55 protein-coding genes (2 of these 55 cut by a window edge) are annotated in these 57,671 nt (G+C 37.7%); 26 read left to right on the plus strand and 29 right to left on the minus strand.

The features are described from left to right. On the minus strand, window positions 1-463 hold the 5' portion of the coding sequence (locus AC1DDK_RS17325; RefSeq protein WP_337716140.1) for a hypothetical protein. The gene continues 2 nt to the left of window position 1, outside the view; the window shows 463 of its 465 coding nt (coding positions 1-463); the start codon lies at window positions 461-463; its stop codon straddles the left edge of the window (only 1 of its three bases is visible, at window position 1). A 167-nt stretch (window positions 464-630) separates the two neighbouring features. On the opposite strand from AC1DDK_RS17325, the gene AC1DDK_RS17330 reads away from it, so the two are divergent. The 6 genes from AC1DDK_RS17330 (at window position 631) to AC1DDK_RS17355 (ending at window position 4,167) form a co-directional block, all read left to right on the plus strand. Next, on the plus strand, window positions 631-984 hold the full coding sequence (locus AC1DDK_RS17330; protein WP_337716137.1) for a hypothetical protein: 354 nt from the start codon (window positions 631-633) through the stop codon (window positions 982-984). 201 nt (window positions 985-1,185) lie between these two features. Further along, complete coding sequence (locus AC1DDK_RS17335; RefSeq protein ID WP_337716135.1) at window positions 1,186-1,476, plus strand: hypothetical protein; 291 nt, start codon at window positions 1,186-1,188, stop codon at window positions 1,474-1,476. Window positions 1,477-1,707: 231 nt separating this feature from the next. Continuing rightward, window positions 1,708-2,382 carry a hypothetical protein gene (locus AC1DDK_RS17340; RefSeq protein WP_172662803.1) on the plus strand — a complete coding sequence of 225 codons (675 nt, stop codon included), beginning with the start codon at window positions 1,708-1,710 and terminating at the stop codon, window positions 2,380-2,382. A gap of 87 nt (window positions 2,383-2,469) precedes the next feature. Beyond that, window positions 2,470-2,763, plus strand: coding sequence for a hypothetical protein (locus AC1DDK_RS17345; protein ID WP_337716134.1), 294 nt, complete (start codon window positions 2,470-2,472; stop codon window positions 2,761-2,763). A gap of 346 nt (window positions 2,764-3,109) precedes the next feature. Next, entirely contained in the window at window positions 3,110-3,397 is a 288-nt protein-coding gene (locus AC1DDK_RS17350; protein ID WP_172662801.1) for a hypothetical protein, read from the plus strand. A 65-nt stretch (window positions 3,398-3,462) separates the two neighbouring features. Beyond that, on the plus strand, window positions 3,463-4,167 hold the full coding sequence (locus tag AC1DDK_RS17355) for a sensor histidine kinase (protein WP_337716132.1): 705 nt from the start codon (window positions 3,463-3,465) through the stop codon (window positions 4,165-4,167). Between the two features lie 236 nt (window positions 4,168-4,403). Here the strand turns inward: AC1DDK_RS17355 and mnmE are convergent, their stop codons facing one another. After that, window positions 4,404-5,774, minus strand: a complete 1,371-nt coding sequence (gene mnmE, locus AC1DDK_RS17360; protein WP_337716130.1) for a tRNA uridine-5-carboxymethylaminomethyl(34) synthesis GTPase MnmE — start codon at window positions 5,772-5,774, stop codon at window positions 4,404-4,406. An 88-nt stretch (window positions 5,775-5,862) separates the two neighbouring features. Here mnmE and AC1DDK_RS17365 point away from each other — a divergent pair, with 88 nt between their 5' ends. Both AC1DDK_RS17365 and AC1DDK_RS17370 read left to right on the plus strand, forming a co-directional pair. Beyond that, complete coding sequence (locus AC1DDK_RS17365; protein WP_477633997.1) at window positions 5,863-6,981, plus strand: AI-2E family transporter; 1,119 nt, start codon at window positions 5,863-5,865, stop codon at window positions 6,979-6,981. Window positions 6,982-7,022: 41 nt separating this feature from the next. Beyond that, window positions 7,023-8,792 (plus strand): CotH kinase family protein, encoded by a 1,770-nt coding sequence (locus AC1DDK_RS17370; protein ID WP_337716128.1) that lies wholly within the window; start codon window positions 7,023-7,025, stop codon window positions 8,790-8,792. A gap of 54 nt (window positions 8,793-8,846) precedes the next feature. On the opposite strand, the gene argS is transcribed toward AC1DDK_RS17370, so the two are convergent. Together argS and rocF are read right to left on the minus strand one after the other, a co-directional pair. Then, window positions 8,847-10,625 carry an arginine--tRNA ligase gene (gene argS, locus AC1DDK_RS17375; RefSeq protein WP_172662796.1) on the minus strand — a complete coding sequence of 593 codons (1,779 nt, stop codon included), beginning with the start codon at window positions 10,623-10,625 and terminating at the stop codon, window positions 8,847-8,849. A 25-nt stretch (window positions 10,626-10,650) separates the two neighbouring features. Beyond that, on the minus strand, window positions 10,651-11,601 hold the full coding sequence (rocF, locus tag AC1DDK_RS17380) for an arginase (protein ID WP_172662795.1): 951 nt from the start codon (window positions 11,599-11,601) through the stop codon (window positions 10,651-10,653). A gap of 103 nt (window positions 11,602-11,704) precedes the next feature. Here rocF and AC1DDK_RS17385 point away from each other — a divergent pair, with 103 nt between their 5' ends. Beyond that, entirely contained in the window at window positions 11,705-13,096 is a 1,392-nt protein-coding gene (locus AC1DDK_RS17385; RefSeq protein WP_477633998.1) for an arginine decarboxylase, read from the plus strand. A 64-nt stretch (window positions 13,097-13,160) separates the two neighbouring features. On the opposite strand, the gene AC1DDK_RS17390 is transcribed toward AC1DDK_RS17385, so the two are convergent. From AC1DDK_RS17390 to AC1DDK_RS17405, 4 genes are all read right to left on the minus strand, one after another. Then, complete coding sequence (locus tag AC1DDK_RS17390; protein ID WP_172662794.1) at window positions 13,161-13,727, minus strand: alpha/beta hydrolase; 567 nt, start codon at window positions 13,725-13,727, stop codon at window positions 13,161-13,163. Window positions 13,728-13,841: 114 nt separating this feature from the next. Next, a complete protein-coding gene (locus AC1DDK_RS17395) occupies window positions 13,842-14,459 on the minus strand; it encodes a 3-keto-disaccharide hydrolase (protein ID WP_337716126.1) in 618 nt (205 codons plus the stop codon). A 275-nt stretch (window positions 14,460-14,734) separates the two neighbouring features. Further along, window positions 14,735-15,559 (minus strand): ion transporter, encoded by an 825-nt coding sequence (locus tag AC1DDK_RS17400; protein WP_337716124.1) that lies wholly within the window; start codon window positions 15,557-15,559, stop codon window positions 14,735-14,737. Between the two features lie 5 nt (window positions 15,560-15,564). Next, complete coding sequence (locus AC1DDK_RS17405) at window positions 15,565-16,260, minus strand: DUF421 domain-containing protein (RefSeq protein ID WP_337716122.1); 696 nt, start codon at window positions 16,258-16,260, stop codon at window positions 15,565-15,567. Window positions 16,261-16,393: 133 nt separating this feature from the next. Here AC1DDK_RS17405 and AC1DDK_RS17410 point away from each other — a divergent pair, with 133 nt between their 5' ends. Further along, a complete protein-coding gene (locus AC1DDK_RS17410; protein ID WP_337716121.1) occupies window positions 16,394-17,395 on the plus strand; it encodes a glycoside hydrolase family 5 protein in 1,002 nt (333 codons plus the stop codon). Between the two features lie 13 nt (window positions 17,396-17,408). On the opposite strand, the gene AC1DDK_RS17415 is transcribed toward AC1DDK_RS17410, so the two are convergent. Beyond that, window positions 17,409-17,840: a hypothetical protein gene (locus AC1DDK_RS17415; protein WP_477633999.1), complete on the minus strand. Its 432-nt coding sequence runs from the start codon at window positions 17,838-17,840 to the stop codon at window positions 17,409-17,411. Window positions 17,841-18,034: 194 nt separating this feature from the next. Here AC1DDK_RS17415 and AC1DDK_RS17420 point away from each other — a divergent pair, with 194 nt between their 5' ends. Beyond that, a complete protein-coding gene (locus tag AC1DDK_RS17420; RefSeq protein ID WP_337716117.1) occupies window positions 18,035-18,439 on the plus strand; it encodes a RidA family protein in 405 nt (134 codons plus the stop codon). Between the two features lie 36 nt (window positions 18,440-18,475). Here AC1DDK_RS17420 and AC1DDK_RS17425 read toward each other — a convergent pair whose 3' ends face one another. After that, window positions 18,476-19,039 (minus strand): Crp/Fnr family transcriptional regulator, encoded by a 564-nt coding sequence (locus tag AC1DDK_RS17425; RefSeq protein ID WP_337716115.1) that lies wholly within the window; start codon window positions 19,037-19,039, stop codon window positions 18,476-18,478. A gap of 191 nt (window positions 19,040-19,230) precedes the next feature. On the opposite strand from AC1DDK_RS17425, the gene AC1DDK_RS17430 reads away from it, so the two are divergent. The 3 genes from AC1DDK_RS17430 to AC1DDK_RS17440 all read left to right on the plus strand — a co-directional run bounded on the left by AC1DDK_RS17430 (window position 19,231) and on the right by AC1DDK_RS17440 (window position 21,742). Further along, complete coding sequence (locus AC1DDK_RS17430) at window positions 19,231-19,542, plus strand: hypothetical protein (protein WP_172662788.1); 312 nt, start codon at window positions 19,231-19,233, stop codon at window positions 19,540-19,542. A gap of 132 nt (window positions 19,543-19,674) precedes the next feature. Continuing rightward, window positions 19,675-20,409, plus strand: coding sequence for a hypothetical protein (locus tag AC1DDK_RS17435; RefSeq protein WP_288881783.1), 735 nt, complete (start codon window positions 19,675-19,677; stop codon window positions 20,407-20,409). A 211-nt stretch (window positions 20,410-20,620) separates the two neighbouring features. Continuing rightward, window positions 20,621-21,742, plus strand: a complete 1,122-nt coding sequence (locus AC1DDK_RS17440; protein ID WP_477634000.1) for an acyltransferase family protein — start codon at window positions 20,621-20,623, stop codon at window positions 21,740-21,742. A 21-nt stretch (window positions 21,743-21,763) separates the two neighbouring features. Here AC1DDK_RS17440 and AC1DDK_RS17445 read toward each other — a convergent pair whose 3' ends face one another. Next, window positions 21,764-22,195: an Hsp20/alpha crystallin family protein gene (locus AC1DDK_RS17445; RefSeq protein ID WP_172662785.1), complete on the minus strand. Its 432-nt coding sequence runs from the start codon at window positions 22,193-22,195 to the stop codon at window positions 21,764-21,766. 76 nt (window positions 22,196-22,271) lie between these two features. Here AC1DDK_RS17445 and AC1DDK_RS17450 point away from each other — a divergent pair, with 76 nt between their 5' ends. Continuing rightward, a complete protein-coding gene (locus AC1DDK_RS17450; RefSeq protein ID WP_337716113.1) occupies window positions 22,272-22,763 on the plus strand; it encodes an acyl-CoA thioesterase in 492 nt (163 codons plus the stop codon). A 17-nt stretch (window positions 22,764-22,780) separates the two neighbouring features. Here AC1DDK_RS17450 and AC1DDK_RS17455 read toward each other — a convergent pair whose 3' ends face one another. Next, window positions 22,781-24,178: an FAD-binding oxidoreductase gene (locus AC1DDK_RS17455; protein WP_477634001.1), complete on the minus strand. Its 1,398-nt coding sequence runs from the start codon at window positions 24,176-24,178 to the stop codon at window positions 22,781-22,783. Window positions 24,179-24,226: 48 nt separating this feature from the next. After that, window positions 24,227-24,607: a dihydroneopterin aldolase gene (locus tag AC1DDK_RS17460; protein WP_172662782.1), complete on the minus strand. Its 381-nt coding sequence runs from the start codon at window positions 24,605-24,607 to the stop codon at window positions 24,227-24,229. Window positions 24,608-24,707: 100 nt separating this feature from the next. Between AC1DDK_RS17460 and AC1DDK_RS17465 the strand changes: the two genes are divergently transcribed. Beyond that, window positions 24,708-25,898, plus strand: a complete 1,191-nt coding sequence (locus tag AC1DDK_RS17465) for an acyl-CoA dehydrogenase family protein (RefSeq protein ID WP_477634002.1) — start codon at window positions 24,708-24,710, stop codon at window positions 25,896-25,898. Between the two features lie 31 nt (window positions 25,899-25,929). Further along, complete coding sequence (locus AC1DDK_RS17470; RefSeq protein WP_172662780.1) at window positions 25,930-26,310, plus strand: SRPBCC domain-containing protein; 381 nt, start codon at window positions 25,930-25,932, stop codon at window positions 26,308-26,310. A gap of 51 nt (window positions 26,311-26,361) precedes the next feature. Here AC1DDK_RS17470 and lysA read toward each other — a convergent pair whose 3' ends face one another. Together lysA and AC1DDK_RS17480 are read right to left on the minus strand one after the other, a co-directional pair. Then, entirely contained in the window at window positions 26,362-27,522 is a 1,161-nt protein-coding gene (gene lysA, locus AC1DDK_RS17475; protein ID WP_337716109.1) for a diaminopimelate decarboxylase, read from the minus strand. Window positions 27,523-27,700: 178 nt separating this feature from the next. Then, the gene (locus AC1DDK_RS17480; RefSeq protein ID WP_477634003.1) at window positions 27,701-29,014 is read right to left on the minus strand and encodes an aspartate kinase; all 1,314 of its coding nucleotides are present in this window, start codon (window positions 29,012-29,014) and stop codon (window positions 27,701-27,703) included. Window positions 29,015-29,283: 269 nt separating this feature from the next. On the opposite strand from AC1DDK_RS17480, the gene AC1DDK_RS17485 reads away from it, so the two are divergent. After that, the gene (locus AC1DDK_RS17485; protein WP_337716106.1) at window positions 29,284-31,017 is read left to right on the plus strand and encodes a phospho-sugar mutase; all 1,734 of its coding nucleotides are present in this window, start codon (window positions 29,284-29,286) and stop codon (window positions 31,015-31,017) included. 11 nt (window positions 31,018-31,028) lie between these two features. Here AC1DDK_RS17485 and AC1DDK_RS17490 read toward each other — a convergent pair whose 3' ends face one another. The 6 genes from AC1DDK_RS17490 to AC1DDK_RS17515 form a co-directional block, all read right to left on the minus strand. After that, entirely contained in the window at window positions 31,029-32,045 is a 1,017-nt protein-coding gene (locus AC1DDK_RS17490; RefSeq protein ID WP_477634004.1) for a LacI family DNA-binding transcriptional regulator, read from the minus strand. After that, window positions 32,042-33,289 carry a glutamate-5-semialdehyde dehydrogenase gene (locus AC1DDK_RS17495; RefSeq protein ID WP_172662775.1) on the minus strand — a complete coding sequence of 416 codons (1,248 nt, stop codon included), beginning with the start codon at window positions 33,287-33,289 and terminating at the stop codon, window positions 32,042-32,044. The genes AC1DDK_RS17490 and AC1DDK_RS17495 overlap by 4 nt, the downstream gene beginning before the upstream one ends. A gap of 7 nt (window positions 33,290-33,296) precedes the next feature. Beyond that, the gene (proB, locus tag AC1DDK_RS17500) at window positions 33,297-34,331 is read right to left on the minus strand and encodes a glutamate 5-kinase (protein ID WP_172662774.1); all 1,035 of its coding nucleotides are present in this window, start codon (window positions 34,329-34,331) and stop codon (window positions 33,297-33,299) included. A gap of 139 nt (window positions 34,332-34,470) precedes the next feature. Continuing rightward, window positions 34,471-34,881 (minus strand): OsmC family protein, encoded by a 411-nt coding sequence (locus tag AC1DDK_RS17505; protein ID WP_172662773.1) that lies wholly within the window; start codon window positions 34,879-34,881, stop codon window positions 34,471-34,473. A 33-nt stretch (window positions 34,882-34,914) separates the two neighbouring features. After that, complete coding sequence (locus AC1DDK_RS17510) at window positions 34,915-37,344, minus strand: AsmA family protein (protein WP_477634005.1); 2,430 nt, start codon at window positions 37,342-37,344, stop codon at window positions 34,915-34,917. A gap of 306 nt (window positions 37,345-37,650) precedes the next feature. Next, window positions 37,651-39,150, minus strand: coding sequence for a malate:quinone oxidoreductase (locus tag AC1DDK_RS17515; RefSeq protein ID WP_477634006.1), 1,500 nt, complete (start codon window positions 39,148-39,150; stop codon window positions 37,651-37,653). Window positions 39,151-39,403: 253 nt separating this feature from the next. Here AC1DDK_RS17515 and AC1DDK_RS17520 point away from each other — a divergent pair, with 253 nt between their 5' ends. The 4 genes from AC1DDK_RS17520 to AC1DDK_RS17535 all read left to right on the plus strand — a co-directional run bounded on the left by AC1DDK_RS17520 (window position 39,404) and on the right by AC1DDK_RS17535 (window position 42,475). Continuing rightward, window positions 39,404-40,777, plus strand: a complete 1,374-nt coding sequence (locus tag AC1DDK_RS17520) for an NAD-dependent succinate-semialdehyde dehydrogenase (protein WP_337716103.1) — start codon at window positions 39,404-39,406, stop codon at window positions 40,775-40,777. Between the two features lie 97 nt (window positions 40,778-40,874). Then, window positions 40,875-41,369, plus strand: a complete 495-nt coding sequence (locus AC1DDK_RS17525; RefSeq protein WP_172662770.1) for an SRPBCC family protein — start codon at window positions 40,875-40,877, stop codon at window positions 41,367-41,369. 94 nt (window positions 41,370-41,463) lie between these two features. Then, window positions 41,464-41,961 carry a GNAT family N-acetyltransferase gene (locus tag AC1DDK_RS17530; RefSeq protein WP_288881751.1) on the plus strand — a complete coding sequence of 166 codons (498 nt, stop codon included), beginning with the start codon at window positions 41,464-41,466 and terminating at the stop codon, window positions 41,959-41,961. Window positions 41,962-41,992: 31 nt separating this feature from the next. Beyond that, window positions 41,993-42,475, plus strand: a complete 483-nt coding sequence (locus AC1DDK_RS17535) for a MarR family winged helix-turn-helix transcriptional regulator (RefSeq protein ID WP_337716102.1) — start codon at window positions 41,993-41,995, stop codon at window positions 42,473-42,475. 3 nt (window positions 42,476-42,478) lie between these two features. On the opposite strand, the gene lspA is transcribed toward AC1DDK_RS17535, so the two are convergent. Next, window positions 42,479-42,988 (minus strand): signal peptidase II, encoded by a 510-nt coding sequence (lspA, locus tag AC1DDK_RS17540; protein ID WP_337716100.1) that lies wholly within the window; start codon window positions 42,986-42,988, stop codon window positions 42,479-42,481. A 180-nt stretch (window positions 42,989-43,168) separates the two neighbouring features. Between lspA and AC1DDK_RS17545 the strand changes: the two genes are divergently transcribed. Beyond that, window positions 43,169-46,309, plus strand: coding sequence for a glycoside hydrolase family 31 protein (locus AC1DDK_RS17545; protein WP_477634007.1), 3,141 nt, complete (start codon window positions 43,169-43,171; stop codon window positions 46,307-46,309). Window positions 46,310-46,374: 65 nt separating this feature from the next. Here AC1DDK_RS17545 and AC1DDK_RS17550 read toward each other — a convergent pair whose 3' ends face one another. Continuing rightward, entirely contained in the window at window positions 46,375-46,731 is a 357-nt protein-coding gene (locus AC1DDK_RS17550) for a LiaF transmembrane domain-containing protein (RefSeq protein ID WP_172662766.1), read from the minus strand. Window positions 46,732-46,838: 107 nt separating this feature from the next. Beyond that, a complete protein-coding gene (locus tag AC1DDK_RS17555; RefSeq protein ID WP_337716096.1) occupies window positions 46,839-48,428 on the minus strand; it encodes a M1 family metallopeptidase in 1,590 nt (529 codons plus the stop codon). Window positions 48,429-48,611: 183 nt separating this feature from the next. Between AC1DDK_RS17555 and AC1DDK_RS17560 the strand changes: the two genes are divergently transcribed. The 3 genes from AC1DDK_RS17560 (at window position 48,612) to AC1DDK_RS17570 (ending at window position 50,180) form a co-directional block, all read left to right on the plus strand. After that, entirely contained in the window at window positions 48,612-49,139 is a 528-nt protein-coding gene (locus tag AC1DDK_RS17560; protein WP_172662764.1) for a superoxide dismutase family protein, read from the plus strand. A gap of 152 nt (window positions 49,140-49,291) precedes the next feature. Continuing rightward, window positions 49,292-49,927 (plus strand): hypothetical protein, encoded by a 636-nt coding sequence (locus AC1DDK_RS17565; protein WP_172662763.1) that lies wholly within the window; start codon window positions 49,292-49,294, stop codon window positions 49,925-49,927. Window positions 49,928-49,940: 13 nt separating this feature from the next. Continuing rightward, entirely contained in the window at window positions 49,941-50,180 is a 240-nt protein-coding gene (locus tag AC1DDK_RS17570) for a hypothetical protein (protein ID WP_152542262.1), read from the plus strand. Window positions 50,181-50,185: 5 nt separating this feature from the next. Here the strand turns inward: AC1DDK_RS17570 and AC1DDK_RS17575 are convergent, their stop codons facing one another. From AC1DDK_RS17575 to AC1DDK_RS17595, 5 genes are all read right to left on the minus strand, one after another. Then, window positions 50,186-50,710, minus strand: coding sequence for an RNA polymerase sigma factor (locus AC1DDK_RS17575; RefSeq protein ID WP_172662762.1), 525 nt, complete (start codon window positions 50,708-50,710; stop codon window positions 50,186-50,188). 127 nt (window positions 50,711-50,837) lie between these two features. Then, window positions 50,838-51,026: a hypothetical protein gene (locus AC1DDK_RS17580; RefSeq protein ID WP_048905677.1), complete on the minus strand. Its 189-nt coding sequence runs from the start codon at window positions 51,024-51,026 to the stop codon at window positions 50,838-50,840. 68 nt (window positions 51,027-51,094) lie between these two features. After that, window positions 51,095-52,153 carry a UDP-glucose--hexose-1-phosphate uridylyltransferase gene (locus AC1DDK_RS17585; RefSeq protein ID WP_337716094.1) on the minus strand — a complete coding sequence of 353 codons (1,059 nt, stop codon included), beginning with the start codon at window positions 52,151-52,153 and terminating at the stop codon, window positions 51,095-51,097. A gap of 22 nt (window positions 52,154-52,175) precedes the next feature. Next, window positions 52,176-54,386: an alpha-galactosidase gene (locus tag AC1DDK_RS17590; protein WP_477634008.1), complete on the minus strand. Its 2,211-nt coding sequence runs from the start codon at window positions 54,384-54,386 to the stop codon at window positions 52,176-52,178. 20 nt (window positions 54,387-54,406) lie between these two features. Continuing rightward, on the minus strand, window positions 54,407-57,671 hold the 3' portion of the coding sequence (locus tag AC1DDK_RS17595; RefSeq protein WP_477634009.1) for a DUF5107 domain-containing protein. It continues 77 nt past the right edge of the window; the window shows 3,265 of its 3,342 coding nt (coding positions 78-3,342); the start codon falls outside the window, past its right edge — the gene reads right to left on this strand; the stop codon is at window positions 54,407-54,409.

The following is a 57,671-nucleotide window of genomic DNA, read 5'->3' on the forward strand; positions in this document are numbered from 1 at the left end:
AATCGATATAATCGTTTCCATGAAGCCTTTTTCTTGCCTCTAATGAGTAATAACAAAATATAAGGCCTCCGATATCCACACCATTCTTTTTGCTCTTGTCTTCAATCCAGTAACCAATATCATCAAGACTTGAATCTTCTTTAAAGTCTTTCAATAGTTCTTCCGGTCTCAATTCTACATTTGACGAAAGGACAATAATGCCACTCTCCTCAAGGTGTTTTATTTTTTCAACGATTTCATCACCTACAAAACAAGTAAAATAAGTTTTGTCGTAGCTTCTGGCCACAAGTGCGGATCTGCCTCCATTTGTTTGCAATTCAAGCCAAGCATCCGTCCCCATAATATACCACAATGCATCGCCTGCATCCATGGCATAATCTTGCAATTCTGCAAGTTCATCATTCAAAATTGCGATGATAAGATTTTCTCCTATGGCAATGCAAAAAGGTTGTTTTCTTTCCATGATTATAAAATATTGCTGAGTAATTATTACCGAATTTGGTTAATTATAAAGTATTTTCGCAATCCGGCGTGTATACAGACAATTTCTACAAAAATGGAGAATTAATTAGCGAGGAAGAGTTTTTGAAATACAAAACTATAGATTAATTCATATAGTTGTACAATAGCATGAAAACAACGCGCACCTTATTTTTTTCTCTGGCATTCCTCCTGTTTTCCTGTGGAGCAAAGCATGATGAGAAGCAGCTTAGTGCAACGGAAACCCTTCATTCAGTTAAACAAAACAAGATAGATTCGATTCCCGCTAAAATAACTGAGCTTGAAGAATTGGCCGCTGGTATGTCCGCTTCCAGAGAAAGCTATTTAAATGATGGAAGTACAGGGGCTGAAGAAAGATTCATTAAAGCCCTTGGAGAGGCATTAAAGCAGCCAGGTAGCTTTCAGAACGATTTTGCCAGCCTTAAGCAGTACGAAATTAACGTAATAACTGCCGATGACCATAAACTTAGGCTGTTTTACTGACTTTCTCCTTATTCCGGAACGATGTGGCATGTGCAGAATATTGTTCAGTACCAGGGTAAAAATAACATCGTAACTACGGTTTTATTTAATGATCTCTAAGAGGATAAAGGTGATGAAGGAAGCCCCACACCGTTTTTTGAACATGTATATAGCTTAAATATCTCACCTCAAAAGACTTATTTGCTTACAGGGCATGGGCAAATGAGCGGTACAGAGTCTTATAGCGTAAGCCACGCTTTAGTGATCAATCACTCCAAATTTAGCATCGACAAACCGCTGTTTAAATTGGCGAGAGCACTCAAAACCCAATTGTTTGCCTCCGCCATAGTTAAAGAGGATCAGGATAAAGAGAAACTTAGGGTGCAAATGGCTATGATTTACAATCCTCAGGATAAAACCATCAGTTATCCGGAGGTTAACGAAACTAAAAACGAATCTGTTTTCAGTGGAAAAAGAAATATGCTAACCTTTCGGGATGGAATGTTCAGGTAACAAGCAGTCTTCTGCCCATTTAAAACTTATCAAAGGGTGGTAAATATTCGGGCCACTCAGCGGTGACATGAATTTGCAATGGTCTTGTGACTATATTATAGAATAGATAAATAATGGCTAAATTGTCGACGATGTCTTCTGTTTCATGATGAACCAAACGGGCATTAACAATTAATGTATTTAAAATCTTTACAGGAACGAAATAAAAATAACAGACATAACCCTATTGAAATGATAAAACAATACCGATTGTTACTTTTAGCGCTTTTGCTGATAGGTTGTAAAAAGGAACCCGCTATAGAACTGGAAGACTTTAACCTGAACAGCAAGGTATCAACGTTTGTATCGGACAAAAACAAGTACAAAACTTATACTAATTATTATCAAATAAAATCTGAAATAATTGGCGCGGACACTGTTTCAGATGGCGAATTAATAGGAAGCGAGCAACCCATAAGAATTGACTATAAACAGCAAATGTTTTCTTACGAAGATGTCATTGCAAGATTCGGTGATTTTGAATTTAATGCCATCAATTTTGCCACAACGGTAACCGGGAAACTGATGGTTTTCAACGCKGTTGCTGGGAAGATCTCTTTGAAAGAAACTCAAAGCTTTGTGCAGCTATTTAATGACAAATATGGGAAGGCAGCTAAAACTAAGGGTGAGTTCATTAAACCATTTGATATTTATACCTGGCAATTAAAAGACAGGATCATTAAATATTGTGTGGTAAGTGAAGATGATAGCAATGCTTTGAAAGTTGGTACTGATAAGAACCAGCACACCGTAAAACAGGGAAAGAAGGAAACTTATCTTAAAGCATTTATATATATTATCAAGAAGGAATATGCAGACCAGGTAATTGGCCAAATGAGTAGTGGCGACCTACTGTATTGCGATTAAAAACTGTTGCCTGGTGTCAACTGAAGAGCTCTACACCCTAATGGGTGAGTTCAGGCAAACAGCAATAATCTACTAAAGAACAATCAGATGGCAACCTATATCAATTCCTTTATCCTTTTCATGGTCCTGTTAGCGTTAAATGGAACCTGCCCGGCACAGTCGTCTAAACCCAAACAGACGGAAAGGCATTATGAAGGCTTATGGGTGGATAAAAAAACGACCAGGCATTTGGAGATATCGTTTAAAGGCGGTTATGCAACAATTATAGACTGGACAAGCAAGTTCCAAAAGCGGGAAAGCGGTGATAGCTATAAGGCATTCCTCAAAAATGGGAAAACTCATCATGCCCGAAGACAGAGAACATCAAGCAGCCTAGAGTGAAATCATAGCAAAAGATCAAAGACTGATCTACCTGACCAAATCGATTAGAGCAGGAAAAGCATCCACTTGAGGTAGACAGAGCTTTACCAGAGCGCGCAGATAAAACAAGCTGTGTTCCCAGCGGTCTGATCAAACCCGCAATGAAGCTTCAGCGCAAGCCAAAAAACCCTGCCTAAAATGTAGGATCCGTCAAGCTGGCAATTTATCTCCATATCATGATACTCTTGTTTTGCTTCACATACCATGATTACCACATCGTCAGGATAGAAGTACTATACCCGGCTCTTCTTTAAAACCAAAAACCCCAAGGTCGCTCAAAAAGCGGAGTTCTGTTTAAAAAAAAGCATTGACTGCCAGCAAGCAGGTTGGGGATCGGGATAATTTAGGCTATTTTTCTGCAGAGCTAGCACTACTGCAGGAAAATAATGGTCAATATCAGGACGCACTTCAGAACTACAAAAGATCCAGACAGATTACCGATTCGCTGTACTCACAGGAAAGCAAAAACAAAATTGCATCACTGGAGGCACAATATGCTTTTCGGAAAAAAGAAGAAACCTACAAACAACAGCAGCAACTCTCAAAACTGCAAATGAGACAGCTTACCTCTCTGGCGCATTGGCCATCCTACTGATCAGTTCAGTTTTACTCTATTTGCTGAACCGTTCCCGGATCAGGCACCTGCGCTTAAAAAATGAAATGCAGCGAAAAAAGGCAGAACAGCAGAACAAAGAACTGATCAATCAGAATAAACTATCAGAAAGTGAATTAAAAGCAATCAGGGCGCAGATGAACCCACATTTCATATTTAATGTACTGAATTCAATTGAATCCTATATCGTTGAAAACGATTCAAAAACTGCCGGCAGCCTGGTACAAAAGTTTGCCGCACTGAGCAGGCTGATCTTAGAGAACTCTACCCAGAGCATGGTTTCGGCCGACAGGGAATGGAAAGCACTCCGGTTGTATGCCGAACTGGAAGTGATGCGTTTCAACAAGCAATTTAGCTGTTCATTTTATACAGAGTCTTCTATTGATCTTTCCAGGTTACTCCTACCTCCCATGCTGGTACAGCCACTAATTGAAAATGCCATACATCATGGTATGCGGAATTCAACAGCCGAAAATAATGCCATCACAGTAAGCCTGGAACAAACCGAAAATACCCTGCTTTTTACTGTTTCAGACAATGGGATCGGCATGGTTGAAGCCAAAAAAATCAAAACTTTCTCAGCTATCAAAGGCCAATCCATCGGTATCGCCTCCATAAAAGAACGGATTGAAATCTTTAATGTCATGAACCATGAACACCCAGCCCAGTTCGAACTTCGCAATAAACAAAGTAATGAAGGGATGGGAACTATTGCAAAACTGACACTTCCTAAAGTTTTCAGAGAGATCTGAAAGCTCGATAATAGGCCGTGATTTCAGATTCAAATAACCCCATTTTCAATAACTTCAATATTTAATCTGACTTGTGTTCAACTGTTACTCCCAATCGCTTTTGAAATGCTTTGGACTTTGACAATCCTCTTTAATTATGCCGGTAATGTTTTTTGCAATGTTTAGTCACATAACTTATAAACAATAAGCCATATACTTGTCATTACTTAGCGTAATTATGCAGTAATTATCATCGATTATTTTCCAATGCAAAACTTACTGAATATGTTCTCAAGCAAATCATCGGTAGTAACCTGACCGGTTATCTCTCCTAAATAATGTAATGCTTGTTTAATATCCATTGCTAAAAAGTCAGAAGTAACTGGATTATCCAAACCATTAGCTACACTATTTAACGCTGCCTGAGTTTTTTGTAATGCCTCTACGTGCCTGATATTGGTGACCATGGTATGGTTATCTGAGAGCTTATCTCCTACTGCAGTGTCGTAAAGCAATTGTTTCAGTTCCTCAATCTGTTGATTCTCTTTAGCCGAGATGGCAATAAACTGGATATCTGAAGGAAGATTAAGCTCCTTTAACCGGTCGCTATAAGAAAGATCCATTTTATTAGCGACAGCTAAAAAAGGTATGCCAGGTTTATGTAAGCGGGCAATATCATCATGAATTTCGGTGGCCGAGGTATTAACCACATCAAACAAATACACTAACAATGCCGACTGACTAATCTTTTGCATGGTTTTTTCAACCCCAATAGCCTCAATAGTATCAGTGGCTTCACGGATACCAGCAGTATCGATCAATCTAAAGTTGATGCCGTTGATATTTAAAAGCTCCTCAATAGTGTCACGAGTTGTTCCGGCTATCTCACTAACAATTGCTCTGTCTTCATTTAAAAGTGCATTTAGTAGGGTCGATTTACCTGCATTTGGCCTGCCCGCTATTACTGTGTTAATTCCCTGCTTTATAACATTCCCAAGCTCAAAAGAGCGGATTAGTTTATTTAATACAATAGTAATTTTGGCAATCAGTTCCTGCAATTGATCTCTATTAGCAAACTCAACGTCTTCCTCAGCAAAATCAAGCTCAAGTTCAATCATAGAAGCAAAGTGAATCAATTGTTCGCGCAATACATTAAGTTCAGTACTAAAACCACCTCTTAGTTGATTCATAGCTACCTGATGAGCAGCAGCTGAATCTGAAGAAATTAAATCAGCGACAGCTTCAGCCTGAGATAAATCCAGTCCTCCATTTAAAAATGCCCTTAAAGTAAATTCACCAGGTTTTGCCGCACTGGCACCTTTCTTTATCAAAAGCGTGATAATCTGCTGAATGATATAATTAGAACCATGACAAGATATTTCGACAACGTTTTCCTTTGTATATGATTTTGGAGCAACAAATAAACTCACTAGAACCTCATCTATAACTGCATTTCCATCTTTAATTAAACCAAAGTGTATGGTGTGAGATTCCTGATCCAGCAAATTTTTACCACTAAAAACCGAGTTTGTAATAGCTATTGAATCTTTGCCTGAAAGACGTATAACACCTATTGCGCCCACTCCTGGCGGTGTAGATAAAGCAACTATGGTTTCGTTTGTGATCATTTGTTCTGTGTATGTATAGATTTGCAAAACTAGCCAAACATTTCATACCTTTCAGTGTTACTCATTGAAAAATCTAAATACTTTACCTATGACAGACATGCCTCTTACCGTAAAACGATCAATCGAATTATTGGGTCTGGTTTTATTAGTAGCGATCTTAGTAGTCGGCAACAACATTATTATGCCGGTAATTATGGCTTTTTTCATCAGCATTGTCGTGCTGCCAATTTATCGTTTTCTTATTAGAAGAAAACTTCCTGAAGCGGTTGCCATTATTCTCCCTATTTTATTGCTGGTGATCCTGATCGGTCTTATTGTATGGTTTTTCTCTTCCCAGATAGGTATTCTAGTAGATGATTTTCCGCAGATCAAGAACAATGTAAACATACACCTGAAGTCTTTAAGTAATTGGATAAGTAACATTAGTCATATCTCTACAACAGAGCAGCTTAAGTTTATTACCGAAAAAAGTGACGATCTTTTGGGGATGGCCGGTAAGGCGGCAAGCGGGGCTGCAGTTACTTTAAGCTCTGTATTCGTTTTTGTTGGCCTGTTACCTATTTATATTTACTTGATGCTGTTCTACAAAGWTATTTTACTTCGTTTTATATTTATGTGGTTTAAGCCAGAACACCATCCAAAGGTAAAAGAGGCTATTTTTGAGACAGAAGTAATCATCAAAAGTTACCTGGTGGGCCTGTTAATCCAGGTCAGCTATATGACGATCTTATTGGGTGGCATTCTGTTTTTTGTGGGAATTAAGCATGCATTGCTTATCGGGGTGATCTTTGCCATCCTGAATTTAATCCCTTATGTTGGCGCGTTGGTAGGTAATATTATTGGTGTTCTGTTAACGCTTACATCGTCTACCGAACTGTGGCCGGTGCTTACTGTACTGATTGTGATTGCAATAGTTCAGTTTTTGGACAACAATATACTGATGCCTAGAATTGTAGGGTCAAAAGTGAAGATAAATGCTTTGTTTGCTATCTTAGGTGTAATCATTGGTGGAAGCATTGCAGGTGTATCGGGGATGTTTCTTTCTCTTCCGGTTATTGCAGTATTGAAGGTCATTTTCGACCGGACTGTGATGTTTAAACAATGGGGTGTATTATTGGGAGATGAACGTCCGGCCAAGAGTCCGATGAGTTTCGCCAGCTTCAGGAAAAAGAAAACGATAACGGTTAAGGCAGGAACAGAAAAATAAAAGTATTATTGTGTAATATTTTTATTGATAGGGATAAACAAATGAACCACTTAACCAAAAAAGTAGTGTTGCTTTTTCTTGTGCTGGGTATTGCAGCAGGTTGTAAAAAAAAGGATATTCCGCTTAGCGCCGCTAAGGAAATAACGACATTTAAAATTGAAGTAATCTATAACCCTGGTGCCATTAAAATAGATATTGGCAGTGAAATAAGCGAGAACAGCATTGTACTTAGTGTTACAAAGGGCTTGAATATAAGCAGCCTTAAGGCAACATTTACGACCACGGGAAAAAGTGTAAGCGTAAACGGGAAGGCACAGCAGTCAAATATTTCTGTACAGGACTTCTCAAAACCTGTAAAATACTTGGTTACCGCAGAAGATGGCTCTGAGAAGACCTATTCGGTGACTATTAAGGAAGTCGATGATATCGGTCTTATACTCAAGACTTTTTCGTTTTTAAAGGCAAACAATCCAGATCTTTCCAGTGACGTTAACTTTAATATAGTCAGTAGTAAGGTTAGTGCCAGTTTAATGTATCAAAAAAGGAAACTAATCGCCACATTTTCGACTGAGGCTATTCTAGTAAGTATAGATGGCGTAAAGCAGGAAAGTGGTAAAACAATTGTCGACTTCAGTCAGCCGGTAAAATATACCTTGACCTCTAAGTACGGTACAAACGCGGAATACCTGATCACAGTAGACTGGGAAGCCTCCGTTCCCCATATTTACATTGAAACTTTTGGTAATGCTCCGATTGTATCCAAAGAGGACTATTTGCAAGCAACAATAAAAATTGAAGGTCTTGGTGGATTTGAGGACTATTCAGGAACCACCAAAATAAAAGGTCGGGGGAATTCTACATGGGGATTTCCGAAAAAACCATATCGTTTAAAGCTGGATAAGAAAGCCGCATTGCTAGGTTTGGCTGAAGAAAAAGATTGGGTACTTCTGGCAAACTACTTGGATCCGACCTTGATGTTCAATGCAGTGGCAATGAAAACGGGACAGCTACTAGAGATGCCTTACACCAATAATATTATTCCCGTAGAGCTGACCATAAACAATACGTATATGGGAAGTTATGCATTTACAGAGCAGGTAGCCGTTGGAAAAAACCGGGTAAATATTGAAGATGGTGGCACCCTATTAGAGCTAGATACCTATTATGATGAGCCATGGAAATTCAAATCAACCAATTATAACCTGCCGGTAATGGTCAAATATCCTGAGCTCAGTTCAGAGAGCGGAGTTTCAGTGCTAAAAAATGAATTTCAAGTCATGGAGAATGCAATCGCTTCTTCAACATTTCCAGGTAATAATTATACCGACTACTTAGATATCAATTCACTTGTCAATTTGTTTATCGTCTGTAACTTGACAGATAATGAAGAGCTCAACCATCCAAAAAGCCTTTATATATACAAACCGAAAGGTGGAAAGTACAGCTTCGGACCTTTATGGGACTTTGACTGGGCCTTTGGATTTGAAGGCACAGGTACACACTTTGAGAAATACGATAATGCACTTTTATGGAACTCTTCTTCGGTTGGCACCGTGTTTTTTAAGCGACTGCTAAGCGATCCGAAGGTAAAAATACTGTTTAAGCAAAAATGGATTGCCTTTAAGTCAGTAAAAATGCCAGAACTGATGACCTATCTAAATAAATATGCAACTACCATTGAGGCTTCTAAGAAGCGAGATTTTGCCAAATGGGGAACTGGCAGTGGAGACTTTACCACAGACTACCAGAAGATGAGAGCCTGGATGATCAAACGTGCGGGCTATATAGACAGCTTTGTAGCCAATTTTTAACATAACACGCTCAATACTGATTTAGTAATGAGCGTGTTATGTTAAAACAAATCTTTACATTCTTTCTGGTACGGTTATGCCAAGTATATTCATTCCTGTTTTAAGAATGCTGGCAGTAACAGAACTTAAATTCAGGCGGTGTTGTTTAACAGCGCTATCTTCCTCTTTTACAATTGGCGGAACTTCATGGTAGAACTTATTGAACATCTTGGCAACTTCATAAAGATAGTTCGCTAAAGTAGCCGGACTATAAGCCTTTGCGGCTGCTGAGATTTCCGATGGGTATTTAGATAATAACATAATCATCTCCAATTCTGTAGCAGTAATCGCAACTTCAGGAGCATTAACTTCTGTAGAATAACCTCCCTTGTTCAGTAACGATTTTATACGTGCATGAGTGTATTGAATAAACGGCCCCGTGTTCCCTTGAAAATCAATAGATTCAGATGGATCAAACAACAAGCGTTTTTTAGGCTCCACCTTTAAAAGAAAATACTTCAATGCGCCTAATCCTATTTGGTTATATAAAGCTTCTTTTTCTTCCTCAGAAAAATTATTCACTTTACCCAATACTTCAGTCTTTTGCTTGGCTGTAGCCACCATTTCAGCAATCAGATCGTCAGCGTCGACCACAGTTCCTTCTCTGGATTTCATTTTACCACTAGGTAAATCGACCATCCCATACGATAAGTGATGTAAGCCTTTAGCCCATGATTTTCCTAATTTTTCAAGTATTAAAAACAACACCTTGAAATGATAGTCCTGTTCATTACCAACTACATAAATTGACTGATCCATTTTAAAATCATCATACTTCATTTGAGCTGTGCCCAAATCCTGGGTTATATAAACGGAAGTTCCATCAGCACGTAAAACCAACTTCTGGTCTAAACCATCAGCAGTTAAATCAATCCATACAGAACCATCAGGTTTTTTAAAGAAAACACCATTTTCAAGTCCCTCATCAACAGTGTCCTTGCCTAATAAATAAGTATTACTTTCGTAATAGTATTTATCAAAATCTACTCCCAGATTCTTGTAGGTTACGTCAAAGCCTTCATAAACCCAGCCATTCATCTTTTTCCAAAGATCAATAACCTCTGAATCGCCAGCTTCCCAGTCCTGAAGCATTTTTTGAGCCTCAATAATTAGTGGGGAATTCTTTTTTGCTTCCTCTTCAGTTTGTCCTTCAGTCTTTAACCTATCAATTTCTTTCTTATACTCCTTGTCAAAAATCACATAATATTTACCCACAAGGTGATCTCCTTTTAGGAAAGAGCTTTCAGGAGTTTCGCCGTTCCCCCATCTTTGCCAGGCGAGCATAGATTTACAGATGTGGATACCTCTATCGTTCACCAGGTTTACTTTAATTACCTCATAACCATCAGCTTTAAGTAGCTCAGCTACAGAGTAACCTAACAGGTTATTTCTTACGTGACCTAGGTGTAATGGTTTATTGGTATTTGGTGAAGAATATTCTACCATTACCTTTTGACCATTAGGTTTTATAGATCCGAACTGAGGACTTAGCAGTTCCTTATTGAATAAGTTTAACCAGTAGGAATCGGCAATGGTTAAATTCAAGAAACCTTTAATTACATTAAAAGCCGTAACATCCTGTACGTTAGCTACTAGATATTCACCTAGTTCATTCGCCGTTGCCTCAGGTGATTTTTTAGAAAACCTAACTACAGGGAACACCACTATTGTTATTTGTCCTTCAAACTCGCTTCTAGTGTCTTGCAGGTTAATCTGGTTTTCAGGAATGTCCTGATCGTATAATTGCTTTACTGCTGCTATAGTGGCAGTTACTATATGTTGTTCAATATTCATGTTCTTATTTTATTTTGGAGCGTTTTTATTCGTTTCTAAAAGCATTGGTGGCTTTAATTAAAATCTCAAAAGCATGTTCTGCCATTTGATTTTCCTTATCCAATGTCGGATTTACCTCTACAATCTCGAAGCAACAAACCTTTTGATTAGTAATTAGCCTCGACATTAAATTACCAGCTTCACGCTCTGTTAAACCCTGGGCAACAGGAGTTCCTGTTCCTCTTGATGCCGTAGGATCAAGTGAATCTACATCAAAGGAAACATAGATCATGTTGCAATGATCCAGATACTTAAGTGTTTCAATAACAGTTCGCTCTACTCCTCTTTTTCTTAACTCGGCTGTAGTAAATATTTTGACTTTATTTTTTTTAAGCAAGTATTCCTCAGGTTTCTCCATATCCCTTGCAGAAATCAATACCAAGTCACGATAATTAATTTTTGGAGCAATATTGCCTACATTCTTAAGCTGATACCAGTAATTAATAGTTTCCTGATCGAGCTTGTTAACTTTCGACTCCGTATTGTCTTCATCAAGGGCCATGGCAAGTGGCATTCCGTGCATGTTTCCAGACGGCGTAGTGTATGGCGAATGGATATCAGCATGTGCATCAATCCAAATTACCCCTAACTTAGACTTTGGAAAAGCAGCTTTAATACCCGCAATAGTACCTGCTGCTGTGCTATGATCACCGGCAAGTACTATTGGAAACTCATTTTTATTTAGTGTGGCATTTACCTCATCGCTTACCCGCTCTACCATAGTCAAAATACCAGAGATACGCTTGGCAAACGGACTGCCGGTGGTTTCAAGCAGTAAATGGTTCTCATTTGGAACCTCCACAGTTTTATGTTTTTTAAAGAAACGACTGCCAAAGTCCAGCGCGGCAATCTTGATTGCATCTACTCCCAAACTCGCTCCACGTGTACCGGCGCCGATCTCTGATTTTACTTCAATAATTTTTAAAGTCTTAGTCATAAAAAAAATACGGGTGTATTTTATAAAGTGTTTATCTTTGGCAACAAAATTAACTCATTTTAATTTGCCAAACCCTATAAATAATAGTTCAAAAATATAAAAAATGCAGAGTTACTCCGAATTTCTTGATCTAAGTGTTGGTTTTCCTCAGGAAGGTTTCAGCGTTATAGACGACGAATTATATTTTCAAGATCTAAATCTAATGGAAATGATTGAAACCTATGGTACGCCATTACGTTTTACTTACCTCCCTTTGATTAGTAAAAAGATCCAGCAAGCCAAGTTGTTGTTCCAGACGGCTATCATCAAGAACAACTATCGCGGAGATTATAAGTATTGTTATTGCACCAAAAGTTCTCACTTCCGTCACATTGTAGAAGAGGCACTTAAAAATGGCATTCACTTAGAAACTTCATCTGCTTTTGATATGCCAATGATTGAGGCATTAGAGAAAAAAGGCGCTTTAACAAAAGACATAACCGTAATATGTAACGGTTTTAAAACGTATCAATACAAGCAATATATTATCGATATGTTGCATGATGGATATAAAAACATCATCCCGGTTTTAGATAATAAAGAAGAATTTAATCTTTTTGATGATGAGGTTGAATTGGATACGCCATGTAATCTTGGTATCCGGATTGCAGCTGAGGAACAACCCGATTCGCAATTCTATACTTCAAGATTAGGCGTTCGGCTAGAAGATGTAATCGAGTTTTACAACAACAAAATCTCTGCTAATCCAAATTTCAGGGTAAAACTGTTACACTTCTTTATCAATTCGGGTATTACCGATTCTCCTTATTATTGGAATGAATTAGAAAAATACGTTACCCTTTACTGTAAGTTCAAAAAGATTAATCCGGAACTGGATACTTTAGATATTGGTGGTGGTATGCCATTTAAAGATTCATTGGTATTCGATTTCGATTACGAATACATGGTAAATGAGATCGTAAAAAGGATTAAAGAGATTTGTGCTGAGCATGATGTTGTTGAACCAGATATTATTACCGAATTTGGAAAGTACACTGTTGCAGAGGCTTCGGGTATTTTGTACAAAGTATTAGGTCGTAAACAACAAAACGATAGAGAAAAGTGGCTAATGCTTGATGGTTCATTTATTACAAATCTTCCTGATGTTTGGGCATTGAACCAGAAATATATTTTACTTMCGGTAAACAACTGGGATGCAGAATATGAAAGGGTAAATTTAGGCGGGATTACCTGCGACGGACAGGATTACTACAACCAGGAAGCGCACATGAATAGCGTATTTATGCCTAAAACACGTAAAGTACAATATCTGGGTTTCTTTAATACCGGAGCTTACCAGGAAGTGCTAAGTGGTTATGGTGGTATCCATCACTGTTTATTGCCTAGTCCTAAACATGTTATTATACGTAGAAACAGAGATGAAACATTCAACTTCGAAGTTTTCGGAGAAGAGCAAAATAGTAAACAGGTACTTAAAATACTGGGCTATACCTAGGTCATTAATTAATTGTTTTAATACTGGTATTCGGCCTGCGCATTCATTTGTGCAGGCTTCTTAATCATTTCTCTTTGGTATCGTCGGCCAAATCCTGTATATCGTTAATCATATCTGGGATTGCACCATGATAGGAATGATCCACACCAGACAATACTCTCCAATGCCCTCTGGGAATTAACTTTCGGTAGGATTTAAATTGGTGATTAGGGATCACTTCATCGTCTACTGAGTGATAAAAATAAATATTATCCAGTGTGCTGAGCTTACTTAGCAGATCATCTTCTATTGCATATTCAGAGACATCCCAATTCTGATCCTTCCAATAAGGAACGCCAAATAGGATCATTCCTATTACTTTGTCTGGCACAGGCTGTCTGGTAAAATATTTCAATATAATGGAGCCTCCTAAGGAATGACCAAGGAGAATAACCTTACCTGACAAACTATTGAGACTGGTTTCTAAAACTGCTTCCCAATCCAGGAAGGCAGGATGTTCAGTATCCGGCATTGGTGGATATGTAATTGTAAATTTATCGCCAAGATTATTCCTCAGCGCATCTATAATTACTTGCTCCTGCGATGTTGATACATTCCCGGCACCCTGAATAAATAATATTTCATAGCTCATAGATTCTCTTTTAGGTAAATGATTAGGTTAAATATACGTTCCCTGATCTTGTCTGGATTTTTCATATTAATAAGATAAGCATAAAGTCCCTTCTTCCAATACATCAAGACTACTTTAGCGTAACTTTTCAATCAGGATATCTTTATAACAGACAATCGCTTTACCACCACCATGGATCTGCAGCCCTATATAACCGGATTGTGGAATATTAGGGTCTGTTTCTTTGTAATCTATCGTCTGATGGCCATTCAAAAAAATACGGATCCGGTTGCCTTCGGCAAGAATCTCAAAATCATTCCAGTCGTCTGGTTTAAGGGTTTTTGCAATCAGTGTAGAATCTGGCATAGCTAAGGTTATATTTCTACGGGATTCATCATACAGGCTTGCCCAATAACCAGCACCGATATCACCCTGATAACCTTTCATTTCATTAGGTGGATTAGTTAATCTTTGACTCCTGAATTGCACGCCTGCATTTACAAATCCCTGGTTACCCGTTAACTTAAATTTCAGACGTAATTTAAAATCGCTATAAATGTTTGAAGTTACCAGGAAATCGTTTTCGGGAACTTCCTGAGATAAAGATCCGCCAGTTATTACACCGTCCTTAATCTGCCAGGTTTTAATGGTGTCGCCTTCCCAGCCATTAAAAGTTCTGCCATCAAAAAGAGTCATAAAATGTTTTCCTGAAATGTTTTTGTTGGATAATCGACATCCGTATAACAAATTCATTAAGAGCGTTAAACAAATTATTGAAGAAGAGATCGCAGAACGCATAGATTGGAAATGATAAATAAAATGAAAATTTATAAACTGTCTTGCCCTAATATAGTATAAAGGTTTATTAAGAAGGCCTGCAGCCATTGAAATTACATCAAAATACCATAAAACTGCTATTTGATTATCAGTGCTGCTGCGTTCTCTTTAGGTTTGAAACTAGTTTAACCTAAAACCACAATCATTATACCTTTCTGGTTCTCACCGCATATTCGCAGGTATAAGCAAAGCTATTTATATAAAGAGGAGCCGCAATACTTACAGAATAGTGCATCACTATCATGCCCCTCTTTACCGCAGTTTGGGCATGATTCATATTTATGCTTTTTCTTTCGTGCTGCCAGAGCCAGATCATGGGTGATGATACCTGTAGGCACTGCAATTATCGCGTAACCAGTAAGCATGACTATAGAAGCAACGAATTTCCCCATTGGGGTAACAGGTGAAATATCGCCATATCCTACTGTAGTAATTGTAACTATCGCCCAATAGATGCTTTCAGGAATATTTGAAAACCCGTTTTCTCGTTTTTCAACAAGATACATGATTGATCCCAGGATTATAGTGAGGGTAAGTACAGTCAATAAAAAGATGCTGATTTTCCGAATGCTATCCTTGAGCGCCTGAGTAAGAAAATTGATTTCTGTTAAAAAATGCCCGAGCTTAAATATTCTGAATACTCTCAGGAGTCGTAAGGCCCTGAACACCAATAAGGATTGGGCGCCAATAAAGAAAATACTTAAATACGAGGGTAAAAGCGCGATCAAATCTATGATACCCAACAGGCTGAATACGTATTTAACAGGTCGTCTGATACTGACAAGACGTAAAATGTATTCAATGGTAAACAAGGCACAAAATACCCATTCTATGCGATTAAATAGTGTTCCATACTGTCGGTGAATGTGTTCAACGCTATCGAGCATAACCACTATGATACTGGTGAAAATTGCTATTAACAATCCGACGTCAAAAGCTTTACCTGCCCGCGTATTGGATTCATAAATGATCTCATGGAGGCTGAAACGCCAGTCTTTTTTATCTTTCGGTTCCATATCTCCTATTTTATCCTTCGGCTGTTAATGGCTTTCACCCATTGTTTGCGTTGGCATTTTTTACATTTATGCATTGAAGTCACGGGAAGTTCTTCTACGTTACCGCAGTATGAGCAGGCATACTTTCCTGCCTTTTGGATCTTAACCATACTTAGTTCAAATAACACAGGTAGTATTGGTAGACCATACTTTACCTCTTCGTCCGGATAATAATAGATGCTAATATTGCCCGAGGTTTCCAATATCGCTGTCTCAACTTGGCCCAAGTGAGAAATGCTTTGCTGCCTTAATTCTGAAAAAAACTCGTCGTAAGCAAGTCCTTCCTTACCGAATTCTTCAATTGAGAACTCCCCATTTTTAATTAAGTGAACACACTTTCCTTCTATAAGGTCATCGAGTTTTTTACTTTTTGCCATTAAATAGGTGGTCAGTCTGTAGGCACCAACAATTACAGCAAAAATGATTACCGGAACTAATAAGCCAATCTCCTTGTAAAACATCGGATCACCGGCAGCAGAGCCCAAACTTATAATTACTACCAGTTCAAAAACTGAAAGCTGTCGTACACCACGTTTCCCCAATAATCTCAAACCAAAAAGGATGATAAAATACATCACAAGTGTTCGGATGGATATTTCAATCATGAACTCCCAGTTCTCTTTGCCAATGAGGAATCCGGACCAATCTATGGATAATAGCATAATGAAAATTTAGATTTAATTACATAGTGCAATAACTCTACCAAATAGTTTACTGCTGTTAACATTCCATAACCATTTTTTTATCAAAAGGATCCCGGTAAATGGCTAACTTGTGACTTCATAAAATACCTATATGGCAGCAAATAAACATTGTACGATCAAAATTTCAGGAATAGTGATGCTTTTATTTTGGTCAGTAACATTTTGCAAGGCACAGTCCGCTAATGCAGTGAATTTACATGGCGCTTTAAAAGTTCGAGATGGTAAAATTTTGAATAGCCACAACAAACCACCTCAATTGAGAGGAATAAGTTTATCGTGGAGCGCATGGGGAGGAAGAAAATATTATAACCCGGAAGTTGTAACCTGGCTAAAGAAAGATTTCAAGATCAGCTTATTGCGTGTTGCTATGGCTGTTGAACCAGATAGTGGGTATTTGAAAGATCCTGATGGACAAGAAAGACTCATTACAGCAGTTGTTGATGCGGCGATCAAAGAAGGTATATATGTTTTAATAGATTGGCACGATCATCATGCCAATGTGAACATAAACGAAGCAAAATCCTTTTTTAAAAAGATGTCGGCAAAATATTCAGGGGTTCCTAATATTATATACGAAATATGGAATGAGCCTGAGCGTGTAGAGTGGAAAGTGGTGAAGGACTATGCATTAGAAGTTATAGCTGAAATACGTAAAAATGACAAAGAAAACATTATTGTGATAGGTAGCCCTAACTGGGATCAGGACATTCATATCGCAGCCAAAGATCCCATAAAAGGCTTCAAGAATATTGCTTATTCATTTCATTTCTATGCATCCGATCCTGATCATCAGGATAAACTTATGAACAAAGCAAATTTAGCACTTGGTCTTGAGCTACCAATTATGGTAACGGAATGGGGTGTTGGAGAAGCGAATGGAAATGGAGTGTTTGATGTACAAAAAAGTGACAAGTGGGTGAATTGGATGGAACAGCATAAACTAAGTTCCGCAAATTGGAACCTGACCGATAAAAAAGAGACCACTGCGCTGCTTTTACCCGGTGCCCCGATATCGGGACGTTGGTCACAGGAAATGCTTACTCCGGCGGGGATTTATATCAGATCGCTGCTCATCAAGCTAAATAAAAATTAAACAGGTATAATAGCTATTGTAATCGCGGAGCTGATTTACGTTTCTTATTTAAAAGAATAATATAGAATAAATAGGCCCCAAAAAACACTCCTGCTATGGTTGCATAAATATCATTGACATCAAATGTAAGGCCGGTTCCCTTTTGTGTTATTTCGTGTACAAGAAATCCTGTTAAGCCGGTGATGGCAAATGCAAATAACAATAATAGTTTGGATTTCTTTGAAACGAGTTTATCAGATGAGCCTTCCACTAGAATAATTATTACTATTGCAATTGACATAAAAGCTAACGGTGCAAGAAAATTAGGTAACCATCCTAATGTTTCGCTAACTAATCCATATTCTTTTCGTCCATAGATTGGCCTTAAAAAAGTCCGGACCAATTCATTTAGGATTAAAATTATAGCCGGAAGAAAAAGAATCAGTCTGCTTTTTTGTMGTGTCATACCCAATAAAGTTAAGCATATCACACCTTCTCAACCAAAGAAAGTTAACAGGTCTTTTAAACAAAGCGACCTGACACTACATGTTAAAATAGTTTAATGCCATTTATTAAAATAGTTTAATGGAGGACAGTTTAAGCAAAACTACCTTTATTGGTAATTAACATAATGGAATGATGAGTAACAAACAGAAGAAAATGGAAATTTCACAAATTAAAATTACACCTGACACCTATGCTCCTTTCCGCTTGGCTCAGGGACATCTTGTGGGAGATTTGCTATTTATTTCGGGCCAGACCGCTATTGATGATGACGGCAAGCTGATCGGTCTGGGCGACTTTGATGCGCAGGCAAAAAAAACCTTTGAGAACCTTGAAAAGGTACTCACAGCAGGTGGCTCAAGTTTTAAGAACCTTGTCAAGGTAACCATATTGCTGCGTGATATGGCCAATTTTGAAAAGATAGTAGAGCTCCGCGGCAGATACTTCTGCGAGCCATACCCTGCTGATACAATTATGGAAGTCTCTTCTCTATTTTCCAAAGATGCCCTTATTGAAATAGAAGCAATTGCAGTTGCCGATAATGCTGCGACCTGGAAGTAAGCATGTAAGTCAACGGAGACGTTGTCTCCGTTTCTTTTATTTTTTAGCAATCTCTTTCCGTATCTGGCTCAAAAATACAGGTGTGATGCCCAGAAATGAAGCAATATGCTTTTGAGGTAGCCTTTGTTCGATATGTGGATAAAGATCCAACAACGCAAGATACCTTTCTTTGCCCGACATGCTGATGGAATTCAGCAAACGCTGATCTTGGGCCATACTGGAACTTTCATTTAATATCCGCCAGAAACGTTCCGTTTTCGGTACGTTCTCCATCAATCTCTCCCGGCCCTCCAGGTCTATCTGCAGCAGCACAGACCCCTCAAGGCTAATGATATTCCGGCTTGCTGGCTGTTGCTTTAAAAAGCTGGTCAAATCCGATATCCACCAGTCTTCCAGAGCGAAATGCAAGGTGTGCTCATCACCCCTGCTATCTACATAAAAGGACCGGAGAAAGCCTTCAGATACATAGCTCTCATAACGGCATAGCTCTCCTTGTGCAAGCAAGTATTGTTTGGGAAGTAACTTACGTATCTTAAAGAACGAGCAAATATAATCCTTCTCCTGGCTGTCGAGACCGATCCGGCGTTCGATGTGCCGCACAAGTCTATTGTAATGTTCTTTGGTGTGCTCTTGCATACTGCTTGCAATTTACGAATTTAAACTAAGCAGGGATCACCTGCGAAATACCTAGGCCTATAGTAAACATTTAATCATCTGATCAAAAGCTTTTATTGAAAGAAGCCAAACATGTGAGTGCTGCAATTGTTAATCTTATACTAAAAAAAAGAAAAATGGAAAATTTTAGCAGCAGTACAGACAAAGATCATGATAATATACATCCCAAACCAACTGAAGACGCAGGGGCACAAATTGAAACAGTAACTCCGGACACAGAAAAGGAAGGGACTCCTAATGACCGAAAAGTCATTCCTCCGAGTACTGAGGACGCCTCTCAAGCTGATCAAAAAGACAGTCCGGAAGATATTCAGGAGAAAGATAAATCTGATGCCAGCGGCACTGAAGATGCTGATTCCGAAAATACTGAACCCGGTCAGGATAAAAATGAAGGGGATGTTCCGCCAATAGAAACAGTTGCCCCTTAATTCCGAAAGGGACCCTGGCAATTGTTTAATATTTGTGAGAAATTCTGTGAGTCGCTTTGTAATTTTTGTAATTATCGAGTGACGAATTGCCGGAATAGTTGGTAATTAGTTTTGTAAAAGTTAAATTTAATTATGAGAACAAATGCCATGCACTCGGAGCTTTCGAGCACACAATCCAAGACCATATTCGGGCCAGGCCCGCTTGCAGTTGAACTTTTTGAGCGGCTGCCTGTTGCAGTATATACCTGCGACTCTTCAGGATACATTACCTCCTACAATCAGGCTGCAGCGATGCTTTGGGGAAGGGAACCTGAGCTAAACAAGGATCTTTGGTGTGGATCGCGGAAGGTTTTTTATACTAATGGCGAACCCATGGCACTTGACAGCTGCCCAATGGCAGTAGCATTGAGCGAAGGTTCACAGGCTAACGGGACCGAAACCACCCTTGAACGTCCTGATGGTTCCAGAAAAAGTGTATTTGAGCATCCGGTTCTTTTATTTAACGATCAGGGCCAGCTGTGCGGAGCCGTTAACACGCTTATAGGCATAGCTGAACAAAAAGACGCGGAGCTTCAATTGCTGAAGCTACTTGAGCAAGTAAAAGAACTTAGTATAAATGAGCAAGAATTCACCGACCTGGCCAGCCAGGAGTTTAAAACTACGTTGGCAAGTGTTTCCCAATATCTGGAATTGATCTTGCGGTCAGTCCGGCCAGATGACGCAAACTCAACGCTGCTCATCAGAGCACAAAAACAACTAATGGCGATACATAAGCTAGTGTGCAGACTGATTGAAACGGGTAAAAATGCAAAGCTGCTTACTTATTTATTCATTAGCGGCCTTCCTGAGAGCTTGGTTATTCTTTAGCAGCCTTTCCCTGTTTAGGGAACATGCAGTTTTGTTGCTCTTTATCAAAAGAGAATCTGCTCCTAAATTCACGGGCATTAGATAGGTGTTGCATAATTATTCTGTTCGGCTCGTTGTAAATTTGGCTGGGCTATTAATTTTAAATATCTTGGCGCACTAACAAATCAGAGGCTATTGCCGCATAAATTTAGCCTGGCAGGATACATAATAAATGGATACGAACAAAACCACCACCACAATTCTTCAAACAAAACAGCACTTTGAAATTCTCGACGGATTGAGGGGCATTGCTGCATGGGCCGTTGTAATATTTCATTTTATGGAGTGGGCTTACACCGATCCTGGCCAGAACTTTATTGGGCACGGTTTTTTAGCTGTCGATTTCTTCTTCTGCCTTTCTGGATTTGTAATAGGGTATGCCTACGACGATCGTATAGGAAAAATGGGAGTTCTCGAGTTTTTTAAATCAAGGATTATCAGGTTGCACCCGCTAGTTATAGCCGGATCGATATTAGGCTTGCTGGCGTTTTTGTTCGATCCATTTGGAGGTCATCCAGAATTGTATAATACTGGTAAGATCATCCTTACGTTTTTGTGTTCGTTATTGCTTATCCCCTTGCCTATAATAGAAGATCGTGGATTTAACCTGTTCAGCTTCAATGCACCATCATGGTCTTTATTTTGGGAATATATAGCTAATGTCGTTTACGCATTTGTACTTTATAACATTAAACGTAGCTATCTGCTATTGTTAACCATACTTGCAGCGACAGCGATTTGCCTGGTCAGTTATCGCTCAGGAAATTTATTGGGTGGTTGGAGCGGTCCAACCTTTTGGGATGGGGCTGCCCGGATATCATATTCTTTTTTAGCAGGATTGCTTATTTACCGTTCCAACTGGATCATCAAGAACAAGCTGGGATTTATTAGCCTGGCCATATTATTGTTTCTGGCCTTTTTAATGCCATCCTCAAAATGGAATTGGTTATCCGAACCTTTCATCGTACTATTTTATTTCCCATTGCTGATCGCGTTGGGTGCAGGTGCTATATTGGCTCCTGGCCTTAAAAAGTTTTGTGTCTTTTCAGGTAAGATTTCTTATCCATTATACATGACACATTATGCCGTGTTGTGGATGTTCGGGAATTACTACACCAGTCATAAGGTAAGCTCCATGCAACTTACGTTGATAATTGTTGCCGGACTAATTCTACTTACCGGGGCAGCATACCTGATAATGGTAGTTTATGATATTCCCGTAAGAAAATATTTAAGTAATAAGCGCACCGCAAAAAGAAAGGGTRCACCCTCCGGCGCACCCTTATCTACCTAAAAAAACCAAACTCTAACCTAATTATGAAACTTTAATTTCTTTGTTTTGAGATTTCACTTCGTCTTTTCCAATCGTGATATTTAAAATCCCGTTCACATATTCAGCAGTAATGTTATCTGCATTTACGCTTTCAGGTAATACAAAGGATCTGGCAAATGAGAAGTAATCAAACTCTCTGCGTGTGTAATCTTTTTTCTCTTCTGTTTCGCTTGTTTTTTTCTCGGCCCAAACAGAAAGTGTGTCTTTTTTTAAGTTGATTTGAAAATCTTCTTTAGTTAAACCCGGCGCAGCGATTTCAATTTTATACTCGGTTTCGGTTTCTAAAATGTTTACGCCCGGCACTTTGTTAATCGTTAAGTTTTTATTTATGGCTTCACTAAACAAAGAGTCAAATACATTGTTAAAGTAAGGTGCGGTGTTTCTGGTTCTGTTGTTAAATTTTACTAGTGTCATCGTTTATGTTCTCCTATTTTTTAATTTAAATTTTATATAAACCGTATAATCAAGTCCCATACCAACCCCATTTTTTATGATTTTAAAGACATTTTGGCGCAACAAAACAACTAAGCAAGACAAAACGGCAGATATAGTAAACCAAATAGACAGTTTTAAGTATAAAACGACTATAGAAACACGCTTTGCTGATTTTGATATGATGGGGCATGTAAACAACGCAACCTACTTTACCTTCATGGAAATTGCCCGGGCCAAATACTGGAAGCAGGCTGTACAATGGGACTGGAAAAAAACAGGTGTGGTCATTGCCCACGCCTCACTGGAATACATCATTCCGGTTTTTCCCGATGATAAAATCAGCATGTACGTTCGCACCTCCAGAATTGGTAAGAGTAGTTTTGACCTGGAATACTTACTGGTTAGGACGCAGAATGGTGAGGAAATTGTTTGCAGTAAAGGAAAAACGGTGTGCGTAGCCTTTGACTATCGGGCCAAAACCTCGGTAGTGATTCCTGACGAGGAAAAAAACAAGATGATGATCTTTGAGCAACTTGATAGTAATTAACCGAGTTGCTCTTATACTTAAAATATCTTACCTGGATTAAGGATGCCATTAGGATCAAATACACTTTTTATTCCTCGCATCAGATTAAGATTAATCTCGCTGTATTTTATAGGCATAAATTCTTTTTGAACCAGTCCAATACCGTGTTCTCCGGATATAGTTCCTCCCAGGGCACTTGTTAATTCGAATATCTCGACGATGCCGTCTTTGAGTTTGTTTTTCCAATCCTCATCACTCATACCTGCTTTAATGATGTTAATATGTAGGTTGCCGTCGCCTGCATGACCATAACAAACACTTTCAAATCCATACCTGGATCCTATTTCTTTTATACCATTAATCAATTTTGGTAAGGCAGCTCTAGGAACAACCGTATCTTCTTCCTTATAAACGGAATTAGATTTAACAGATTCTGCCATAGTGCGACGCATACGCCATAGATCTTCCTTTTGTTGGGCTGTATCTGCAAAGAGTACATCGCTGCACTCAAATTGTTCAAGAACAAGATTTACCTTTTCGCAATCTTTAAAAATAGCATCCATATCATCGCCATCGAATTCAATTAAAAGGAAAGCGTTTACATCGTCTTTTAGATTGAATTTAATGTCATCAAATTTAATAACCCACTCCACTCCTTTTCTTTCCATAAACTCTAATGCTGATGGAACAATCCCTGCTCTAAATATTGCAGAAACTGCTGCGCAAGCCTTTTCGTTCTCTCCGAAAGAAGCAAGCATTAAAACACTTTGCTGAGGCTTGGGAACAAGTTTTGTTACTATTTTAGTAACAACCGCCAACGTGCCTTCAGAGCCAATCATCATTTGAGTAAGATTGTAACCAGATGCATACTTTAGTGTATTAGCGCCCGTCCATATTATTTCGCCAGTAGGCAGAACAACCTCAAGATTTAAAATATATTCTCTTATAGTTCCATATTTAACAACTCTGGGGCCACCAGAACCGTGGGCAACATTGCCACCTATAAAGCAAGAACCTTTGCTTGATGGATCTACAGGATACAGCAGACCGTGTTCGCCTACTGCATTTATAAAGTCTTCGGTAATAACGCCCGGCTCAACAGTTGCCTGAAGGTTTTCCGTATCTATTTCAATTATGGCTTTAAACTTTTCCATAGACAATAGCACCCCTCCATATATGGGTAATGCTGCCCCACTAAGTCCGGTACCACCCCCACGTGGGGTAACAGGAACGTGATACTTATTACATAGCTTTAATAAAGCAGAAATTGAATTTGCATCGATTGGCTTAACTACAATCTCTGGATAATATCTAAGGTMTTCTGTCTCATCATGACTATATGTATTTAATGATTCCTCATCGGTAAATACATTTGAAGCGCCAATAATTGTTTTTATCTGATCTAATAGGTCGGTTGTAATCTTATTAAATGCCATCTGTCGTTTCGGGTGTTTTTTATTAGCTATTAAAATTAGGATCGTAGTTTAGGAGTTTGCAGAGCGATAGCTCAATTGTACAAATGAATGTCCAATTTCGCCAGGCATTGGCGGATTTAGTTTTTTAATACCAACCTCGGCGGTATGTATAAATGGATAATTATCAACCACTCTATCCAAAATACTTTTCACTACCGTTTCGAGCATTTTTCGGGTGTTTTTCATTTCACCCAATATGATATTGTTCAATATTTCGTAGTTCACCGTACGCTCCAAATTCTCTGTATCTGTATTGGGCGTAAATGTAACCACAACATCAACCGAAAAATAGATGCCAGTAAGCTGTTCTTCAGGGTAATAACCATGAAATGCATAACATTTAACATCCCTTAAAGCAACTGTCTGTATATAGTTTTGAGTATCAATCATTTGACGAAATTAAATTTTTTATCCGTTATAACCAGCCCTTGTCCGAAATTATTACCTTTGAGCACAATAGCTGATTGCATAACCAAATATAGTGGAAACAATGAATAAATCTGCCAAGAAAGACCTTTACGAAGCTCCCGACTATTATTTACTTGATGAATTGCTTTCTGAAGAACATAAACTGATCCGGGCCACTGCAAGAGATTGGGTTAAGAAAGAAGTGAGCCCCATTATTGAAGATTATGCCCAAAAAGCGGAATTCCCTAAACAAATCATCAAGGGGTTGGGAGAAATAGGTGCCTTTGGTCCTACTATTCCTGTTRAATATGGCGGTTCCGGACTTGATTATACGGCTTACGGTATCATCATGCAGGAATTAGAACGTGGAGATTCGGGCATCAGGTCTACCGCTTCTGTGCAGGGTTCTTTGGTAATGTATCCTATTTTTGCTTACGGAACTGAAGAACAACGCAAGAAGTACTTGCCTAAGCTTGCTACTGGTGAATTGATGGGCTGCTTCGGATTAACAGAGCCGGATCATGGATCTAATCCTGGTGGAATGGTAACCAATATTAAAGATAATGGAAGCCACTATTTACTTAATGGTGCAAAAATGTGGATCTCTAATGCTCCCTTTGCAGATATTGCAGTTGTTTGGGCTAAGGATGAATCAGGGAAAATCAGAGGATTGGTTGTGGAGCGCGGTATGGAAGGTTTTACAACTCCGGAAACACATGGAAAATGGAGTTTGCGGGCTTCAGCTACAGGTGAATTGGTATTTGATAATGTTAAGGTACCTAAAGAAAATATTTTCCCGGAAATAAGTGGACTTAAAGGGCCTTTGGGTTGTTTAAATCAGGCGCGTTATGGTATTGCATGGGGAGCACTGGGTGCTGCTATGGATTGCTATGATACCGCTTTACGCTATGCTAAAGAACGTGTTCAGTTTGGTAAACCTATTGCTGGCTTTCAATTGCAGCAAAAGAAGTTAGCTGAAATGATTACTGAGATTACGAAAGGCCAGTTACTGGTATGGCGCTTAGGGGTATTGAAAAGCGAAAACAGAGCGACTGCTGAGCAAATTTCTATGGCAAAAAGAAATAGTGTAGAGGTTGCGCTGGACATTGCACGTAACGCCAGACAAATGCTTGGTGGTATGGGGATTACCGGAGAATATTCAATTATGAGGCATATGATGAATCTGGAATCTGTAGTTACATATGAGGGAACACATGATATTCACCTATTAATTACAGGAATGGATGTAACAGGCATAAATGCCTTTAAATAATTTATAAACAGCGGAAATCAATAATCTATTAATGAAGACATTTAAGAAATATACTTACTTACAAGCCCCGCCTGAAGAGGTTTACTGGGCATTAACAAAAGCACAAAGCATACAATTATGGACTGGTGCTGAGGTTGAATTTACAGAAGAAGCGAATACTGAGTTCTCCTTTTGGGATGGCGATATCACTGGTAAGAACATTGAATTTGAATACGGAAAAAGGATAGTACAACAGTGGTATTTTGGTGAGGATAATGAGCCTTCAATAGTAACCATTAAACTGCACGAAGATAAAAAAGGTACTTCTTTGGAGTTTGTCCAAACCAATATTCCAGAAGAAGATTATAAAGATTTTACAGAAGGAATTGAAGAGTACTATTTAGGAGGTCTGGTTGACTTCTTTGACGAATAAGTCGTCATTCTGAAAGTTCAGAATGACGACTGCTTTAAAAACAATCGACTATTAGTAAATATCTGTATTGTAAACAGACACAATGTTTTCTCTTAAATTGTAATGTGAAGCCATTACTTCTCCATAAGCTCCAGTACTATTTAAAGCAATAAGATCTCCACGAAGTGTTCCCGGCAATTCTACCTCTTTGCCAAAACAATCCGTGCTTTCACAAATGGGTCCAACTACATCATACTTTACCGAATTTGGTTCTGATACCCGTGAAATATTGGATATTTTATGATAAGCTTGATAAAGTGCCGGTCTCATTAACTCAGTCATACCTGCATCAAGAATAATAAAGTTTTTTTTCTTCCCATTCTTTACGTATAGCACCTTGCTTATTAATGATGAAGATTGTCCTACCAATGCACGACCTAATTCAAAATGAACTTCCTGATTTGATCTGACATTAAGAAAATCTGAAAATATTTTAAAGTAAGCGGCAAAGTCTGGAATCTGCTGCTCCGGATTATGGTAATCAATACCTAATCCACCGCCAACATTTAATACCTTTACTGTAAAGCCTCTTTCTTCGAACCACTCGGCAAATTCATTTACACGTACACAAAGATTTTTATATACATCAAGATTGGTGATCTGTGAACCGATATGAAAGTGAATCCCAATAAACTCCAGATTAGGGGATTTTTTTAAAGTTTCAGCACATAATGGCAAATCCCATGAGTTTATACCAAACTTATTTTCATCCAATCCAGTGGTGATGTTGTGATGAGTATGTGCATCTACATTTGGATTAATACGTATGGCTACCCTTGCTTTTTTGTTTTTCTTGCCCGCTAACTCATTAATAACTTCAAGTTCCTGAATAGATTCTACATTAAAGCAGAAAATATCATTATCTAAAGCACCATTAATTTCCTTGTCAGATTTACCCACGCCAGCAAAAACTATTTGATCTTTCGAGAAGCCAATTTCTATTGCTTTACTTACCTCACCACCACTAACGCAATCGGCTCCAAAGCCTGTAGCCTTTATTTTTTCTAAAACCCGCTGATTGAAGTTTGCTTTCATGGCGTAGTGCACATGAAAATTATATAACTTAGCTGCATCAGCACAGGTACTAAGCGTTTTTTGCAGCAAAGTAAGATCGTAGAAGTAGAAAGGTGTTTCTAAACTTGCGAAGTGCGATATATCTTTATCAGAAAACATAATGTTTAAATATCTTTTTATAATTGTTATTGTTGTTTTGGGTCTGATCTACTTTGGTAATCATCTCGACTATAAAAAGCAAAAGATCAGTGGAAAAGAGTACGAAAGAAGAAATCGTCTCTTCATCGCACTCGTTTTCATTATAGCTGGTATTATCTTTTGGCTTAGAAGAAGATAATTATTCAAATAAGCGGTTGTGTAAGCTTTTTAATGCCTCAGTTTTATCAGCTGTATTTATTAGTAATGAAATGTTATAGCTACTACCACCGTATGAGATCATACGCACCGGAATATGTTTAATTGAATCTAATACACGGGCAGCATAACCATGCTTCTCGGCACTGAAATCGCCTACAACACAAACAATCGACTGATCATTATCAACTTCTACACTTCCAAAATCATGTAGTTCTTCAATAATTTTATCAAGGTTATCCGTAAAATCAATAGTTACAGAAACAGCTACTTCAGAAGTAGTGATCATATCAATTGGCGTTTTGTAGCGCTCAAATATCTCAAAAACACGCCTTAAGAAACCATAAGCCAATAACATTCTGCTCGATTGGATTTTTATAGCGGTGATACCATCTTTAGCCGCAATTGATTTTATTTTGCCTTTTTCACTGTCGTTTGTAATCAAAGTACCAGAAGCTGAAGGCTCCATAGTGTTCAATAACCTTACAGGGATCTTGTATTTTTGAGCCGGAAAAACAGATTGCGGGTGCAATATCTTTGCGCCAAAATAAGCTAATTCAGCCGCTTCATCAAACGAAAGCTGGGAGATTGGTTTGGTGCCTTTAACTATCCTTGGATCGTTGTTATGCATACCATCAATATCTGTCCATATCTGAACTTCCTCGGCTAGTATGGCCGCTCCTATTAAAGACGCAGTATAATCACTTCCACCACGTCTTAGGTTATCCACTTCGCCAAAACTGTTTCTGCAGATAAATCCTTGTGTAATGAATAGTTTATTTCCTTTGTTCTGATCTAGTATTGGTTGTAAGTGTTTAGTGGTATAAGGAACATCAGGTTCATTGTCCTCATCAGTTTTCATGAAATCTAAAGCAGGCAACAATACAGATGGAACACCTATAGATTTGAGATAGATATGATATAATGTAGTTGATAACAATTCACCTTGTGCAAGTACTACTTTTTCCTCAATTGGGGTAAAAAGATCGTTTACAAGGGTTTCAAGGAAGTTAAAGTGATAGTTTACTACTTCTTGTCCTTGCTCACGAAAATMGCCTTCCGGTAAAAGCTCAACTACAAATTCATTATATTTCTGATGCATTGCGTTAATAAGACTTAACGCAGCCTGTTTATCTTCCTTTAAAAGTTTGGCTGAAATTTCTACTAAACTGTTCGTTGTGCCAGACACTGCTGAAAGCACTACAATTTGTTCTTCTGCCGGATCAATAATATCCAGCAATTTTTTCATCCGCTCAGGGCTTCCTACAGAAGTTCCTCCAAACTTTAATATTCTCATAGTTTTATAAATTGTTTTTTGGTAATAACCMCATCATCAAAATTCTGATGGTTTCATTATTAGTTATTTAAATTTTAAAGGTTAATATTATTTCAATCAAATTGGTTATATACTTATATTAGGGCGTGAAATTAAAGAAAACGGCGCTAATAATCATGATATTGACGAAATAAAATTTGGAATATTATAAGAATTGGGCTTTTCTAATGAAACTTCACAATTACATTACTGTTTTTCATTAAGACATCTTAAAAAACACATCATAAACTATGCAATTAGAAGCAGCTACATTAAATACCATAAACGAATGGCTTAATGGTAATTACGACGAAAAAACTAAGCAAGAAATACAGCAATTGCTAGATAAAGAGGCCTTTACTGAGCTTACAGATTCTTTCTATAGAAGTCTGGAATTTGGTACCGGAGGTTTACGTGGGATAATGGGTGCAGGATCTAACAGGATCAACAAGTATACAATTGGGACTGCTACACAGGGTTTATGTAACTACCTCCTTAAAAAATATCCGGGCGAAAAAGTTAAAGTTGCCGTAGCGCATGATAGCCGCAACAACTCTGACTATTTTGCAAAGATTACGGCTGATGTGTTTTCTGCAAACGGCATACACGTTTATTTTTTTAAAGCACTAAGACCCACCCCGGAATTGTCTTTTGCGATCCGTGAATTAGGCTGTCGCAGCGGTGTGATGCTTACTGCCTCACATAATCCGAAAGAATATAACGGTTATAAGGCATATGGTGCAGATGGCGGACAATTTACCGCTCCAGATGATACACTTGTTATGGATGAGGTAGCTGCTATTAAAAGTATTGATGAGGTTAAATTCGACCGTATCGATAACAATATTGAATTGATTGGAGAGGAAATTGATCAACTTTATCTGGATAAAATTACGGAACTGTCAGTGTCTCCAGAGGCCATTGCCCGTCAAAAAGACCTTAAAATTGTATATTCCCCTATCCATGGAACCGGAATTACATTGGTTCCTAAGGCCCTTGAGCAGTTTGGTTTTACCAATTTAACCTTGGTTGAAGAACAAAGTACCCCTGATGGTAATTTTCCAACTGTAGTATATCCAAACCCTGAAGAAAAAGAAGCACTTACACTTGCTTTGAAAAAAGCTCAGGAAATAGATGCGGATCTTGTTCTGGCCACAGACCCGGATGCCGATAGAGTTGGTATTGCCGTTAAAAATAATGATGGTGAATTTGTACTCCTAAACGGAAACCAGACGGGTAGTTTGCTAATTAATTACCTGTTAAGTGCATGGGAAGAAAAAGGCAAGCTTACAGGAGATCAGTATATTGTTAAAACAATAGTAACATCTAATCTAATTGAAACAATAGCTAAGGCTAAAAATGTTACTTATTACAATACCTTAACAGGCTTTAAATGGATTGGCCATTTAATGACAAGCCTTGAAGGTAAGAAAACATTTATAGGTGGTGGTGAAGAGAGCTATGGTTACCTTATTGGAGAGCTTGTTAGAGATAAGGATGCTGTTGTATCTTGTGCTTTTATTGCAGAAATGACCGCTTTTTACAAAGATAAAGGAAGCAGTTTATATAACGCTATGCTTGATATGTATGTAGAATATGGTCTGTATAAAGAAGAATTGGTATCTATAACCAAAAAAGGAAAAACTGGCGCTGAGGAAATCAAAGCGATGATGGAGAAATTCAGAAACAACCCTCCTGTTACATTAGGTGGTTCTAAAGTTGCAACTTTAAAGGATTACGAATTGGGTATAGAAACTGATTTAATTGCAAATGAAAAGAAAGATCTGGGATTCCCTAAATCTGATGTTCTTCAGTTCATAACCGAAGATGGAAGCATTATCTCTGCCAGGCCATCAGGAACAGAGCCTAAAATTAAATTCTATTGCAGTGTAAATGCACCACTTAAGGATAAAGCTGGCTTTAAAGCTGCTGATGCTGAACTTAGTGCGAAAGTAAAGGCTATTATGAACGATTTAGAGGTTTAATCACCTCTAAATCACCTTTTTATAAACTTAGGCTGCAGAATTATTTTGCTTGCCTCTTTCTTTATCAAAGTATTACTGGCCGAAGCAAGCTCATTTAAAAGTACATCGATGATCTTCTCGGCCATTTCTTCTATAGGCTGATCTACAACACTAATTGGAGGTGTATGTAATTTAAATACATCATGATCATCGTAAGCCACAATACTGAAATCATCATTGATTTCTTTCTTTATCAGTTTTAAAACCAACAGACCTTTAATTGCAAGGTAGTTAGTTGAAAATAAGACAGCATCAATCTCTGGATTCTTCTCAAACAGGAGCATTAACTGTGCTGTTGTATTGTCGTCAGTGCTATCAAAAGGAATTTCAGTATAAATATCTTTATTAAACTGGATGCCACGGTCTTGAAGTGCCTTTTCGTAACCCAGAAAACGGTTATTGATCTGGTCTACATGCAAATCCACAGTTACAAAAGCAATGTTCTTTTTACCGCTATCTATAAGGTGTTTTGTAGCGATGTAAGTACCATTAAAATTGTCTACTACAACATAATTAACTTCCATATCCKGAAGATTCCTATCAAATATAACTACTGGAATACGTTCCGTCAGCAATTGTTTAATTTCACTTTCAATGCCAGGTACAGGAGCAATAATATAGGCATCCACTTGTCTTGCCTTAAACATCTCTATAAGTTCCTTGGCCTTAACGGGATCATTCTCAGTACTTGAGTAACTGATTTTGTAACCTTTTTTATATGCCTTATCTTCTATCTTTCGGGCAATGCTGGCAAAGAATGGGTTAGATATATCTTCTACTATCAGTCCAATAGTTTGCGTATTTCCTGTTCGTAAGCTCCTGGCTACTTGATTGGGTTTAAAGTCAAATTCTTTAATAATTGTATTAACCTTTTCAATAACAGCTTTGCTAATACGCATTTGCTCAGCTTTGCCGTTTAAAATAAAGGATACAGTTGTAATAGATACATTGGCCTTGCTGGCAATGTCTTTTATTGATGCTGGTTTCATCTTACTTGTCCCTCACCTTTAACAATCCATTTTTCTGTAACTAGTTTTTCAAGGGCAAAAGGCCCTCTGGCATGCAATTTCTGAGTAGATATGCCAATTTCCGCTCCTAAGCCAAAAACCTGTCCATCAGTAAATCTTGTTGAAGCATTTAAGTATACCACAGCCGCATCAACCTGGTTTAGAAACAATTCAGTTTTAACAGGGTTTTGAGTAATAATTGCCTCAGAATGTTTTGAAGAGAACTTTGCAATATGATCAAGTGCTTCATCGATACTATTTACAATTTTCACAGAACACTTGAAATCAAGGAACTCTCTTCCAAAATCTTCGGGTTCAGCTTTATTAATTAAAGGATAATTCTGATCTTTTAAAATCCTATAAGAGTCTTCATCGGCAAATATCTCAACATTATATCCAGCCAGCATTGGTGCAAGCTTTTCCAGAAAAGTTTGTGCAATTGCCTTATCTACCAAAACAGTGTCTAATGCATTACAAACGGAGGGCCTTGAGACCTTGGCATTTACCACTATTTTAGCAGCATCATCAAGTTTAGCCGACTCTTCTACATAAGTATGGCAAACACCAGCACCAGTCTCTATTACCGGTACTAAAGCGTTTTTGCGAACGAATTCAATCAACTGATTGGAGCCTCTAGGGATAATTACATCTATATATTTTTCTGCAGTTAAAATATCTAAAATATACTTTCTTTCAGCAGGAAGTTGTTGTACAATATTTATATCAAGGTTATTTTCAGCAAGGACCTTCTGAATCAATGAAACTACAAACAAATTAGTATGATAAGCATCCTGCCCCCCTCTAAGTAAACAAACATTTCCTGATCTAATGCATAAAGCGGCTACATCAAGTGTAACATTTGGTCTTGATTCATAAATTACGCCAACTACACCAAGAGGAACCGTTCTTTTTTGAATAAAAAGTCCGTTATCGATTGTCTTTTCAGAAAGGATCTTGTTGGTTGGATCTTCCAGGTTTGAAACATCAACCAGGCTTTTGCTAAGCTCAATAATTCGTTCAGCATTTAACAGAAGACGATCCTTCTTGGGGTCAGTGTCAGACATCTTCTCCAGATCCTTTAAATTCTCAGCAATGATATCTTCTTTTCTCTCAGAAATAATTTGTGCAATTCGGGTGATTATGCTTTGCTTATCCTTATCACTGAGTGTTGATATGGATTTTTTGGCATTCTGTGCACTGATTAACTGGTCTTCTATCGATTCCATTATCATATTATAATATTACAATATCACTGGCATTGGCTATCTCCAGGTTATGTTGTTTAGCATTTTTACTAATCGTGTTCGACGATACTTTAGCCTGTGCTACGGCTACAATATTTTTCTGCTCGTCAATAATTTCAAATATTTCGCCATTAGCGAAATCTACTTCAATAGATTTTACACCAACAGCAAGCAAGCTTTTTCTTTTTTTAATTGCTTCGCTGGCACCAGCATCAACCATGAGTCGACCAGTTACCAGGCTACCACTTGCAAGCCACTTATTTCTTGCAGATATTGAGCAGTTTTTGGGTGTGCAGATAGTGCCTGACTCTCCTTTTGCTGCTTTTAGTATTCCGTCTGGTGTTCTAACGCCAAAAATAACGACCTTGATTCCCATTGTAGAAGCAAGGTTTGCGAAGGTTAGTTTAGAAATCATACCACCCAACCCTACCTCAGATGTATTTTTGTTAGCTAAAGAGAATACATCGTTATTTATGGATTCAATTGTGTCAATTACGTTTCCATCTTTATCCAGTACACCCGGAACTGATGTACCTAAAAGGATAAGAGAGGCACCAAAACCAACACCTAATAAAGTAGCAAGTTCGTCATTATCTGAGAACTTTAGCTCTAAATTACTAACTACATCATTTTCATTGGCAATTGGAATTACACCATTTTTCCATAATTCCTCGTAAGTTTCTTTTAGCTGAAGGAATTGAGTTCTATGAGAAAAATGCTGTCTCTCGCATAAACTTTGTGCAATAGAAATATTATAGGGTTTAAAATGTTTTGAATAAGTGCTTAACAATAGCGGATTACCAATTGAAGCAGCAGCTTTTCGCTCACTAATTTTACCTTTATAATTTTTTATGTATTTTTTTCCAGCTGCAACTGCACCTGAAGATACCAGTATTAAGTGGTGATTAAGAGCAAGTTCTGCTACTTGCCGGGTTATATCTGCAATTATTGCTTCATCAATTTCTCCTTTAGAGGTAGTGATGGAAGCGGAACCTAATTTCAATACAAGTATAGACTTGGTCATTGTGGCTGTTATAGTTTATTTGGCGCGAAAATTCGAAAATAGATAAATTACTGCGTATCTCGTAACTATAAAATAAAAAAATCCTCCTTTTTATTAACTAAAGAGGAGGATTTAGGGAATAAGTTTATCTAAAAGTTCATTAAACCAATGAAGCTTCTAAGCTAATCTCTACGTTATAAGCCTTACTTACAGGGCATGTGGCCTTGGAACCAGCCGCAATTTCCTGGAACTTGGCATCATCAATTCCGGGTATGTCAGCTTTTAGGACAAGATGTGAAGTAGTAATCACTCCATTATCCAAAGTGACAGTTGCTTTGGTTTCTAATGAAGTTGGATTAAATCCAGCTTCCGTTAAGTCTAAGCTTAGTTTCATGGTGAAACAGCCAGCATGAGCTGCAGCCATCAATTCTTCAGGGTTGGTTCCAATTCCATCAGCAAAGCGACTATTAAATGAATATTGTGTTTTATCAAGTACTTTGCTATCGGTTGTAAGGTTTCCTGAACCTTCTTTAATAGTGCCATTCCAAACGGCTGTTGCATTACGTTTCATTTCAATAAATTAAGGTGATTATTAAAAGGTTGTTTATTTTGTTTTATCGCGATTTCTATTCAATTTGATTTTGATCTTCCCGTMTTCGCCATCAGTTGCTAGTAAATGTAATACAATTCCTTTCATCCTTCTTGCTCTTTTTTCATTTTTATCTGTAATCTCAGCATCCTTTTTAGGATTTCTTAAGGGTACATCCAAAGTAATGTTAGTCCCGGTTGACATTGAGTATACGCCGGCAATATCCATATTCAGCAAGCTCGAATTAATTTGCATAGGGTTGATGGTAATTTTTTGACCACGTACATCAAACTTTCCATTCAAGTTCGTAAATGAAATGTTGTCCAAATCCCTAAGTGGGAAAGCAAATTTCCCTACATTTTTAACCGGATCGAAGCTTATCAGCGCCCCTTTTTTTAAATCAAATGCGATGCTGCCATATAATGAATTGGGAAGGAGATTTCCTTTATCGCTTATAACCCCCGATATATTAGTCTTAGAAAACAGATAGCCTCTTAAGTTTTTTGACGTCAGTGTTTTCATGCCGAAGTTATCAAAGGAATAAAAGAAGTTTTTAATGTCCACATTAGTAATTGTAGCATTAAGTTTAAAATTATTGGTACTGCCCTTTTGAGCAATGCTACCATTTAAAGAAAGTGCACCACCAGCATGCTTTACATTTACATTTTTAATAGCTATGCCATTTTCTGAGAGCAATAGATCTGCATTAGCATTAGTAGCAAGAAACTTATTGTAGTATATCTTATCTACTTTAACATTCATATTTACTTGACTCTTTTCAAAAAGTTCATTCAGGTTTTCTGAAAAATTAGATTTCTTACTTCTCTTTTTTGCTTTTGGTTTTCTGGTTCCAAGGAAGCCGATAAACTCCTCTAAATGAAGCTCTGGGCTCCTGATCTTCCAGTTGAGCAGTACTTTCTCCGGATTAGTATAATAAAGKTTTAAGAAATTACTTACAGAACCTTCCATAGATACAATGCTTTTACCGCTTTGTAAACGGATGTTCTTAATATAGAGGTCCTGATCAGTAAAATTGAGTGAAATGGCTGTGTTTTTGAAATTCACCTTGCGGGGAACATAACTTACATCTGCATTCTGAATATCCACCACGCCTTTAACAAAAGGTTTGGCCAGCATAAAATCTACAATATCTGCACGGTAAGCCAGTTTGACATTTGCTGTGCCGTTACCGAATTTGAGCATCTCCTCTCCGATGACGTTGTTAAGCTTTGCAATTTCAAACTGTGAAGTGAACAGCCCCGTGGCAATTGGTTTATTCAGGTTATTGATAAAGGCGGTGTCAATGGAAAATGGTATCTGCGCATAGCTTCCTTTAAAACTAAAGAGCTTAATGGCTGAGTTTTCATCATTTATTCCTTTGCCTTTAATATAGTTATTGGTAAAAAAACCGGTAAAATTACAATCTTCAACTACCCCACCCCGCGTGGTTAGCACATTATCCTTTATGAGTGCCTTAACATTGATAGCAGGGTCTCCACCAGGGCCCATATTGCCAGCCAGCGTGCAATAAACATGTATAGGTTGCTTAAGGTCAAACATGTTGAGCTTAGCAGTAATATTTGGAGCCAACAACGCGGAAGCATTGCGCCATAAAATATTTTTGGTTTCTATATTGATGGTAAAGTCTGTGTTTTCTTTAGAAGTATCAAACTTAGCCCCAATTATAAATGGATCTTTTCCAATATTTAATTTATTAGGAGCTACCAGCAAAATTCCGGAATCGTCGTTATAGGTAATTTTAAAAGGACCTTCTAAAAGTTTGTCTTTAATAAAGCTGCCTCTTCTGGTGTTAAATGCCAGGCTTTTGGCTAGTGCTTTAAGTTTAATGTCAGCCTCCCAACCGCCAAGTAAAAGATAATCCATATTGCCCTTTAAATCRTAAATGTCAAACTGAAAGAGTTTATGTCCTTTTTGATTGTCTACCACAAAACTGACATTGCTTAACGTAAACTTTCCCAGTTCCGGGCTTGAGCTGTTATCATCTTTTGGCTTTTTTGATTTGTCTTTTTTGGGGAAAATAGCGGTATTGCTATATCCATTACTGTCGGTAAACAGATAGATTGCTGCATCATTAATTCCTATTTTTTTTATTTCAATAGTTCCCTTAAGTAAGGCTAAGGTATTTACAGATACTTCCAATTCTTTAGCATCTAAAAGCGTATGCTGATGGTTTTTCCAAAGGCTATCTTTCATCACTACATTGTTTAGTTTAATAGAGACGCCAGGAAATCCGCGTAAAAAGGTGGGTTCCATGCTTGCTATGGTAAGCGTGCCATGGAGGTTTTTATTTAGCTTTTGCGTTATGGTTTCCAGTAAACTCTTTTTATTTGAGTTCACATATAAAGCAAGAGCTGAGAAAATTAGAAGTATCAACCCTATAAGGATACCCAGTACTTTGAGTGTTATTTTAGACCAGCTTGGCATTTTCTGTTTTATAGTCAAACGTTTACAATATAATAATTGTTTTCGAGATAATGATTCTGGCTTTTTATTAACTGCAGCCTATTCCATTTGGGCTGCCAGACTTAAACATTCAGGAAAAGATTAGCACTTGAAAAAATCTATAGGAAAGGCTTAAGAAACCCTTAAGTCTTTCTTATAGATTATTCAAGTTTTTTTGTTTGAGATTAGAGCATACGCTCCTTCAGTCGAGATGACGGAGAAAGGTCACTTTGAACGAGGAAGGGTAACTATGAATATAATGTATGATTACTAGAACCCTAGTTCTGCTTATGCCGTTTTTAGATTAAGTGCATGTGTGGTTTGAATCCTGATCTCTTCAGTTAACTGAGCATTTCCGTTCAGCGCCTCACCATAAGAAGGAATCATACTTTTTAGTTTTTTCTGCCATTCTTCAGATTTAATCTGATCAGCAAAACAACGCTCCATTAAGGTAATCATGATGGAAACAGCAGTAGATGCCCCCGGAGATGCACCAAGTAGTGCTGCAATTGATCCATCGGCAGCAGTAACAACTTCAGTACCAAACTCAAGTACACCACCATGTTTTTCATCCTTCTTAATTACCTGAACACGCTGACCAGCAGTTTCGAGCTCCCAATCCTCCATTTTTGCGGTTGGCAGATATTCTCTAAGCGCAGCCAGACGATCTTCTGGTGACTGACGTACCTGATCAATCAGGTATTTGGTAAGCTGCAGGTTATCTAAACCTGCCGATATCATCGGTCTGATGTTATTAATTTTTATTGAAAGAGGTAAATCAAGTAAAGAACCATGTTTCAAGAAACGCGTAGAGAAACCAGCATAAGGGCCAAATAACAAAGCTTTTTTACCATCAATCAYTCTTGTGTCAAGATGTGGGACAGACATTGGTGGGGCACCAACAGACGCCTTTCCATATACTTTTGCATTATGACGTTCAATAACTTCCGGATTAACACATTTAAGCCATTGTCCACTTACAGGGAAACCGCCAAATCCATTTCCTTCTGGAATTCCCGCTTTTTCAAGAAGTGGTAAAGAACCACCGCCTGCGCCAATAAATACGAATTTTGCTTTTACAACTCTTTTTTTACCGGTTGTTTCATTTTTAACCTTTACTTCCCATAAACCATCTTTTTGCTTTAGTTTGCGAACTTCATGGTCAAAATGCATACTTACGCTTTCCTTCTTTTGAAGGTAATTAAACATCATTCTGGTTAAGGCACCAAAGTTTACATCGGTACCAAGCTCCATTTTTGTTCCAGCAACTTTCTCTGCCGAATCCCTGTCGTTCATTACTAAAGGCATCCATTCAGCAAGTTCTTTCGGATCTTCAGAAAAGGTCATCCCTCTAAAAAGATCACTTTTCTGAAGGTTATTATACCTCTCGCGTAAAAATTCAACGTTCTCCTGCCCCCATACAAAACTGATATGTGGTATGCTTTTGATAAATGTTTCAGGAGAATCAACAATTTTATTCCTTACCAGGAAAGACCAAAACTGTTTGGATACTTCAAAAGATTCAGCAATTGAAACCGCTTTTTTAGTTTCTACTGTACCATCAGCTAGTTGTGGAGTGTAGTTTAATTCACAAAAAGCCGAGTGCCCGGTTCCCGCATTATTCCATGCATCAGAACTTTCTGCGGCTGCTACGTCTAATCGTTCAAAAATTTCAATACTAAGATCTGGCTGCAATTCCTTAAGTAATACACCCAAAGTTGCGCTCATAATACCAGCGCCAATTAATACAACATCAACAGTACTATCTGATTTAGTTTTACCAGTCATTTTTGAAATTTTTTGCAAAAATAYGATTCTTAATCAAATTTTTCACCTAAACCTCACTCCTGATTTTAATTATATTGCGATTAATTTACATAAACCCTATTTTCTTTAATAAAACAGCCTAAATCATAAGAAAATCGGTAGTATCTAAATTAAAAACAGCTTATTGAATGGCAAAATGATGTATTAATAAACGCAAACAACTTTTGCTTACATCTGTTAATCAATTAGCGAGCTAATAAATTAAATAGACAACATGACTATTCAATCAGTTAATCCGGTTACTGGAAAAGTAATCAAAAGCTATAAAGAACATTCCTGGGAACAAATCGACAAAAAAATAGCTACAACGCAGACTGCCTGGTTGAAATGGCAAAACTCAAGTTTTGCTGAAAGGGCCTCTTTGTTAAAGAAAACATCTGCACTGCTTATACAGCGTAAGGAAAAACTGGCAGCTTTAATGGCCATCGAAATGGGAAAACCGATTAAAGATGGTATAGCCGAAATTGAGAAATGTGCATCTGTTTGCGACTATTATGCAGATAATGGTGAAACTTTTTTGAAAGATGAACTAATTAAAACTGAGGCTGTTAAAAGTTATGTAAGTTTCAGGCCTTTGGGAATCGTATTGGCAATAATGCCATGGAACTTTCCGTATTGGCAATTATTCAGGTTCCTGGCTCCTGCCTTAATGGCTGGTAATTGTGGCGTGTTAAAACATGCATCTAATGTTAGTGGTTGTGCGTTAAGTATTGAACAGATAATTAAAGATGCCGGATTTCCCGCAAATGTTTTTCAGGTACTGCTAATTAATAGCAGGGTTGTTAAGCAAGTAATAGCCCATCGCCATATCAAGGCTGTTACTTTAACAGGAAGTACAGAAGCAGGTATGCAGGTAGCTCAACAGGCTGCACAGCAACTAAAGAAAAGCGTGCTGGAGCTTGGGGGAAGCGACCCGTACCTTATCCTAGCCGATGCAGATCTTGAACTGGCAGCAGATGTTTGTGCTCAAAGCAGACTCATAAATAATGGCCAAAGCTGTATTGCTGCAAAAAGATTTATTGTAGTAAAGAAAGTTGAAAAGGAATTTGTTAGGCTGTTTAAAAATAAAATGGCAGCCAGAATAACAGGCGATCCTTTTGATGCTGATACCAACCTAGGGCCAATGTCTAGATTAGATCTTAGAGATGATTTGCATGAGCGAGTGAAAGAAAACATAAAAGCAGGCGCTAAGTGTATTCTTGGAGGACAAATCCCTGATTTTAAAGGGCGACATGCTTATTACACTCCTACAATTTTAACGGGGATAAAAAAAGGTATGCCTGCTTATGAAGAAGAAATTTTTGGACCCGTGGCTTTAGTTATTTCGGCAAAAGACACTGATGATGCCGTAAAAATTGCAAATGACACACCTTTTGGCTTAGGTGCAGCAGTATTTACAAAAGATGGATCACTTGGAGAACAGGTAGCAAAGACTCATTTAAATGCCGGCTCTTGTTTTGTGAATTCATTAGTTAAATCTGATCCACGATTACCTTTTGGAGGGATTAACCAATCTGGTTATGGTCGTGAACTGGGGTTATTTGGCATTAGAGAGTTTGTAAATATTAAAACAGTTTACATTAAATAAGCTGCACTTTGTCCTAAATACCACCTGTTTTTGGCTTTTATGGCAAGCCATATTTGATGTTACTAAGGTTAAATTTGAATTACCTTAAGCAATTACTATGAAAAACTTTGATTGGACCTCATTTACAATAAGAATTTTAGTGAGAGCAAGTCTAAGCGATATTTACAACGCTTGGACTAGAAGCTCTGAAATAGAAAAATGGTTTTTGAAAGAAGCCATCTTTACGAACACAGACGGGACTAAGATAGGTAAAGAGGAATCTATTCGGGAAGGTTATAACTACGAATGGCTCTGGTATCTATATGATGATAGGGCAACAGGTAAGATAACAGAAGCAAATGGTTCAGATTTTATCCAGTTTACTTTTGAAGGAGAATGTCTTGTTGATGTGAAGCTATCTGTTCAAAAAAACTATGTTTTAGTAGAGCTTACTCAAAAGAACATACCCACTGACGAAAATAGCATGCGGAATATTAGATTGGGATGCCATAATGGATGGTCATTTTACCTTGTTAATTTAAAATCCATTTATGAAGGAGGTATTGACCTGAGAGGTAAAGACCCGGACTTTAAGCCAATGCTGAATACCTAATCTTAACTCAAATTATCATGAAAATCTCACATTACAGATTTTCAAATTAATATATGTAGTTAACTACGTACTTTTGAACATAAATTTAAAATGTATGAGTAACTCGATATTAATAGAACCCATTTACAACAACTACTGTGCACGAATAATTGATATTATTCTCCCAATCCAACAGATCGAATTTGGAGTGTCAATTACACTGGAAGGTCAACCAGATCTTTTAGATATAGAAACAAATTATCATAAAGATGGCGGCGGATTCTGGGGTGCCTTAAATAACGAAGAACTGGTAGGTACCATAGCTTTAATGAATGTTGGCCATAATACCGGTGTTATCAGAAAAATGTTTGTGAAAAAAGATTATAGGGGTAAGGAATTGAGCATTGCTCAGCACTTGCTTGAATCACTTATTGATTATTGCAGGCAGCACAACATTGCGGATATATATCTTGGAACAGTAGACATTCTTAAGGCTGCATGCAGGTTTTATGAACGAAATGGTTTTGTAAGGATAAAAATGGAGGAGCTTCCATCCTATTTCCCAAGAATGAAGGCCGACAATACGTTTTATCACTTAGATTTGAGAAATTAATGCTTTAATAAGCAATTTGAAATATCAGCACATGAATGTAATCAATGAATCAGGTATCCTGGCCATATCAACAAGACTGCAGCGCTTAAGTGAGCAGTTTCGTAAGGATGGGTTTCTTCTTTATAAAGCGCACCATATAGATTTTGAGCCCAAATGGTTTCCTGTTATTTATACACTGCATTTTAAGCCAGTGTTAAGTGTTGTTGAACTTGCAGCTGAAATTGGTTATACCCATCCCTCAACCATTAGCTTACTAAAAGAGTTGGAAAAAGAAAAGATCATACGATCCAAAAAAGATAAACAGGATGAACGGAAAAGACTCATTTTACTAACTGAAAAAGGTAAAAAACTGCTTGAACAAATGCAGCCTGTATGGGATATAATGGTTTTAGCCTTAACTGATGTAACAAATACTAGCAACAATATCATGAAAGCTATTGCTGAGGTTGAACAAAAACTAGAAGAGCAAAGCTTTTTGGAAAGGGCAAAAAAAATATCGCCACCTGTCAAATAGCTTTTAAGCTAATTCCGGGGTGGCTCTTTTAAAATACAAATGGGTTAGTATCATTAGCATACCTATCATGATAGAGACATCTGCAATATTAAACACACCTGTTTGAAAGATTCCAAAATCTATATGCAAAAAGTCAGTAACTGATCCGTATAATAGTCTATCGTATAAATTCCCAATACCACCGCCGATTACAAAGCTAACCCCAACAATTAATAATCTATCCAATTCGGTTTTGCTCAAAATATAATAGATGCCAAAACCCAATACAAACAATGGTAATAAAGAAAGCAGTACAAACTTAACAGGTACAGGTAGTGCCTCTCCTGAACTTAAAAAAGCACCTGAATTCTCAACCTTAGTTAAGGTAAAATTGTTACTAATGATCTTTATGTTCTCATTATAATCTACATGCTTTCGTACAATACTTTTAGTAACTTGATCGCAACCAATGTTAAACAATACAAGTGATAGAACTAACACCCTTCTAAGAATCTTTCCTGTTATCATTTTCATGTGTTAAATACCCGCTTAATATAGTTATATGTTGTGTATGATTAAAGGTAATTGATTTTTTTTACCAGAATGTTGACATATAAACTCCTTTAGTAACGTAAATATTTAGAACAAACGTTTGCGCAGGGATATAAAAATATTATTTAACAGATTAGCAAAACAAAATCACTTATTCTTTAAATGAGAAAGTTAATTCTATTTTCCATGATGGCTGTCTTTACCTCACAGTCATTTGCACAAAAAGCTGCACCAGATCCAAAAATATTTTGGTCAGAAAGTTTTAAAAGCGGCAAATTACCAGATGGCTGGTTAAATGTTGATAGCAGTAAAAAAGACCTGGCATGGCTAATTACCAATCAGCCATACCCTGGCTCCTATCAATATCAGCAGCAAGCACCTCCTATTGCTTCAAAAAGCCGTGGCTATCATTTACAGTTTCAGGCAGGCTATTTTGTTGATGAAGATCAACCATCATGGGTTAAAAAAAAACAGCATCCCGATACCTGGATGCAGACAGCAGCTATAAACTGCTCTGGCAAATCCTCAGTAATACTTCGTTTTCAGCATACCTTCCGGTATAATAGCGAATTTGCAGCAACTGGAGCTGGTCTTTATGTTGGTGTAAGTACTGATGGCGAGAAATGGACCGACTATAATGTAACTAATAATGTGCCTTCAGCAACGGATATGTTTACTCCTATTAATCAGGAGGTAAATATCACCAAGGTGGCTGCCAGGCAGCAAAAGGTATATCTCCGATTTTATTGGAAGGGTTATTATAGCTGGTATTGGATGGTGGATGATATTGAGTTAGCAGAAGCTTACAATAAAGACCTTGCTATAACGCGCTTAACGTCGCATAACGAGGAAGAAAATACCTTCACTAAAAACGATGTTTTAGCTGTTACAGTTAAAAATAGCGGTATCGAAAGCATTAGATCAAACTTTAAAGTTGTGGGCACTATTGACGGAAAAAAAGAAGTTTCTGCAGATGTTATAGCTAGTAAAAAGCCGATTTCAAGTGGTCAGGAGATCACTGTCAAATTTCCTGCTATTGATTTAACAGACAAGGCAACACACAATTTAAACTTTAGTTTAAAGTTTGACGCAGATGAGAAGCTTTCTAACAACACATTAAAAGCAAAGATAAATGCCAAAGAGACTAAAGTTGGAAACCTCACTGATTTTAAAGCCAATGGAAATGAGTTTAATGTTACGGCTGGGTTTTCGGCTTTTAAAGTAATATTCTATACTGATGATATTTTCAGAATCTGGATGGCGGCTGATGGAGAATTTACCAATCCTGCAGGTAATGATATTGTAGTTAGCTACGATGTTAAAAATCCTGCTGTTAATTCAACCGACAAGGGTAGTTATTACCAAATAAGAAGTAAAGATTGTGTTGTTCGTGTTTACAAACAGCCATTACGCTTTGCGATGTACGATGTAACGGATACTAAACCTATCTGGGAGGAATCTGAGTCAATGTCGTTTGGTGCAAGAACAAAACAAACGATGAAACGCCATAATGACGAATATTTTTATGGCGGAGGTATGCAAAACGGCTATTTTTCTCACAGAGATAAAGATATTCTGATTGAAAAAGGTGGAGGCTGGGATGATGGTGGAAGAGCTAATCCTGCCCCATTCTATATGTCTACCGCGGGTTATGGAGCGTTCAGAAATACATTTGATGCTGGTAAATACTCATTTAAGGAAACACTGAGCTTTACACATAATGAAAACCGTTTTGATTGTTTTTATTTCTTCGGCCCCTCATTAAAACAAATACTTAACGGTTATACTCAAATCACCGGACGCCCATTTTTAATGCCGCGTTGGGCTTTAAGCATGGGCGATGCAAACTGCTATAATCGTGGTGTTAAAGGTGACGACAGCAAAAACTACAAGGGAACAGGAACAACAGGCACCACACCTGATGTAATAAAATTGGTTGCCGATAAATATATAGAAAACAAAATGCCTCGCGGATGGATCTTGCCTAATGATGGTTACGGATGTGGTTATACCAAGCTGGATTCAACCATTGCAGAGTTAAAGAAAAGAGGCTTTTACACTGGACTTTGGACAGAAAACGGGGTAGAAAAAATTGCGAAGGAGGTTGGAGAATACGGATCCAGATTAGCAAAATTAGATGTTGCGTGGGTTGGTCCGGGTTATAAATATGCATTAGACGGCTGTAAGGCTGCTTATGAAGGTATAGAGAACAATAGTAATGCCCGTGGCTTTATTTGGAGTGTAATGGGCTGGGCTGGTACACAGCGCTATTCAACAGTATGGTCCGGAGATCAAAGTGGTAACTGGGAGTATATCCGTTTTCACATTCCGACTATTATTGGTTCCGGATTGTCTGCTCAAAATGCGGCAACGGGCGATGTGGATGGTATTTTTGGAGGCAGTGATTCTACTTATGTAAGAGATTTACAATGGAAATGCTTCACTCCTGTTTTAATGGTTATGAGTGGTTGGGCCAAAAAGAACAAGCAGCCTTATCTGCAGGGGGAAGTTAATTCTGCTACCAATAGGAAATACCTTCAATTAAAGATGCGCATGACTCCGTATATGTACACGCTTTGTGAAGAGGCCTATGAAACCGGTATCCCGGCATCAAGAGCTATGGTTCTTGAGTTTCCCGAGGATGAGGTTACTAAAGGTAAACAAACTCAATATCAGTTCATGAACGGTGAATCACTATTAGTGGCACCAGTTTATAAAAGTGAGTCCAAAAGAGACAGTATTTATCTGCCCAAAGGGACATGGTATGACTATTGGGATGGTAAGGCTTACACCGGCAACACCTGGGTGAACAATTATTCCGCGCCTTTAGAAAAACTGCCGCTATTTGTTAAACAAGGCGGAATTATACCAATGTATCCTCAAATGGATTACGATGGAGAGAAAAAAAMTGACAGCTTAACGTTAGACATTTATCCGTTCCAAAAATCTAAATTTGATATGTATGAGGATGACGGACTAACCAGAGATCATAGAAAAGGTGCATTCGCAAAAACATTGATTGAAGTTGATGCCACTACTGGTATACAAATTACAATAAATGCTGCCAAAGGAGATTTTGAAGGTAAGAACAAGCAAAGAGTTTATTTGCTTGATGTACATAATCCAAAAGCACCTAAGAAAGTTAGTGTTAATGGCAAAAAGTTAAAAGCTTACAATAATTTGCAACAATTTGAGAAGGCCAGTACGGGGTATTTTTTCAATGCTAATGACAGATCTGGTACTGTTCATATCAAAACAAATTACTTAAGTACATCTGCTAATCAAACGATTGCGTTGAATTAATAGATTGTAGAAGCACAAAAAAGAGGCAACCGCGGCTGCCTCTTTTAAATATATGATAGATTTAATTATTTTCTGTTTCCGAAGTCACAAAACTGAACATCTTTCTTAGGTCTGAAAATCATATAAAGCCCTACACCTATTAAAACCAATGCAGTAGTATATTGTGAAATATCAAAGAATATCAGGTCCTTTAAAGTAAATACACCTCCAAGTATCACAAAAAATACCCACCCACCTGCTTTAAAGTTCTTCCTGTAGCCTATTAATAATCCAAAAGCCAAAAAGAATGTATGCCAGCTCAACACCCAGAATGGAATACTAAGGCCAATGTTTCTCAATAAGAAGATAGCGCCAATCACAAGTAAAAAAATACCCATTCCGAAATGGCGATTTGATCTGGTTTTGTTATCTAAAGTTTCCATAGCTTTTTTTTCTTCAAAACTACTTGCAAAAACAACGTTCATCAATGATAAGGGGGCTGTATTATAGAAAACTGTCGGTAAATAATCTTAAATGTCCGGTAAAACATCTATGGTTGTTCACTAAATGATCCCGGTTTATTAAGCAGTTCGAAATACTTATCCAGATTCGTGCCTAAAGACTCCTCGAACGAAGCCTTTAAATCTTCTGGTTGTGGATGTTTATTCTTCCATTTATCAAAATAATGCTTAAAGGCTATATCCATTTTATCTCTTCCAACAGAGTTTTCGAGGATATACAACCATAAAGCAGTTTTGATGTAAGATGTCATGCTGTAATCATCAGATGAAGTAAATTTATCTGAAGGTGTTTCAATAGCCGATTTCATTGGGATACTGGCCATTGCACCATAAGTACGATCTAGAAATTCCTTTTCAGGTAAAGCCTTAACATCTGCGGGAATAGCATCACCAAATATGGAGTTGGCTCTGTATTTTTCAGCCTCGTATCTGAATTGGAAATAAGTGTTTAGGCCCTCGTCCAACCATGTATGTTGTCTTTCATTACTACCAAGCATACTCATAAACCAATTGTGGCCAATCTCATGTGCAATAACACCGTCTAACGACTCCTTTTTAGCATCGGGACTCGTAATTAAAGTAATGGTAGGATATTCCATACCCCCGCTTGAGTTGTTTGCCGGCCCCTCTACTACCTGTACAACCGGATACTCATATTCGCCAACCCAATTACTATATTTCCTTACGGCATCTTTTGTATAATCAATACTGTTACTCCATAGTGTTTCCTTTTTATTGTGGTAGTAGTTAAAAGCATCAATTACTTTACCTGATGCAAGTTTAACAGTATCGTATTGTATTACGAAATCCTTATCAGCAAACCAGGCGAAGTCTGGAACACTGTCGATTTTATAGGTCAGCTTCTTGGTAGCGTTTTTGTTTATAGGTTTGTAAACTACTGGGGGGGCTGTTCTATTGGCAACGTTTTTGGCCCCAATACTTTTATACAATGCGAGTTCATCTGAATTCTGTAATACTCCTGTTGCGCCTACAACGTAGTCAGATGGTACAGTTATATTTACTTTAAACGTGGCATAGTCGCTGTAGAATTCACCCATATCAAGGTAAGGAAACTCGTGCCAGCCATTTTTATCAAACACGGCAGGCTTAGGATACCATTGGCAAACCATAAACTCGCCATCAGCAAAACCGGATCTGGAAAAATAAGAAGGTAATTTTACTTTAAAATCAATTGTAATTGTAACTGAATCACCAGGCTTTAAGGGCGACTTTAGTTTTAACTTAATTACATCGATATATTGAGGATTAGGATGGGCCTCGGTTTCCGCCGTTTTACCGTTTACTTTAAAATTCAGGCCTTCGATACTGCCATGCGTGTATTTATCTAACTTTTTAACACGGGAAGTGTCATTCTTTATCTGCTGAAACAACGCCGTAGATTCCTGTTTATAGGCATTTGGCCAAATATGAAACCAGATAAAGTCAAGCTCAGATGGGGAATTGTTTTTATATACTATAGTTTCAAAGCCTTTTAAAGACTTATCTTGATCATTAAGAGCAACATCTATATTATAATTCACATGCTGTTGCCAATATTTTTCCTGTGCAAATGCTGTGGATGTAAAGCATAACAATAAAATTATCAGGTATTTTCTCATCTGTATGTAATCTCCTTTTTACTTAAGTTTTTAAATATAATACTCTATTTTAATTTAGCAAGTACGCACACTCATATCAAAAGTTGCTCCAATTTATTCTATTCTGCCAACCAAACACAAATTCTATAAAACTTAAAGTGATGGCTTTTGTTCTAAATAGTAATTACCAATATATATAAGGATATGAAAAATTATTTAACCATCGCCATTATAGCAATAGTGGCATTATTTACTTCTTGCTCTCCTACCGCAGAAGTTGAAGTAGCACAGGCAAAACTTGCAACAACAGCTGATGCCAAAGACATTGGATTGGCAAAATTCTATCAATTAAAAGACGGGAAGATGAGAATGGATTTGGAACTTAATTTTCCGGCAAGGGCCGACAGTACTGTAGCTGTTCATTTTCATGAGCATGGAGATTGTGGCGACATGGGAAATAATACGCATGGACACTGGAACCCTACAAACGAGGCACATGGTAAATGGGGATCTGCTGCATATCACTCTGGTGACATCGGGAATATTCAACTAGACAGCAAGGGTCACGGTTCAATTTCAGTTACTACTGACAGGTGGAGCATTGAAGAAAACGATATCAAAAACATCATTGACAGAGGGATAATAGTTCATGGAGGTACCGATGACTATACTACCCAACCTACAGGCAATTCCGGACCTAGAGTTGGATGTGGTGTAATTGTTAAACTTTAATTTTATTAAGGGATGAATTGAGCAGGAAGCAGTAAAAGGGCCTACTCATTCATCCTACTGATTGATACAAATTAAATCACCAAAATTTTACGCTAAAATGTTACAACCAAATGGGTTATGGATTGTTATAAGTGTATAAAAACTTATAAAACATGAAAAAATTATTGTTGCCCAGTGCAATAGGGATGGTTCTTCTATTTGCCATTTTGTTAAATGCTTGCAATAGTACGAAGATCATTTCATCCTGGGCTGATCCTCAGGGGACAATAGAAAAATCTAATAAAGTGCTGGTGATTGGATTAATGGGCGCGAAAGACAGAAGCCTTAAAGAAAATGTAGAGAACGTAACCGTACAGAATCTTAAGGCCCATGGCATTAATGCAGGCTCGGCACTGGCCGAGTATGGCCCAAAGGCTTTTGAGGGTCTAAGTGAATCTCAGGCGCTTAAGAAAATAAAAAACAAAGGGTATGATGGCACTTTTACAATTGCCTTATTAGATAAAACGAAAGAAAAGAATTACAACCCTGGTTCGGTAAGCATCTGGCCAAGAACCTATCGTTTCTGGGGCTACTATCATACGATGTATGCCAGGGTTTATGAACCCGGATATTATACGGTAACCAACAAGTTCATACTTGAAGCGAATTTCTATAGCTTGAATACCGATAAACTTATTTATTCCGTGCAGACTAAATCATCGGATCCTTCCAGTCCCCAGGCCCTTGCTACAGACTTCAATAAAAGATTATTCGATGATATGATTAGTAAAGGTGTAATTAAACAATAGGAGGATACAATGTATGAGAACATTTCCAGTTAGATTCAGGAAAGCGAGCATGGAACTGGATGTCCTTGTAACTTCATCCGATAACTGCCTGAGATTTAAAGTAGAATTGGTTACAGGCGAACCAGACCCTATTGTGCTCAGTCGGGCTAATGGAAAATGGACCATAGAGCACCCGGGATCAAGGTGTTTCCCTCCTGAAGGATATGAAGATCTGGAAAAGGCTATTGATAACTACTTAGAGAAGAATCCGTAAAAATATTAAGCTTTAGCTGCAAACTCATCTGTGTACATTTTAAGGTTCTTTTTTAAGATTCCCCTTGCCATATGTATCCTTGTTTTTACTGTTCCTATTGGTACGTGCAGCATTTCAGAGATTTCATGATATTTAAAGCCTTCAAAATACTTAATGAACGGGGTTAAATATTCAGGTTGAAGTTTCTTCATTGCATTATGAATGTCTTCAAGCATAAATTTATTTTCCCCTGAATTCCCGGTAGCACTATTCTGTAATTGCGACACAGGGATTTCTTCGTGCGTAGTAATGAATGATCTGGTCTTAACTCCCCTTCTATAGCTATTGATAAAAGTGTTTTTCATGATGGTATATAACCATCCACGAAAATTTGTGCCATCCCTGAATTTTCTGGAATAGCGCATTGCCTTCAACAAAGTATCCTGAACCAGATCATTGGCATCCTCATAGTCCTGGGTAAACTTAAAGGCAAAAGTTTCTAGAGCGCTTTGATTTAGACTAAGCTGGTGGTTGAAATCAGTAGTGTTCATGGCTAGGAGGTTTAGGGAGTGACTACTTTTTAATTCATTTTGATCAATATTTCAATGGTAATGATATCTGTCAAAATACGTACCAAAACATAGATAACGTTCTGATAGCCAACATTCAAGTTCTCTCCTACTCCTGATCCAGGTATTCCATTCCCAGAGGCGTTATTGAGGCTGAATGCTGTACGCTATGTCTATTGATTGTTATAAACCCCAACTCTTCAAGTTCTTCATACTGTTCTTCCATTCCACCCAGTATTGAAGAACTTACTTGTTGGTCAATAATCTCTAATAATGATTTGATTTCCTCTTTTTCCATGGCATTAATACTTTAATAGATTTCTTTAAACGTCTACTTAAAGTTAATAAAAACCATTTGTTTTTTAACTATGAAAGATTATTGCTTTTATAATGAATGTCAGACAGGTTTCTTAAGGTTTCTGCAGCTGCTTCCGGTGTAATATCACGCTGAGGATTGCCAAGCATTTCGTATCCTACCATAAACTTTTTAATTGTTGCAGAGCGTAAGAGTGGTGGATAAAAGTGCATATGCCAATGCCACTCTGCGTGATCACCGTCGTTTACAGGCATTTGGTGCATACCAGCCGAGTAAGGGAAAGAAACCTGGAAAAGATTATCGTATCTTACTGTTATATTTTTGAGGGCCGAGGCAAGATCTTTTTGCTCTTTATCGGTGAACTCCAATATACTTCTTACATGTCTTTTACTGATAATCATGGTTTCGTAAGGCCATACTGCCCAGAAAGGCACCAGTACTACAAAACTATCGTTTTCAAATACTATTCTCTTTTGCTCTTTAAGCTCTACTTTAAGATAGTCTGTCAGTAAACTTCTGCCGTTTACCTGGAAATATTTTTTTTGATTTATTGTTTCTTTATGGATCTCAAGGGGGATGCTGTTCTGTGCCCAGATCTGACCATGGGGATGTGGATTACTGCATCCCATTAACTCACCTTTATTCTCGAATATCTGAATGTGCTTAATTGAAGGGTTTTCACTTAAAGTTTTAAACTCTTCTGCCCATAACTGGATAATCCCTTTAATTGCATTCAGATCAAGTTCTGCAAGTGTAAGATCGTGACGTGGAGAAAAAGCAATAACTCTACAAATTCCCGACTGGCTTTCAGCTTTAAGTAAACCGTCAATAGCAATTTCTCCTACAGGAGTATCCGGCAATAACGCCGAATAATCGTTTGTAAAAGCAAAATTGGTAGTGTAATCCGGATTTCTACTTCCGTCTGCCCTTTCGTTACCGGCACACAGATAACAAGCAGGGTCGTGTTGAGGTCGGTTGTCGGCAGGCAGGGATTCTACCTTTCCCTGCCATGGACGTTTAGTTCTGTGTGGAGACACTAAAACCCACTCTCCGGTTAATATATTTTGCCGCGTGTGCGGGTGTTCATTCATATCAAAATTGGTATCCATCTTGTGTCTTATCTGTTTTATTCTATTTTACTTCTTCAATTTTTAATATTACACTCGCTCTTGATGAGTTCACATCCGGGTTAAATCCAACTTTCATCAGGAAATCTCCTGTGTAAGATTTGCCGCCTTTTATAGTTGAAGTAGTACCTGGATAAAGATTTATCTCTTCAATTTTGTATTTCTTGGCAGCATCTAATCCCTTTAATAGAATCGGCAGGCTACTGTTTACTCCATACCTGTAGTTTACAAGATAGTTAAAGATCACCCCGGAAGATTTGTTTTCGTCCATATACAGCATTGAAGCTACGCTAGATTCTTTTGGGTTAGATAAGCGGTATTGATTACCCTGCCAGATGATATGCTTTATTTCATTATAAGTTTTAATTGCATCCTGACAGTATTTAAGGTCATTCTCTTTTAAATGACTAACCACGATGTCAAATCCTAATTTACCCATCATGGCCACATCAGTACGGAACTTAATTGGTTGTTTACCCCAGTCGGTCACATGATTAGAACTTGCTATTGCAGGGTAGAAATAAGAATATTCCCACTGCATAAAAATACGTTCAAGTGGATCTGTATTGTCACTAGGCCAAAACTCTGTAAAATATTGCAATGCAGCATAATCTACCCTGCCGCCACCGCCAGAGCAAAGCATCATTGGAACTTTAGGATACTTAGCTCTTATTCTTTCTAATACTTTATATAATCCACGTACATATTCAATGTAAAAGTGCGATTGATTTTTAAGAGTAGCAGAGTGTGCATTGTAAATAACCGCATTACAATCCCATTTAATGTAGGCTAGATCCGGATTTTTAGTGAATAGATCATCAACCACACCATATACAAAGTCTTGAACTTTAGGATTAGTTAAATCAAGCACCAATTGGTTTCTAAAATAATACTCATCTCTCTTAGGTTGCTTGATTACCCAATCAGGATGTTTTTCATACAATTGACTTTTAGGATTCACCATTTCAGGTTCTATCCAGATACCAAATTTCACGCTGTTATTCTGAGCTTCCTTAACTAACGATGAGATTCCGTTAGGTAATTTCTCTTTGTTTTCTTCCCAGTCACCAAGACCTGCAACATCACCATTACGAGGGTATTTATTTGCAAACCATCCATCATCTAATAAAAATAAGTCTACACCTAGTTTCTTAGTATCCTTTAAAAGTCCTGCAAGTTTGCTTTCATTGAAATCAAAATAAGTTGCCTCCCAGTTGTTAAGCAAGGTTAATCTGGTACCCTTACCATCCAGAAGTTTGTAGTTTCTTGCCCAGCTTTGAAGATTTCTGCTCGCTACACCCTTACCTTGCGTAGACAAGGTATACAGAAATACAGGAGTAACAAATTCTTCATTTGGTTTAAGTGTATACGGAGAAGCGTAATTGTTTATACCTGATATAATGCGTAGGTTATCCTGATAATCAACTTCCAGATCAGTACGGAAGTTGCCGCTATATTCTAAAGCACCAAATAGCACTGTACCTTCATCTTCTGTTGCCGGCTTATTTAGAGATACCATAAATACAGATGGCTGAAAAAGATTAGCTCTTGTACCTAATTTAGTGTCAAGTGTCTTTATGCCATGGGTAAGTTTTGATTCTTCCGACTGCATCTCTTTGGCCCAGTCGCCATGGTATTGATTCAAATAATAACCTGCACTTTTTATGTGAAGATTAGCTGAGGCATACTTATGAAGTGTTACATTGCCTTTTTCATTGTGTTTAATGGACGACCATTGCTCTACAACATCTTCTTTATAGTATGTTTTATAATAAAGCGTAACTGTAAAATTATAGGCTGGATCTTTCAAAACTATGCTTAATAGTGAAACATCATCATTTACCTTCTTTAAATCATGACTAACATACTTTAAATCCAATGAGTTGTTGCCATCTGCATGTGTTACGGTTATAGCAGGCTCTAATAAGTTTCGTGAACCTGAAGCAGTATAGGCTGAATTAAGCATTCCAGTATAATCAGGAGTTTGCTTAAACACACCAGACACCTCACCATATTCACTGGTATTAGATAATTTCTTTCCAAAATAAACTGTTCCCAGATCTTTATTCGTATCTGCCTGTAATATCAAAGCATTATTTTGCGTTTCTATGGGTATAATGGTTTGTGCAACTAGCTTACCGGTGTTTAGCATTATACTTGCAGAAAGCATARCAAATGATGCATAGGCTGGAATTGAGTGTGTCTTAAATCTCATGTTAAAAAATATATTTGGTATTACGTTGTATAATTAAAATCTTGTTTAACCATATCTAAATGAAGCCTTGCTCCCAGATGTTCTGCATCAAGTTCAAGGGCTTTAAATAGTGCATCAGTGGCATTTTCAAATTTTGCAAGGCCAAGATAGCCTAAACCTTGCAAAAAATAGCAATGAACTTTATTTCTAATGTCAAGATCATCTTCAAATATTAATAAGTTTGGCAATGACACAGCAAAGTAATCAATCTTAACCTGATCATTAATGTGCTGGTTACCATAGCCTATTAGTTTATTAAATATCTGTTCAGCCTTCTCTACATTTCCAAGTTTCTTCCAGGCCAGTCCCTGATAAAATATTTTGTCAGGTTGCTGATCGTTGTAAAACATGGCTGCTGATGGTTCGTCAAGTCCCTTTGTTGCGATGTTAAAATATTTCTTTGAGTTCTCTTCGTCATTTAATCCTTTGTATGCACAACCCAGCCAGTAGAATATGTCATTCTCCTGAGCTCCATATAACTTTCCCTCACCCAGATTATGCGGATAAGTTTGTGCGTCATTTAGTAATGAGATGGCCTCTTGATACGATTCGTTCTGTATTTTTTCTTTGGCAAGCTCAATAAGGCTGCATACGTATTGACCTGAAGCTTTACCCTCTCCGCCCTCCCAGGGATGGAACTTGTGTTGCATCAGCAATTGAAGAGCTTTCTCGTTCTCGCCAAGGAAATTATATATTGATATCAAATCCAGATATACATCATCTCTTTGTAATGCGGTGTCCAAATTCTTTTCCAGAAAGCCTAAGCGTTCATTAGGACTTCTATTTAATCTCTTGTAGAGTTGATGCAGCTCCATACATAAACGATCATCCAGAGGATCCAATTCAAACGCCTTTTCGAAACAGGCTAAAGCCTTATCCTGATCATTTTGTTTATTGAAATAAGCAATACCAAGATTTCTTAACACAGTCGGAAAATCTCCATTTAATTTAGCTGAAGTCTCCCAGTAGGCAATTGCCTCATCATACTGTCGTTTGTCGTAGAATAAATTACCAAGATAGTAAGGCGCTTTTGAGTCATCAGGATTTAACTGCATGGCAGCTCTTAGAACTTTTATTTMCTGTAGCCTATTAGGAAAACATAAGTAAGAATCTGCTTCAGCGGCCGTTTGAAAATAATTACTTGCAAGCTCAGTCTGAGCCAGTTTATGGTGGAAATATCCCAGGTAATAATAAACTAATGGATTTGTCTCTTTTCCTTTGATGGCATATGTAAGTAAATCAATTGCTTCGGAGAATAGACCAGATTCTGCATAATCTATAGCATATTCAATAAAGTTCTGTTCATATCCCCTGGCTAGTGTAACTAGTTCCTTCAAATATTTTTCTTCATTTAACGCATCGTTCAATGATCTGTAAACACATACTTTCTCAAACAATGCGCCTAAATTAAATGCGTCTTTTTCCAGAGCCAGATCCGTGGTGCGAATTGATTGATCTGCCTGACGCAGCTTTCTGTAAGCCGCAGATTTTACAACATAAGCTTTACTGTTATTGGCGTTGTTATCTATCGAGTGATTAATGTGATCCAAAGAAAGTTCGTAATCTCCATTGATCATATCAATCTGTGCTACTGAGAAATAACCGCTATCTTTGTAAGCCTTATTCCATGTAGATTTGTAGAATACTTTATATGCTTCTTCTTGTTTATCTTGGAATTTAAGAGATAAGCCAAGGTTATAATATGCTTCACAATCATAAGGATTCGGATTCCTTTGGACACTGGTTTCTATAGATTTGCGAAAATAAGACTCACTCTTTTCAAATTGTCCTCGTCTCAAATACCAAAGGCCTAATGCATTGTTATTTCTTATATCTCCTGGCTCTCTTTCCAGGGCCTTTTCATAGTATGGCACAGGACTATAAGTTGCGTGTCTATACTGTTCCAGATGCTGCCCTGTTAAAAATAATTGTTCATTACTTTTGATCTMTTCAGGAGATAACGCAGGTTTTGCTGGTTCAGGGATATCATTAATTCTATTCTTTGAAGGCTCATATCTCAATAGTTCGCGCCCTTTAGCACTATTAATAACAAGCAATAGCTCATTCTCATTAAAATCTGTTCCTATGGCTATCTCTTTAACATAAACCTCCTTAGGTGTAATACTTGCTAGCTCTTCAAAATAAGTTTTATTGCCATTGGTCAGCTTAATCGATAAGTTGTTTTGTACAGATGTTACATAAATTTTAAGTTCAACTTTTTTATCTATTTTACTAATAGCCAGTAGAATATCTTTGCTTGCATTCTTAACTACGCCCAATGATCGGTAAGGCATAAAATATTGTGTGAAAGACTTTTCCTCATTTGGCATCAACCAGGTGAAATCAGGCTGATTATCAGTAAACATACCCGTCATTAACTCAATATAAGGACCGTCTTCATCCGTCAGGTTTCTATCCCAAGCCACACCAAAGTCGCTATGCCCCCAGGTCCATTGTTTTTTGCCCGGTGAAACATGATGATTCGCAACATGAAGTAAACCCGCCTCGGTATCATGTTCATATCCTCCTACAAAATCATAATCAGAATTGATGGCCATATAAGAGGTCGGAACTGGAATATTMTTATACATTGATATATCAGTTCCTGGTGAGTAATCAACTTTGTAATAGGTACCAGTAGCAATTGGGAAGGTAGAGACATCTCGTTTTCCATGATCAAAAACGGCATTTACATCAGGAGGAAAAACAGATTGGTAATGATCATTTACCTTTACAGCCGGATTTGCCCACCATAAAAAGGTTTGTGGTAGCTCTGATCTGTTTAACAGCTTAGCTTTAATTTCAATATATGCTTTATCTGGGTGAAGGGTAAAACCAGCCATTCCCTTGGTATGAAACATCTGCTCAACCTCATTAACCCAAACAGTTTTACTGCCATCACTATTTTCTTCGAGCTTATAATCAATAGCATTAAAGGTGGTTGGTCTGTGATGCTGAGGCCAGTTAAATTCTATACCTCCTGAAATCCAAGGGCCTGTTAAACCCACTAATGCAGGTTTAATTACCTGATTATAGTAAATAAAATGTCTTTTCTTTATCTTGTCATATGCCATCTGAATGCGTCCGCCTAACTCAGGCAGAATCATCATTTTGATATAGTCATTTTCCAGAAATAACCCTGTATATTGTTTGTCGATCTTTTCGTCCAGTATTTTCTCTACAACAGGATTAGGATAAACAACGCCGCTGCTTCCCTGATAAATCCTCTTTTCAAAGAACATAGGG

The organism is Pedobacter sp. 05T44 (assembly GCF_056395985.1).

Coding starts and splice junctions, on each gene's coding strand:
- AC1DDK_RS17370 (WP_337716128.1), top strand. CDS start 7,023: ATGAACCACTTAACCAAAAAAGTAGTGTTGCTTTTTCTTGTGCTGGGT.
- AC1DDK_RS17435 (WP_288881783.1), top strand. CDS start 19,675: ATGAGAACAAATGCCATGCACTCGGAGCTTTCGAGCACACAATCCAAG.
- AC1DDK_RS17580 (WP_048905677.1), bottom strand. CDS start 51,026: ATGGAAAAAGAGGAAATCAAATCATTATTAGAGATTATTGACCAACAA.
- AC1DDK_RS17520 (WP_337716103.1), top strand. CDS start 39,404: ATGACTATTCAATCAGTTAATCCGGTTACTGGAAAAGTAATCAAAAGC.
- rocF (WP_172662795.1), bottom strand. CDS start 11,601: ATGACTAAGACTTTAAAAATTATTGAAGTAAAATCAGAGATCGGCGCC.
- AC1DDK_RS17410 (WP_337716121.1), top strand. CDS start 16,394: ATGGCAGCAAATAAACATTGTACGATCAAAATTTCAGGAATAGTGATG.
- AC1DDK_RS17560 (WP_172662764.1), top strand. CDS start 48,612: ATGAAAAATTATTTAACCATCGCCATTATAGCAATAGTGGCATTATTT.
- AC1DDK_RS17430 (WP_172662788.1), top strand. CDS start 19,231: ATGGAAAATTTTAGCAGCAGTACAGACAAAGATCATGATAATATACAT.
- lysA (WP_337716109.1), bottom strand. CDS start 27,522: ATGTTTTCTGATAAAGATATATCGCACTTCGCAAGTTTAGAAACACCT.
- AC1DDK_RS17565 (WP_172662763.1), top strand. CDS start 49,292: ATGAAAAAATTATTGTTGCCCAGTGCAATAGGGATGGTTCTTCTATTT.
- AC1DDK_RS17575 (WP_172662762.1), bottom strand. CDS start 50,710: ATGAACACTACTGATTTCAACCACCAGCTTAGTCTAAATCAAAGCGCT.
- AC1DDK_RS17445 (WP_172662785.1), bottom strand. CDS start 22,195: ATGACACTAGTAAAATTTAACAACAGAACCAGAAACACCGCACCTTAC.
- AC1DDK_RS17395 (WP_337716126.1), bottom strand. CDS start 14,459: ATGAATTTGTTATACGGATGTCGATTATCCAACAAAAACATTTCAGGA.
- AC1DDK_RS17470 (WP_172662780.1), top strand. CDS start 25,930: ATGAAGACATTTAAGAAATATACTTACTTACAAGCCCCGCCTGAAGAG.
- AC1DDK_RS17390 (WP_172662794.1), bottom strand. CDS start 13,727: ATGAGCTATGAAATATTATTTATTCAGGGTGCCGGGAATGTATCAACA.
- mnmE (WP_337716130.1), bottom strand. CDS start 5,774: ATGATCACAAACGAAACCATAGTTGCTTTATCTACACCGCCAGGAGTG.
- AC1DDK_RS17335 (WP_337716135.1), top strand. CDS start 1,186: ATGAGCGGTACAGAGTCTTATAGCGTAAGCCACGCTTTAGTGATCAAT.
- AC1DDK_RS17505 (WP_172662773.1), bottom strand. CDS start 34,881: ATGAAACGTAATGCAACAGCCGTTTGGAATGGCACTATTAAAGAAGGT.
- AC1DDK_RS17495 (WP_172662775.1), bottom strand. CDS start 33,289: ATGGAATCGATAGAAGACCAGTTAATCAGTGCACAGAATGCCAAAAAA.
- AC1DDK_RS17345 (WP_337716134.1), top strand. CDS start 2,470: ATGGCAACCTATATCAATTCCTTTATCCTTTTCATGGTCCTGTTAGCG.
- AC1DDK_RS17585 (WP_337716094.1), bottom strand. CDS start 52,153: ATGGATACCAATTTTGATATGAATGAACACCCGCACACGCGGCAAAAT.
- AC1DDK_RS17355 (WP_337716132.1), top strand. CDS start 3,463: ATGCAGCGAAAAAAGGCAGAACAGCAGAACAAAGAACTGATCAATCAG.
- lspA (WP_337716100.1), bottom strand. CDS start 42,988: ATGAAAATGATAACAGGAAAGATTCTTAGAAGGGTGTTAGTTCTATCA.
- AC1DDK_RS17450 (WP_337716113.1), top strand. CDS start 22,272: ATGATTTTAAAGACATTTTGGCGCAACAAAACAACTAAGCAAGACAAA.
- AC1DDK_RS17570 (WP_152542262.1), top strand. CDS start 49,941: ATGAGAACATTTCCAGTTAGATTCAGGAAAGCGAGCATGGAACTGGAT.
- AC1DDK_RS17535 (WP_337716102.1), top strand. CDS start 41,993: ATGAATGTAATCAATGAATCAGGTATCCTGGCCATATCAACAAGACTG.
- AC1DDK_RS17460 (WP_172662782.1), bottom strand. CDS start 24,607: ATGATTGATACTCAAAACTATATACAGACAGTTGCTTTAAGGGATGTT.
- proB (WP_172662774.1), bottom strand. CDS start 34,331: ATGACCAAGTCTATACTTGTATTGAAATTAGGTTCCGCTTCCATCACT.
- AC1DDK_RS17405 (WP_337716122.1), bottom strand. CDS start 16,260: ATGCTATTATCCATAGATTGGTCCGGATTCCTCATTGGCAAAGAGAAC.
- AC1DDK_RS17485 (WP_337716106.1), top strand. CDS start 29,284: ATGCAATTAGAAGCAGCTACATTAAATACCATAAACGAATGGCTTAAT.
- AC1DDK_RS17555 (WP_337716096.1), bottom strand. CDS start 48,428: ATGAGAAAATACCTGATAATTTTATTGTTATGCTTTACATCCACAGCA.
- AC1DDK_RS17525 (WP_172662770.1), top strand. CDS start 40,875: ATGAAAAACTTTGATTGGACCTCATTTACAATAAGAATTTTAGTGAGA.
- AC1DDK_RS17550 (WP_172662766.1), bottom strand. CDS start 46,731: ATGGAAACTTTAGATAACAAAACCAGATCAAATCGCCATTTCGGAATG.
- argS (WP_172662796.1), bottom strand. CDS start 10,625: ATGAATATTGAACAACATATAGTAACTGCCACTATAGCAGCAGTAAAG.
- AC1DDK_RS17530 (WP_288881751.1), top strand. CDS start 41,464: ATGAGTAACTCGATATTAATAGAACCCATTTACAACAACTACTGTGCA.
- AC1DDK_RS17420 (WP_337716117.1), top strand. CDS start 18,035: ATGGAAATTTCACAAATTAAAATTACACCTGACACCTATGCTCCTTTC.
- AC1DDK_RS17330 (WP_337716137.1), top strand. CDS start 631: ATGAAAACAACGCGCACCTTATTTTTTTCTCTGGCATTCCTCCTGTTT.
- AC1DDK_RS17400 (WP_337716124.1), bottom strand. CDS start 15,559: ATGGAACCGAAAGATAAAAAAGACTGGCGTTTCAGCCTCCATGAGATC.